Source organism: Actinoplanes utahensis, from assembly GCF_016862455.1.
GTDB classification, from domain to species: Bacteria; Actinomycetota; Actinomycetes; order Mycobacteriales; family Micromonosporaceae; genus Actinoplanes; species Actinoplanes utahensis.
Map to the genome: position 1 here is coordinate 112759 of NZ_BOMZ01000002.1, position 56658 is coordinate 169416.

Below are 56658 nucleotides of genomic sequence, written 5' to 3' on the forward strand. Positions count from 1 at the left end.
ACCGCCGCGCCCGCCGTGCCGCTGTCGGTGGAGACGTCCCCGGCGACGGCCACCCCGGACCGGCTGGCGGTGCTCGCCGCGCACGGCACCACCCGGATCAGCATGGGCGTGCAGAGTTTCCTCGACGCCGAGGCCCGCGCCGCCGGCCGGCCGCAGCGGCTCGCCGAGGTGCAGACCGCGCTGCAGGCGATCCGCGACGCCCGGATCCCGGTGCTCAACATCGACCTGATCTACGGCATCGACGGGCAGACCGCCCGGACCTGGCAGCACTCCCTCGACGAGGCTCTGCGCTGGTCCCCGGAGGAGCTGTACCTGTACCCGCTGTACGTGCGGCCGCTGACCGGGCTGGGCCGGCGCGCCCACGCCCGCGCCGACTGGGACCGGCAGCGCCAGGACCTGTACCGGCAGGCCGTCGGCGCGCTCACCGCGGCCGGTTACGTGCGGCATTCGATGCGGCAGTTCCGACGCGCCGACGCCCCGGACCCGGACGGCCCGGACTACTGCTGCCAGGACGACGGCATGGTCGGGCTGGGCTGCGGCGCCCGGTCGTACACGACGGATCTGCACTATTCGTTCGACTACGCGGTCGCCGTCTCGGAGGTCCGCGCGGTCATCGACGACTACCTGTCCCGGCCCGCCGGCGACTTCCGGTTCGCCGAGATCGGGTTCCGTCTCGACGAGATCGAACAGCGCCGCCGCTGGCTGCTCAAATCGCTGCTGCGCGCCGAGGGCGTCGACGCGGCCGGCTACCGCGACCGGTTCGGCACCGCCCACCACGAGGACTTCCCGCAGCTCACCGACCTGGTGGACCGGGGCTGGCTGGACGTCACCCGGACCGTGCTGACCTCCGACGGCCTGGCGCAGTCCGACGCCATCGGCCCGTGGCTGGTGTCCGGGCCGGTCCGTGAGGCGATGCGGACGTACCCGCTCCGATGACCTCCGCGCCTGTCCTGATCGGCATGCCCACCGCTCCGGGGCCCGCCGAGGATCTCTACGTGCTGTACCGCGGGCCCCTCGCGAGCTGCAACTACGACTGCCCCTACTGCCCGTTCGCCAAGCGGGTCGACCCACCGGACCTGCTGCGCGCCGACCGGGCCGATCTGGAGCGCTTCCTCGGCTGGGTGGAGGCCACCACCGACCGGCGGCTGTCGGTGCTGTTCACGCCATGGGGTGAGGGGCTGACCCGGTCCTGGTACCGGGACGCCGTCGTCCGGCTGTCCCACCTGCCGCACGTGGGCCGGGTCGCGATCCAGACCAACCTGGCCACCCGCACCGGCTGGCTGGCCGACGCGAAACCGCAGGTCGCAGCGTTGTGGGCGACGTACCATCCGGGTCAGGTGACCCGGGACCGGTTCGTGGGCCGCTGCCGGGAACTCGACGGTCTCGGGGTGCGCTACTCCGTCGGCGTGGTCGGCCTGCCCGAGCACCACGCCGAGGCGGTGGCGCTGCGCGCGGCCCTGCCCCCGCACGTCTACCTGTGGGTCAACGCGGCCGACGGGCACACCTACACCGCCGAGGAGGAGCGGCGCTGGACCGCCCTGGACCCACGGTTCGGTGACAGCGTGCGCCCGCACCCGTCGCTCGGACGGCCGTGCCACGCCGGTGAGACCGCCATCTCGGTCCTCGGCGACGGCACCGTCCGCCGCTGCCACTTCATCCCCGACCCGATCGGCAACCTCTACGACGGCAGCTGGCGCGCCGCCCTACGGCCACGCCCGTGCACCAACGACCGGTGCGACTGCCACATCGGCTACGTCCATCTGAAACCCCTTCGACTGCGCGAGGTGTACGCCGCCGGCCTGCTCGAACGCATCCCCGCCGCCTGGCCGTCCCCCTGATCCGCCCGGCACCTCTCCGCAACGCTTTTGGAGATCTTGCCCGGTTGACCGTCGCCGCTGTCTCAGCGCCGTTGAGACAGCGGTGACGACCAGCCGGGGTTTCCTGACTGGTCGTCACCGCTGTCTTACCGGCGCTGAGACAGCATTCAGAACCAGCCGGGAGGGACCGGGGTGGGCTCGACCGCCGGGTCGGCGGTGTTCGGCGGGGCGGCCGAGCGGCTTCTGCCGGATGCCAGCGGCTCGTATCGGCTCGGTCCTCGCACCGGTGTCCGCCGTACCGCGTGCCCACGGGCGCCTCCGCGGTCACTGCAAGGGGTGTGTGGATCCGGTGGCGAGGGCGTTGCGGACCTTGTCGATGCCGGAACGGAGCATCGCGCCGTAGTCGTCGTCGGGGAGCAGGTCCACGTCGGTGGTGGCGGCTGCCAGGTGGTGCCGGGCCGAGGCGGGGTCGCCGGTGCGGCGGTACGCGTCGGCCAGGTTCAGGTGCAGCGACGGCAGGAAGGCGCGGGCCTGGAGGGAGTCGTGGAAGCGCCGGGCGCGCTCGTCGTCCAGGCCGGTCACCGCGGCGAGGGCCCGCTGGTCCCACAGCAACTCGTCGGTGGTCTCGTCCTGCAGGTCGGCGAGGTAGTGGGCGATGCTGCACCGGTGCAGCGCGTCGCCGTGGCCGCCGGTGCGGTCCCACAACGCGGTGAGGGTTTCCCGGGCCGCGGCACGGTCGCCGGCCCGGCCCTGCTCGACGGCCGCGCCGATGGCGGCCATGACCTCGTCCGGTTCGGTCTTCGGCGGCTGCGTCATGGTGGTCCTTCCCGATGCGTTCCGGGCTCGGCGGCCGATCGGGCCGTCCGGGCGCCGGCGGGGTGATCCCCCGTACGGCAAGGGTGGTGTCTCGACCAGGTCGAGGGTCAAGACGCGGGTCACCGGCCGGGGCCGAGCCAGCCGCGCATGAGCTCCGCCGCCTGTTCCGGGGCGACCGGCGGGCTGATCGCGCGCTGCCGGGCCTGTGCGCCGGTGGCCGGTGCCGCGGCGATGGCGGCGACGGTGACCGGCAGGGGCCGCGCGTGCGCCTCGACCCGGAGCGGCGACCGTACCGGGTGGTCGCGGCGCCGGCGGCCGGCCAGGAACAGGCCCAGGATCAGCAGGGCCGCCAGCGGCACCGCGGCGGCGAGGAGCATCGGCCGGTGGTCGGTTCCGGCAGCGGCGACCGGGGGCGCGGTCGCCGGAGCGGCCCGCAACGGCATGGCCGCGACCGTCACCGTGTCACCCCGCTCACGGTCGGCGCCGGCGGCGACGGCCACCATCTCCCGTACCCGCGCCAGTTCGACACCGCGCGCCGCGGTCTCGTCCACCAGCACGGCGACGGTGAGCCGTTCGATGTCGCCGGGCGCCTCCCGGCAGATCTCGCGCACCGAGTCGAACGCGTTGGCCCGGGTCGCACTGCTGCTCTCGGATCGTGTGCCGCTGCCGTCGGCGTACGAACGCCTGCTGACCTGCTCCGACACGGCGCCGGCGGCCGGATCCCGGGTGTAGGTGGTGCGGGCGGTCTCGACCTGGTCGAGGTCGAGTTCCACGTTGGTGGTGACGACCGAACGGCCGGGTCCGACCATCGCGTCCAGCATGCGTTGCAGCGAACCGTCCAGACGTTCCTGGAAGGCCGCGGTCTCCCGGCCGGGTGTCACCTCGGCCGCCGCCGCGTACGCCGGGGAGAACGCGATGCCGGCGCACACGGCGAGTCCCGCCGTCAGGAGCCTCGCGCTCATGGGCGTACCTCCTCAGGGGTCTGGTCCGGCGGCCCGGCCGATCACCCGTCCTCCATCGTGCGGCAGCCCCGCCGGTTGATCGTTTCGGCGGTTGCAGCTCAGTTGCCGGCGTCGTGGGCCGGCGCTGACCGGCGCCGGCGCAAGCGGCCGCGGATCGCCCGGACGATCAGCGAGACGACGGTCAGCAGGACCAGGGTGGCCGCGGCGGTGAAAGCGGAGAGGTAGCCGATGAACCGGCCGAGACCGAAGCCGCAGTCCAGGCCGGCCTTGGCGCCGGTGCGGCATTCCCAGTGCTGCTTGCTGTCCTCGATGTCGCCGGCGATGACGCCTGCCACCACACACGCCACCGGCAGCAGAGCGCAGAGACCGAAGAAGACCCATCGCGGTACGCCGTGCCATCGGAGGGCGGCCCACCAGCCGGCGATCACGAGGAGCGGCGTGACGAGCGGCAGCAGGAGAACGTCCATCGTCACTGCGCCTCGGATTCGGTGGTCCAGCCGGTCAAGGCGAGGACCGCGGCCGCGATGTCGGCGACCGCGCGCCCGTCGGTCGGCACCCGGTGAACCCAGTCCGCGACGTTCCGGTCCAGGTCACGGGCCATCAGGTCGCTGCGTTCGACGTGCCGGTCCAGGGCCGTGCCGATCTCCCGCCGGGCCAGCCGCTGCCGTACGGTCGCGTCGTCCGCCGTCAGCAGCACCCCGCTGCGCGCCGTCATGGCGCGGGCGTTCCGGGCGAGGCCGGCGCGTGCCTGGCGACATGCACGGCGAAGGGGTCCAGGCCGACTCGGGCACGCCGGTCGTCCATCCGGTCCGGGTCCTCGCAGGGCCACGGGACCGGGGCGCCGTCGACGACACCGGCGATCTGGGTGCCGTAGATCTGCGGGCGGCCCTCGTTGACCAGGAGACGGTCGTGCAGCATGGCCAGCTGGGCGGCGTCGCCCCGGCCCGCCCGTACCGCCTCGGTCATCAGGGTCAGGGCCCGCCGTTGCAGGTGCAGCTGCCGGTCGGCGTGCTGCGCGACCAGCCATGCCCGGCGGGCCGCCTCCGGGCCGACGAGTTCCGCGGTGGGCCAGCCGTGCTCGTCGAGGATCTCAGCGAGCCGGTCCCCGTTACGGACGGTGACCCGGCGGTAGGCCAGTTGCGCGGCGAAGTCCGCACCGAACGCGCCGGGCTGCAGCCGCCGGTCCTCGTCGGTCATGTCGATCAGCTCGCGGGCGAGCACGTCGTTCACCATGTCCCGCACGCTAGCCGGGCCGGGATCCACGGCTGTCGGCCCGCGACGAGACATCGATACACCTCGATTATGGATACTGGTGGAGGCCTTCCTGACGATAGCCGCGGTCAGCCGGTCGCCAGGCGGAACAGCAGGATCCCCGGGCACCCCGGCCTCCCTCTACGAGGCCGGCGAGGACGCGGCCGCCGGCCGGATCCCCCGGCCGTCCTGACCCGCCGTCGACTCGCGGACGGTGAGCCGGGGGACGAAGACGATGTCCTGGCGGGCGCGGCCGGGGCCGGTCATCTCGTCCAGGATGATCCGGACCGCGGCGCGGCCGATCTCGGCGGCCGGCTGGTGCACGCTGGTCAGCTCCACCGCGCAGGCGGCGCTGGCGAGCTCGGTGTCGTCGAACCCGACGACCGCGACGTCACCCGGGATCCGCAGGCCGGCGCGGGTGATCCGCTGCACCAGCCCGGCGGCGATCAGATCGTTGGCGCAGAACACGGCGGTCGGCCGGGACTCCGGCGCCAGCGCGGTGAGAGCGGCGCCCGCGGTGAGGCCGCCGGTGATGCCGGCGTCGCCGGCGTCGATCCAGTCGAGGGCCGCGCCGGCGGCCGCCACGGTCCGGGCGGCGCCGTCGTAGCGTTCGTCGCGGCGCCAGCCGACGAACGCCAGGTGGCGGTGCCCGTGGTCGAGCAGGTGGCGGGCGGCGAGTTCGCCGCCGAGCCGGTCGTCGCTGCGGACGGCGCTGTGCCGGCGGCCGGGCACTTCCCGGGCGAGCACCACGACCGGGGTGCCGCGCTGTTCGATGGTGGCCAGCAGTGGATGGTCGACGGTGTTCGGGGTGATGATCAGCCCGTCCAGGCGGCGTTCGGCCAGGTGCCGCAGCAGCCGGTCCTCGCGGTCGTGGCGGCCGGTGCCGGTGCCGGACAGGGCCAGGTCGGCACCGGCGTCGGTGGCGGCCTGTTCGGCGCCGGTGGCGACGTCGGTGAAGAACGGGTTGCCGAAGTCGAGGACGACCAGGCCGATGGTGCGGGTGCGGCCGACCCGCAGGGCGCGGGCGGCGGCGTTCGGCACGTAGCCGGCGGTCGCCATGGCCTGCCGGACCCGGTCGCGGGTCTCCGGGTTGACCAGGTGCGGACGGTTGAGGGTGTTGCTGACGGTGCCGTCGGAGACTCCGGCGAGGCGGGCGACGTCCCGGATCGTTGCGCGCGCCACCGTCGTCCCCACTCGTCTGCCGTGCGGCTACCGCCGTAGGCGGCTCCCGGCCCTCAGCGTACGGGAGCCGCCTACGGCCTCAGAAATGCTCGCGGGGCGGGAGAGGAGCGATCGGGTCCTCCGCCGCGGGCGGGTGTTCGCAGGTGAAGGTGTGCCGGCCGGCGCTCACGGTGACCGGTTGCGCGCCGGGCAGGTCGACGACGGCGCCGGTGTTCGGCGGCACGGTGACGTCGACGTGCAGGGTGGCGCCGTCGCGTCGCCAGTGGACGGCGGCCACGCCGTACGGTGTCCGGTGCCGCGCCCCGGCCCGGGTGAGCCCGCCGCCGGGCCGGGGGCGTACGTGGATGCTGCGGTAGCCGGGCGCGGCCGGGGCGAGCCCGGCGACGGTGCGGTGCAGCCAGTCCGCGACCGCGCCGAGGGCGTAGTGGTTGAACGACGTCATGCCGCCGGGGTTGATCGACCCGTCCGGCAGCATGGAGTCCCAGCGTTCCCAGACGGTGGTGGCGCCCATGGTGACCGGGTAGAGCCAGGACGGGCATCGCCGGGACAGCAGCAGCCGGTACGCCTCCTCGAGATGCCCGGTGGCGGTGAGCGCGTCCAGGATCAGCGGGGTCCCGGCGAAACCGGTGCCGATCCGGAACTCGCCGTCGCGGACCAGCTCGGCGAGCCGGTTGCCGGCGTGGGCGCGCTGCGGAACGGGCAGCAGGTCGAAGCACAGGGCCAGGGCGTACGCGGTCTGGGTGTCCGAGACACATCGCCCGCTCGCGGAGACGAACTCCCGCCGGAACCCCGCCGTGACCCGGTCGGCGAGCTGCGCATAGGAGGACGAGTCCTCGCCGATCAGCCGCGCCTGCCGGGCCAGCAGCCGGGCCGAGTGGGCCAGATAGGCGGTGGCCACCAGGTAGGGGTCGGTCCGCGCCTGTTGCGGCCGGTCCGGCGGGGCGGCCGGGTCGAGCCAGTCACCGAGCTGGAGTCCCGCGGCGATGACGTCCCGGTCGTCGAGCAGGCGGGCGCAGCCGTCGACCCACGCCCGGGCGGTCCGGTAGCCGCGCCGCACCGGCCCGGGGTCACCGGCCCGGTCGTACAGGACCAGCGGGACCACCGTGGTCACGTCGCCCCAGACCGCGCAGTGGAACTGCGGGAAGCTGGTGGCGATGTGCGGCACGTACAGCGGGACGAGCCCGTCGTCGCCGGTCTCCAGGGTCACGTCGGTGAGCCAGTCGGCGATGCCGCCGGTCGCGTCGTACAGGAACGCGGCGGTCGGGGCGAACACCTGGAGGTCCCCGGTCCAGCCGAGGCGTTCGTCGCGTTGCGGGCAGTCGGTGGGCACGGACACGAAGTTGCCGCGCATACTCCATCGCACGTTCTCGTGGAGCCGCTCGATCAGCGGATCGGAGCAGGTGAACGTGCCGGTCTCGGTCATGTCGTCGTGGCAGACGACCGCGACCACGTCGTCCGGGCGCAGGTCGCCGGGCCAGCCGGTGATCTCGGCGTACCGGAAGCCGTGGTAGGTGAACCGCGGCTCCCACGTCTCGGTTCCGCTGCCGGCGAGGGTGTAGACGTCGTGGGCGGCCGCGGTGCGGATCGGCCGGGTGCACAGCCGGCCGTTCTCGAGGACCTCGGCGTGCCGGATGCCGATCTCGGTTCCGGCCGGTCCGGTGACGGTGATCCGCAGACGGCCGGCCAGGTTCTGCCCGAAGTCGATCAGATGCGTGCCGTCGTCGAGACGCGTGACGGCGGCCGGCGGCAGGGTCTGGATGCGGCGGACCGGCGGACCGGCGGGCGCGGTCAGCTCACCGGCCGTCCCGTTCTTGCGCTGTACGGGACGCCAGCCGCCCGCTTCGATCCGGGCGTCGTGGTGTTCCCCGTCGTAGATGCTCGAGCGCGTGATGGGCCCGTACGCCCACGTCCAGGTCCCGTCGGTGACGACGTGGTCGACCTGGCCGTCGCTGTAGTGCAGTTCCAGTTGGGCGAGCAGCCCGGTGTCGGCGCCGTACCGTTCGCCGACCCGGTTCCACCCGTACTCGCCCCGCCACCAGCCGTCGGCCAGCCACCCGCCGAGCGTGTTGGCGCCGGTCGTCAGTAGTGCAGTGACGTCGTAGGTCTGGTAGAGCAGCCGGTGGTGGTAGCTGGTCCAGCCCGGCGCGAGCACCTCGTCACCGACCGGTGTGCCGTTGAGCTGCAACTCGTACAGGCCGCACGCGGTGGCGTACACCCGGGCTCTGGTCAGCCCTGGCCGTACCGTGAAAGCTCGCCGCAGCAGCACCGGCCGCCTGTCGCCGTCGCCGGTGTCGGCGGAGCCGACGAAGACCGCCCGCCAGTCGCCCGCCAGCAGCAGCCCCGCCTCCACCGTCGTGGTGTCGCTCCAGGCGGTCGGAGCCGGGTCGCCGTCGGCCCAGACCCGGACCCGGACGTCGGCCTGATCGCGGGAGGTCAGCGGCGCCGCGGGCCACGGCACGAGGACGCTGTCACCGCTGACGGTCCGCCCGTACCCCCGGCCGTTGATCTGGATCTCGTAAGCGCCCTGCCGCCAGCCGGGCCGCGCGGTCTCCACCTGCCAGGACAGGCGCGGAGTGGCTTCGCCGATGCCGAGCGGGTGGTCGTGATGTTCGATGCGCGGCGCGCTGACTCGTGTTGCGGACAAGGTTCAGCCCTTCACCGCGCCGGCTGCCAGGCCGCGCATGACTCGCTGGTTGAGGAAGACGTAGATGGCCAGGATCAGCAGCACGTTGATGCAGATCGCCGCGAAGGTGGGGCCGTACTCGACCACGCCGAACCGGCCGGTGAAGTTGAGCAGGCCGACCTGGACGGTGCGCTGGGCGTCGTCGGTGGTGAACGTCAGGGCGATCAGCAGGTCGTTCCAGAGGAAGAAGAACTGCACCAGCGCGATGGTGAGGATCGCGTTGCGCATCATCGGGAAGCCGATGGAGACGAACGAGCGGATGATGCTCGCGCCGTCCATGGTGGCGGCCTCGAAGACCTGTTTCGGGACCGCCCGGAAGTAGGTGGCCATCATGAACACCGTCAGCGGCAGGCCGGTGGCGGTGTACGTGATCACCAGCGGCCACAGGGTGCCGGTCAGGTGCAGCTCGAAGTAGACGGTGAACAGCGGCAGCAGGATCATCTGACCGGGGATCATGATGCCGGCCAGGAACAGCAGCAGCGTGGTCTGCCGCCCCTTCCACACCAGCACTTCGAGGGCGAACCCGGCCGCGGTGCCGAGCACGATGATCAGGGCCAGCGCCGGCACGACGGTCAGCAGGGAGTTCTGCAGGTAAGTCGCCACGGACGACCATGCCTGGGAGTAGTTGCCGAAGTTGGTGAAGCTGTCCGGCAGGGCCGTGGTCGAGCCGTTGAGGAACTCGTCCTGCGTCTTGAACGACCCGAGGAAGAGCCAGAGCAGGGGGTACGTGACGACCACGAGCAGGAGCGCGACGCACAGATATCCGGGCAGTCGCCGAAGGGTGCGGGCGTGGTTGCGCCGGGGCTTCGGTGCGGGTGCGGTGTGCCGGGAGGTGGCCGGCCGGTCGGTGAGGATTGCCATGGTCATCCCAGCCCTGTGTCGCGGCGGGTTCCGCGGAAGATGAAGACGGTGACGAGCAGGCACAGGACGGTCAGCGTGAGGGCGATCGTCGAGCCGTACCCGTAGTCGCCGTAGGCGAACGAGGTCTGGTACATGTACAGCGTCAGCGGCGTGGTGGCGCTGCCCGGCCCGCCGCCGGTGAGGGCGTAGATCGAGTCGAACGCCTTCAGGGTGCCGTTGATGCTGAACACCAGCGAGGACACCAGCACCGGCAGTGACAGCGGCACGACGATGCTGCGGATCAGGCGCCAGGTGCCGGCGCCGTCGATGGCGGCGGCCTCCATCATCTCGTCGGGGATGTCGAGCAGGCCCGCGTAGAGCAGGACCGCGTAGAAGCCCATCGACCGCCAGATGTCCATCAGCGCGACCACGAGGAACGCGTTGCCGGGGGTGGCGAACCAGTCGACGCCGCTGCCGCCGAACGCCTCGATCATCGCGTTGACCGGGCCGGTCTGCGGGGCGTACTCGAAGAACTTCTGGAACAGCAGCGCGACGGCCACGGTCGGCAGGATGACCGGGAAGAACACCAGGGTACGCACGATCGAGCCGGCCCGGCGCAGGAAGAAGACGTACAGCAGCGCCAGCAGGTAGCCGACGACCACCTGCCCGGCGGTGATGACCAGCGCGTACTCGACGGTGAACCAGAGCGCCTCGGGCAGCGCCGGGTCTTCCAGCAGTCTGCTGAAGTTGGCGCCGCCGGCCCAGGTGAAACCGGTGATGACGCTGCCGGTGAAGAACGTGTAGCCGAGCGACCACAGCATCGGCACCAGCATGACGAGGGAGTAGACCAGCAGGGCCGGCCCGAGAAGGATGGCGACCGACCGCCGGTCGCCGAGGACGCTGTGCATCGGCTCGCCTTTCGTGCCGCGGCGACCCCGACCGTGGCCGGGGCCGCCGCGAGAATGTGATCAGCTCAGGTTGGCGCTGACGGTCTGCATGAACTTCTCGCCGGTCAGCTGGCCGGCGGCGAGCAGGCCGCCGTTGCTCTGGCTGACGGTGGTGGCCTTGGCGGAGAAGTGGCCCTCGAACCAGAGCACGCTGGTCCGCACCTTGCTGATCTCGTCCTGGATCTGCTTGGTCAGCGGCGGCACCTGGACGCTGCCGTCGGTGGCGAAGCCGGTGATCTGGTTGGAGTCGCGCAGCGCGACCGTGCCGTAGTTCTCCACGATGCAATTGACCCAGGCCTGGGTGTTCTTGTCGCCCTCGTACGCCTTCTTGGACACCGCCACGGCGACGCCGACGTTGGCCGGCATCTGGTCGGCGGTGCCGGCGCCGCCGGCGACGGTCGGGAACTTGAGGAAGCCGATGTTGTCGGCGCCGATCTTGTTCTTGGTCTCGTCGTTGAAGTCCGACAGCGCCCACGAGCCCATGTAGATGAAGGCGGCCTTGCCCGACAGGAAGGTGCTCAGGGCGGTGGCGTAGTCGATCGAGGTGGGCGACTTGCCGAAGTAGCCGGCCTTGCCGAGGTTCGCGATCGCGTCGGCGGCGGCGACGTACTGCGGATCGGTCAGCTTGGCCTGGCCGTCGGCGACCTTCTTCAGCGCCTCCGGTCCCTGCTGGCGCAGGATGTAGTTGCCGACCCAGCGGGTGACGCCCCAGCCGTCGCCGCCCTTGCCGGCCTGCGAGATCGGCTGCACCCCGGCGGCCTGCAGCTTCGCGAACGCGGCGACCAGGTCGTCCCAGGTGGCCGGCGGGGTGGCGATGCCGTTGTCGGCGAGCAGCTTCTTGTTGTACCAGATGCCTTCGATGTTGAGCTCGGTCGGCAGGACCAGCTGCTGTCCGTCGTACAGCGACTTGATGCTCGACGACGCGGCCGCCAGCACGCCGGGCGCCGCCGTGGCGGTGTCGAGGACCGAGCCGTTGCCGGCGAGCTGCTTGGTCAGCGACGGCGCGTTCGCGGCGGTGAACGTCTGCGGCAGGGCGCCCTGACCGGCGAGCAGCTGCAGCTGCTGGTCCAGACCGGCCTGCGCCTGCTTCTTGATCTCCAGGGGCTGGGCGGTGTTCTGGGTGGCGCATTCCTTCTGGCTGAGCGTGGTCAGCGTGGTCGGCACGGTGGTGTTCTCGTTGATGGCGAGGAAGGTGAAGCTCTTCGCCGAGGTGCTGTCCTCTTCGCTGCCGCCGCAGGCCGATGTGGAGACGACGAGCGCGAGCGCGCTGAGCGCCGCCGCGACACGGGTTATGGATGCCACAGGTCCTCCTGAGAAGTCTTCCGCTTTGAAGCGTCTAAAGCTTCGGTTGACCGGGCAGGACCGTCAATAACGTCATCCTGATACCGGTCATTCACGGGGTGGATATCCGGCTGACATTGAAGCGTCTGATATACCTTCGGGCCATGGCGAGAATCGAGGACGTGGCGGCCCGCGCGGGCGTGTCGGTGGGCACGGTGAGCAACGTGCTGAACCGGCCGCAGGCGGTGGCCGTCAAGACCCGCGACCGGGTCCTCGCCGCGATCGCCGCCCTCGACTACCGGCCCAACGAGGCGGCCCGGTCGCTGGCCGCCGGGCGCAGCCGCACCGTCGGCCTGATCGTCCCGGACGTCACGAACCCGTTCTTCGCCGACGTCGCCCGCGGCGCCGAGCAGGTCGCCGACCGGCGTGACGTGGTGGTGATGCTGCACAACAGCGGCGAGTCGGCCGAGCGGGAGCAGCGCTACCTCGGCCGGGCCGAGACCCAGCGGGTCCAGGGCGTGCTGGTCAGCCCGGTCCATCGGGCCGGCACGGCGGTCGACGAGCTGGTGCGGCGCGGCACCCCGGTGGTCCTGCTGGACCGGGGCGCCGGACGGCACGGCCTGTGCTGCGTGTCCGTCGACGACCAGGCCGGTGGCCGGCTCGCGGCGCGGCACCTGGCCGAGCGGGGGCATCGGCGGTTGGCGTACGTGGGCGGCCCGCTGTCGGTGCCGCAGGCGGCGGCGCGGCTCGCCGGGGCACGGCAGTCCACCGGCGCGACGATCGAGGTCGTCGAGACCGCGGCGGTCAGCGTGACCGAGGGCCGTGCGGCGGGGACGGCGATCGCCGACCGCTCCCCCGCCGACCGGCCGGAGGCGGTGTTCTGCGCCAATGATCTGCTCGCCCTCGGGGTGCTGCAAGCGGTCACCCGGCGGGGTCTGCGGGTGCCCGCGGACCTGGCGATCGTCGGCTACGACGACATCGACTACGCGGCCGCGGCCGCCGTACCGCTGACATCGGTACGGCAGCCGCGTGCCGAGCTGGGCCGGATCGCCGCCGAGCTGCTGTTCGAGGAGATCGACTCCCCGCGGCTTCCCGGGGAGATCGACTCCCCGCGGCAGCACCGGCACCGGCAGGTGGTGTTCCAGCCCGATCTGGTGGTCCGGCAGTCCAGCGGCGGCGATCAGCGGGGGTAGGACGCCAGCCGGGCGGCGGCGGTGAAGCCGGGGACGACCTGGTTGGGCCGGGTCGCGTCGACGGCGGCGCCGGTGGTGTTGACGATGCCGCGGATGCCGCCGCCGAGCGCAATGACCGCGCTGGTCAGCGAGGTGAACCGGACGCCGGCCCGCTGCGGCGCCTCGACGGTCGTCCAGGCGTGCGCCGGCGCGCCGGCGAAGGTGGAGTCGGTGAACAGCGTGTAGATGGCCGTGCCGGTGGCCGCGTGGGTCGTCACGCCCGGGGCGACCCGGTAAGAGGCGTATCCCTCCTTGGTCCCGTCCCGCCAGGCGGCCTGGTTCGGCGGGTCGTACGGGAACTCGCTCTGATAGAAGATCGTCCGGCCGCGCTCGCCGTTCCACACGACCTGGTTCTTCTGGTGGTGTTCGACGAACAGGCCGAGGGCTGTCACGTCGGTGCCGTTGACCTCGAGGCCGGTGTCGCTGGTGTTGCTCGTCCAGCCCACCCCGGCGCCGTGGTCGGCGCGCCACAGCCAGTTGTCGTCGAGGACGACCCGGCTCTGGTTGACCTGCACCGAGATCCGCGCGGATCCGGCCTGGGCGCCACCGACGCGGACGAACAGGTCGCTGAGCGTGGTCGGGCTCGTCGCGTCACCGATGTTGACGTCGGCGCCGGTGCCGACCTTGACCAGCACGTCCGTCCCGGGGCTCGCGTCCACGAGCACACTGGCGACGACGACGTTCTTGACGTCGCCGATCTCGATCGCGGCCCGCCCGCCGGTGGGCGCCAGCGTCGCGTACCCCATGCCCATGACGACGGTGTCGGGCCGGGTCACCGTGATCGGGCCGTCGAGACGGTAGACGCCGGGCGTGAGCAGCAGGTGCTTGCCGGATGCGAGGGCCCGGTTGATCGTCGCGGCGGTGTCGGCGCCCGGCTTGGCGATGTGGAACCGGGCGATCGGGATGCCGGTGCCCGCGGTGGCGTCGGTCGCCCAGTTCACCCCGGAGGCGTTGGTGCGCGCCTTCGGCACGAAGACCGCGTACGTGTCCTCGTGCACGGTGAGGAACGGCGCGGGCCGGGACGTCGGCGTGGTGGCGAGGGTGGTGATGCCGCGGCCGGTGAGGTCGCTCGCCGGCGCGCCCTTGACGCCGGAGAACACCAGGTTGGCGGAGCCGCCGGTCCAGCCGCCGATCTGGCTGTCGCGCACGTGGTACTGGGCCTGGCCCGGTCCGGCGTTCCCGCCGCTGTCGACGGTGCCGCTGATCCGGCTGTCCGCCATGGTCGTGCCGAACAGCGTGGCGCCGTAAGCGCCGTTCAGGTCCAGGTCGCCCCGGATGTCCACGCGGCGCAGCGACGACGCCTGCGAGGTGGCCCAGCGCATGGTCCGAGGTGGGGCGACGCCCTCCGGCCTGGTCCGCTCCGCGTCCGCGCCCACCGGCCGCTGGATCGGATCGATCGAGAGGTTGGCCAGTGACCGGTAGAAGTTGGTGAGGCCGTCGGAGGACCCGTCGGCGTTCTGGCGCGGCTCCGAGTGCAGCGCCCCGGTGATCCGCACATCGGTCGGCGAGGCGCCCAGGCCGGCGATCGAGGTGTAATAGCCGACCTCGCTGTTGACGATGCCGGTGGCGCTGCCGTAGGCGCCGGGCTTGAAGTACACGGCGTGCCGGTCGGTGCTGAACTCCGGCTCGGCCGAGATGCCCCGCAGGTACGCGTTGATGTCGGCGACCGGCGTGCCGGGATCGAAGATCTTCACGTTCGGGCCGAAATCGGGGGCGGTCGCGGCCCGGGCCGGCAGGTTCGGGACGGCGACGCCGGCGGTGGCGAGAACAGCGAGGGGCACGACCCACGCCTTCCATCGGGATGCTCGCACGAAGGTCTCCTCGGATCGGGGGACGACTGGGTGCCGACACCCTCCCCGAGCAGCCGGGCACCCGAGAAGACGAGATTGTTTATGCGGTGTATCCGGCGTGTTGATAGGCCGTGGTCATGGCGTTCACTGCTGCACCTGGATGGCCGCGTCGGCGAAGCACTGGCGCAGCCATCGATGGGCCGGGTCGTTCTCGTGCCCCGGATGCCACCACATCGCCTCGACCACCGGTGCCGTCGGGAACGGGCACTCGACCAGGCGTACCCGCCCGGTCTCGGCCATCGCGGCGCCGAGCTGCCGCTGCACCAGCGCGACCCGCTCGGTGCCGGCGATCAGCGCGGGCAGCACCGTGTAGCTCTCGACGACCAGCCGCGCGTCCAGCTCGATGCCGTGCGTGCGCAGCTCCCGGGCGGCCGTGGTGATCGCCGTGCCGTCGTGATAGGTCAGCACCCAGGACCGGCGGGCCAGGTCCGCCACGGTCAGCTCGGCGCCCGCGGCGGCGTCGACCAGGCACGCCCACTCGTCCTGGTACAGGTTGCGGTGCGGCAGCCCGGTGACGATGCCGTGCGGCAGCACCAGCAGATCGACCTCCCGCAGTTCCTCGGCGGCCTGGTCGACGTTCTGCCGGGTGGTCGGCTGGACATGCAGGCGCACGTGTGGCGCCTGCCGGTCGATCAGCGCGGCCACGGCGGCGCCCAGGACGGTCAGCGCGTAATCGGACATGATCACCGTGAAGGTGCGCCGGGACCGCGCCGGATCGAAGTCGGGCTGGGCGCTGAGCACCTGATCGGCGGCGGCGACCACGTCGGCGGTCGCCGCCGCGAGCCGGGCCGCCAGAGGCGTCAGCTGATAGCTGTGCCCGGCCCGGGTGAGCAGGTCGTCCCCGAAGTGCCGCCGCAGCCGGGCCAGCGCCGAGCTCATCGCGGGCTGGCTGATCTGCAGCCGCTCGGCGGCCCGGGTGACGCTGCACTCGGTGAGCAGCGCGTCCAGCGCGGTCAACATGTTGAGATCGGCATGGCGGGCCATCGCCAGAAGACTCCGTTCCAGATTCGGGTCCGCGGTACTTCTCTTCAAACCTTTTCCGGTACGGGCCACGGACGGTCCCGTGGCCCCCGGTGGCTGCGGCAGGCGTTCCCGCACGACCGTCCCCGGCTGCCGCTCATGCATGCCCCTCACGGGCATCGATCACATGACGACCACCGAACGCAGCACCGGCTCGGCGCCCGGGCCGTGCATCTTCGCGAACGCCGTCTCCACGTCGCCGATGCCGATCTCCTCGGTGACGAAGGCGTCCAGGTCGAGGCGACCCTGCCGGTACAGGTCGACGAGCATCGGGAAGTCGCGGCTGGGCAGGCAGTCGCCGTACCAGCTGGACTTGAGCGCGCCGCCGCGGCCGAACACGTCGATCAGCGGCAGATCCGGCAGGGTCATCCCCGGCGTCGGCACGCCGACCAGGACCAGGACGCCGGCCAGGTCACGGGCGTAGAACGCCTGCTTCCACGTCTCGGGCCGGCCGACCGCCTCGATGACCACGTCAGCGCCGTCGGCTCCCTCGTACGTCTCGGCGGTGATTCTCTTGATCTCGGCGACCGGATCGGTCCGCGACGAGTCGATCAGGTGAGTCGCGCCCAGTTTGCGGGCCGCTTCGAGTTTCGCCGGATCGATGTCGACGGCCATGATCGTGCTCGCCCCGGCCAGCGCCGCGCCGGCGACCGCGGCCACGCCCACTCCCCCGCAGCCGATCACCGCGACCGACTTTCCGCGGGTCACCGCGCCGGTGTTGATCGCGGCGCCGATGCCGGCCATCACCCCGCAGCCGAGCAGACCGACCGCCGCCGGCCGGGCCGACGGGTCGACCTTGGTGCATTGACCGGCCGCGACCAGGGTCTTCTCGGCGAACGCGCCGATGCCCAGGGCCGGCGACAGCTCCGTACCGTCCTCGAGGGTCATCCTCTGTTTCGCGTTGTGGGTGTCGAAGCAGTAGTGCAGGTCACCGCGTCTGCAGGCCCGGCACTGGCCGCACACAGCCCGCCAGTTCAGCACCACGAAATCGCCGGGAGCCACGTCGGTGACGCCGTCGCCGACGGATTCCACGATGCCGGACGCCTCGTGGCCGAGCAGGAACGGGAACGCGTCGTTGATGCCACCCTCGCGGTAGTGCAGGTCGGTATGGCAGACCCCGCACGCCTGGATCTTGACGACAGCCTCGCCCGGGCCCGGGCCGGGCACGTTGATGGTGACGAGTTCGACCGGAGTGCCCTTGGCTCGGGCGATGACGGCCTTCACTTGCTGCATGGTTCTCACTTCCGGTGCAGGCGGACGGGGATGCTGTGCCAGGCGCGCAGCGTGTTGTTGTGGTGACGGGCCACCGGGCCGGCCGGTTCGATCCGGGACACCCGACGGGCCAGGGCGGTGAGCAGGGACTCGGCTTCCAGACGGGCGATGTGCTGGCCGACGCACTGGTGGATGCCCATGCCGAAACCGACGTGCCCGGACGGGTCGCGGGACAGGTCGAAGCGGTCCGGAGCGGTCCAGCGGCGCGGGTCCCGGTTGGCGGCGCCGAGGAACATCAGGATCTTCGCGCCGTCCGGGATCACCGTCCCGCCGACCCGCACGTCGGTGGTGGCGGTCCGGAAGAACGTCTGCACCGGCGACTCCCACCGCACCGCCTCGTCGAACGCGACCCGCGCCAGCGACGGCTGCTCGCGCAACCGCTCCCACTGGTCCGGGTGGGTGGCGAAGGCGTAGAGCACCGCCGACAGCCCGTGCACGGTCGTGTCGACGCCGGCGGACAGCAGGGACCGGACCACCAGCGGCGCCTGCTCGTGGGTCAGGTCGCCCCGGTCGGCGGCGGCCCAGACGGCGGCGCCGAACCCGTCCGGGGCGAGCCGGTCGCGGGCGCACTGCCCGTTCACCCAGGCCGACAGGCCGGCGATCCGGCCGGCACCCGCGGCGACCAGATCGTTGGGCGGGCCGAACGCGTTGAACAGGTGGTCGCCGTAGGGCAGTAGGTTCTCCCGGCCGTCCGCCGGGATCCCGACAGCGCCCGGGAAGACCCGCAGCGGGAACGCCTCGGCCAGCGCCGGCACCACGTCGACGACGTCGCCCGTACCGAGCACCCGGTCGACCAGGCCGGCGGCGTCGGCCGCCCACTTCGCCCGCAGCCGGTGCAGCGAGCGCGGGCCGACGATCGCCGACAGGACGCGGCGCGGGGCGTCGTGCCGGGGTGGGTCGGCTTCCAGCAGCAGGCTCGGCGGGCGCCACGGTTCCTCGTACCGGAAGTTGCTCAGACCGACACCGGCGGCGGACTGGAATCGCTGCCAGTCGGTGAGCGCCGCGTGCACCTGCTCGTACCTGGCCAGGGCATAGGTGTCGTAGCGGCTCAGGTGCACGACCGGGCCGGCCGCCCGCAAGCTCTCGTGGAGCGGGCCGGGGTCCTCCAGGTTGCCGTGATCGAACGGGTCGGCGAGCGAGGTCGGCGGTTGCACGGACCCCGCACCGGTGGTCAGCGGTTTCATAGCTCCATCCCCCGAGGTCGGCGGTTTCACAGGACGCGCGGCGGGGTTCGGCGGTTTCACCGGAGGACTACCCGCGGTCGGCGGTCTCACAGGTCGATCACCAGGCGGTCCGAGCGGGACCGGGAGACGCACGCGAACATGCAGGCGCCGGCGGCCCGTTCGGTGTCGTCGAGGACGCTGTCGCGGTGGTCCGGCTCGCCCGCCAGGACGATGATCTCGCAGGTGCCGCAGACACCCTGGCGGCAGGAGGACAGCACGTCGGCGCCAGCCGCGGTGATCACGTCGAGGACCGACGAGTCGGCGGGGACGGTCAGCACCGTCTTCGACCGGGCGAGCTCGATCTCGAACGGCATGCTGCGCACCGGGCCGGTCAGGGCCGCGGCGAACCGTTCGGTGCGCAGCGTGTGCGGTGGGAACCCGGTGCAGGCCCGCTCGACCGCGGCCAGCAACGGGGCCGGGCCGCACGCGTAGACGCGGGTGCCGGGCTGCCAGGCGGCGAGGAATCCGGGCAGGTCGAGCAGCCCGTACCGGTCCTCGGGCCGAAGGTGGACGCGGGCCCCGTACCCCGCGAGATCGTGCCCGAAGGCGAGGCTCGCCGTGCGCCTGCCGCCGTAGAGCAACCGCCAGTCCGCGCCGAGCAGATCCGCTTGCGCGATCATCGGCAGCAGCGGGGTGATGCCGATGCCGCCCGCGATGAACAGGTATCGCTCGGCCGGGACGAGCGGGAAGTTGTTGCGCGGCCCGCCGAGGCCCACGGCCTCCCCGAGATCAAGATCTTGATGGATGTACGCGGACCCGCCGCGCCCGTTCGTCTCCCGCAGCACCGCGATCGTGTACGTGTACGCATCCCACCGATCCCCGCACAGCGAGTATTGGCGTACCGATCCGTTCGGCAGGATCAGGTCGATGTGGGCGCCCGGCGTCCAGTCCGGCAGCCGGGCCCCACCCGGATCGGCAAGCGTCAGCGCGACGACACCATCGGCGACCGGCTCCTTGCCGGTGACGCGCAGGCTTCGTGTTTCCGCCACGTGAACCTCCTGTGACATGAGGCCGCCAGAATGCGACCCCGGTCACAGCGGAAACAGCCGCCTTCTCACTCAGCGAGAGACGAATCCCCGAGCTCCGCCTGGTGGTGGGTGCTGCCTCACGGGTCGTGAGACAGGCGGGCAAACGGCCGGGGCTGCGACGCAGATCGACACCGCGCCGCAGGTCCCTGCCGTGTCAGCCCGCGTTGATCTTCCCGGCGGCGAACTCCGCCGCCTCCCGCACACTGCCGTTACGGGGATACGCCAGGTGCGCCGCGAAGTTGCTCCCCCCACCGCACACCGGGTCCCCGGCGTTGCAGAACTCCTTCGCCTTCGGCCCGAACGCCGGACTGCTCTGCGCGATCGTGCGCCGCCGCAGGCCCAGCGGGTTCCCGAACACCACGACGGCAGCCACCCGACCATTCAGGTTCTGCGGGATCGCCTCCCCCGCCGTGCCCGCACCGCGGATACCGATCGCGATGTCGGTCACGCTGGCCCCCTGCGAGTACCCGCCGATCACGAACCGCGTCCGCGGACAGTCCGCGGCCACCGCGGCGATGTGCCGGCTCATGGCGGTGGCGCCCGGCCCGGCGCTCGCCTGGTTGGCGGCGGCCGCATAGACGACGGCGAACGAGCTCACACTCCGATCCGGCAGCGCGCTCGCGAGTTCCTGCGCCAGCGGCCGCCCCACGATGCCGAGCCCCTGTCGTTCACCGGTGCCCCGGGCGAAGACCAGCTGCACGTCACTGCAACCGCCGGCCCCCACGGCCGCACCGCCGTCACCCGCGGCATTCCCGCCGCCCGCGGCCGCACCGCCGTTACCCGCCGCGTTGCCGAAGCCGTTGCCGTTCCCGAGACCGTTGCCGTTACCGAGGCCGTTGCCGTTACCGAGGCCGTTGCCGTTGCGGTTTCCGAAGCCCAGGAATCCAGTCCGGGCGCCGTCGGCACGGCCGAATCCCGGCAGCGTGCCGGCGAACGCCTGCGGTGTCACGATCGCACCCGCCCCGACGACCGCCGCGCTGACCGCGAACAGAACGACGCGCCGGGTCTTCCGCGAACGCTTACGGTGAGTGAACATGTGCCTGCCCTTTCCGCCATGGTTTGCATGCCGGAGTACGGACGAAATCCGCCCACCGTTCTGCGACGGCCGTCTCACACCACGAACCGGCCCGCCCCGTCCGCAACGCCCCAGCCGTCCACACCGGACCGGCTACCGGCAGTACCGGCTGTTCGCGGTGCGCGGCGCTCACGGACACGCACGCCGTTGGAGATACCTACCGGCGCCGCCATCGGGGCCACAGCCACCGCGCCCAGCGGACCTCGCCGGAACGGATCTCCTGCTGGAGGGTCAGGGGCCGCGGTGCAGATCGAAGGTCCGCACGGTGCCCATGACGTCGAGCACGATCTGGCCGGCGACGACCCGGTAGGACCATGGCGGCTCGGCGAAGGTCGTCCAGAGTCTCGTGCCGTCGGTGCGCCAGGCGGCGATCCCGAGTTCCGCTGACATGATCACCACGTCGTCGTGCTGACGCCAGGACCAGAACCCGGCCTGCGCCTCGTCCTCCCAGCTTCGGCGCCATTGTCCGGACCGCGCCTGGTAGGCGATCAGACGGGTGCCCGCTCCGATGAAAAGTTGACGCTGCTCGGGAACGTACAGCACACCCGGCGGGAAACCGGCTCCGGAGGGCGCGTACCGCTGCGTGACCACCAGGCGGGGCCACTCGCCGCCGCCGTCGTCGACGGCCACGAACGCGTATCCGTCGTATCCGCTGTCACCGGTGACCGGGAAGTCCTCCGCGAGTTGGGCATGCCGCCGGTAGGCGCCGAGGGCGGCCGGCGGCGCCAGACCGATCAGAATCCGGATCCCCCCGACGGCGGCGGCCATCGGGCTGCTCCACTCATCACTCACCGTGTGATCATGCCGCAGACCGTCCTCGTCCACATCGGTCGGTGACGGCGACGTGCCGGCATCCGACGCTGCCTGCCGGGCTTGCCGCGTCCACGGACCTGCCTCGTCGTGATCGTCAGCCCGGGCGACGCCGGCCCGGGGCGGCGAGGTACGTCAGCACGGCGAGCACGCGCCGGTGCCCACCGTCGGCCGGGACCAGACCCAGCTTGCCGAAAATGGCGTTGATGTGCTTGTGCACGGCGTTCGCGGTGATGAACAGGCGGCCGGCGATCTCGGTGTTGTCGCGGCCCTCGGCCATCAGCGCCAGCACCTCACGCTCCCGCGGCGTCAGCGCGGAGACCGGGTCGTCGCTGGTCCGGGTCAGCAGCTGGGCGATGACCTCGGGGTCGAAGGCGGTGCCGCCGCCGGCTACCCGGCGTAACGCCTCGATGAACTCCTCGATGCGGCTCACCCGGTCCTTGAGCAGGTAGCCGATACCGCGCGGGGCGCCGGCGAGCAGCCGGGTGGCGTACTCCCGCTCGACGTACTGGGAGAACACCATCACCGGGAGGTCCGGGTGACGGCGCCGGGCCTCGATGGCGGCCCGGATGCCCTCGTCGCGGAATGTCGGTGGCAGCCGTACGTCCACGACCGTCACGTCGGGGCGGTGCTCGTCGACCGCGTCGAGGAACGAGTCGGCGTCGGCGACGGTCGCGACCACGGTGAAGCCGTTGACGCCGAGCATCAGCTCCAAGCCGCCGGACAGGAACTCGTTGTCCTCGGCGATCACCGTTCGGAGCACGGCACCTCCAGTGTGATCTCGGTCGGCCCGCCCTCGGGGCTGCGCACGGTGAGGGTGCCGTCGAGCGCGCCGGCCCGGCGGCGGATGCCGGCAAGGCCGGTCCCGTGTGTCTCGTCCGCCCCGCCGGCGCCGTCGTCGGTCACCGTCACGGTCAGCAGATCGCCCTGACGGGACACGCGGACGCCCGCCCGGGTCGCGCGGCTGTGCCGGGTGACGTTGCTCAGCGCCTCGGTGACCGCGAAGTATGCCACCGTCTCCACCGCCGCGGGCACCCGGCCGAGATCGCCGACGTCGACGGTGGCCGGGAGGCCGCTGCGGGCCGCCACAGCGACGAGCGCGCCGGTCAGGCCCCGGTCGGCCAGGATCGGCGGATAGATGGTGCGGATCACCGTGCGCAACTCGGCCATCGCCTCCTCGGTGCCCTGGTGCGCCTCGGCGACGAGCCGGTTCACCAGGTCGGGGTCGCCGGCCGCCTGCCGGGCCACCGCGAGACGCATCGCCACCGCGACGAGCCGGGCTTGCGCGCCGTCGTGCAGGTCCCGTTCGATGCGGCGCAACTCGGCGCCGTGCGCGTCGAGCACGTCGGCCCGGGTACGGGTGAGATCGGCGACCCGGCCGGCCAGCCGCTCCGCCTCCGAAGGCGTCAACGCCCAGCGGGTGACCCGGGCGTGCGCGGCGGCCAGTGCCGGAAACGCCCCATGGGTCACCGCCGCGAGCAGCGCGAACTGCACGGCGCCGAGCCCGATCGCGGTCGTCCACCCGGTGACCGGCACCTCGACGAACAACGTGACCGGCTCATCCGCCGGGAACGCCCACCAGAACGTCGCGGCGATCACGGCGGTGACGAGATTACCGGCGACCAGCAGCGCGAACAGTCCCAGAGGCAGCCCGGTGACAAGGTGGACGGTCAGCCACAGCAGGTGCCGCCGGAACCGCACCGGACGCCACCGCCGGTGGCCGGCCAGCCGCAGGTGCCATCGGGCCCACCGCTCACGCACGCCGGGGAGGCACAGCACCGGCAGGCCGGGCAGCGACACCAGCGCCGTACCGAGGATCGCCAGGAGGTAGGCCGTGGCCCGCCGACGCGTCATGACGACATCTGTACCGGAATCGATCATCGGCCGCACTACAGCCGGCGGTAGCGTTCGATGCGGTAGCCAGCGGTATGGGGCACGGCGCCGGGGACTCCTAGATTTTCAGGCATGAATCTCGTACGCCTCGCCATGACAGCGGTCGTGCTCGTCGCGGGAGTCGGCGTCACCGCTGACGCGCACGCCGGCACCGGACGGCTCACCGACCTCGACCGGCTCCGTCGTGACACCGCGGCCGTGCACGCCCTGGGCCTGCCGGGAGTGCAGGCGCGGCTGGTGACCCCGAACGGGCGCACGGTCGTCGCGACCGCCGGCGTCGCCGACCTGCGGACCGGTCACGCGGTGCCGCCTGACGGCCGTTTCCGCATCGCCAGCACCGGCAAGGCCCTCATCGCGACGGTGATGCTGCAGTTGGTGGCGGAAGGACGGATCGGACTCGACGACCCGGTGGAGAAGTGGCTGCCGGGCGTGATCCGCGGCAACGGCAACGACGGCCGCGCCATCACCGTCCGGCACCTGCTCCAGCACACCAGCGGCCTGCACGACGACCTGCCCGATTTCGCCACCGCCGCCGACTACCGCGAGCACCGATACGACGTGTACACGCCGGCGCGACTGCTCGCACGGACCCTCCGGCACACGCCCGACTTCACGCCGGGGACGGCCTGGCGGTACTCGAACGTCGGCTACATCGTGGCCGAGATGGTGATCGACGAGGTCACCGGCCGGCCGTGGCACGAGGAGGTGCGGCAGCGCGTCCTCGCCCCAGCCGGTATGCGTGACACGACGTGGCCCGGCAACCTGCCGACACTGCCCGGCCCGCATGCACGCGGCTACCACGAGTTCGGCGCCGGCGAGCTGACCGACGTCACCGAGCAGGTCATCGTCGACGGTGGAGCCGCATTCGTCTCGACCACCGCGGACGTCAACCGTTTCTTCCGGGCGCTGCTCGGTGGGCGGCTGCTGCCCCCGGCACAGCTCGCCGAGATGACCCGCACGATGCCCCTCGGGCCGGAGTTCGAGGAACTGCTGCCGGGCGCCCGATACGGGCTCGGCCTCTTCGAGCGGCCACTGCCGTGCGGCGGCACCTATTGGAGCCACCCGGGCGGCGGCAGCGGCTACACCAGCGACAACGGCGTCACCCACGACGGCCGTCGCAGCGTGTCGGTGTCGGTGTCGGGCACCCGGCCCGGCCTCGCCCTGCAACACCAGCGAGCCACCGACACGGTCGTCGAGAACGCACTGTGCGGCCCACGGGGACTATGAGTACCCGTGGGCACCGAAGCGCTGCGGGGCTTCGACGCTAGCCTTTCAATTCATGAGTACGGGGCGAACCTCGACCCAGCCGTCAGCGACCGGAATCATCCGGCCGATCCAGACAGCGTGGTCGAGGTCGGAAGCTCCCACGATGAAGTAGCCGGCAAGGGTATGTGCGCCGTCGGCGAGGGAGCCGCGGACCGGGGTGTTGTCCCGCACCGATATCGCTTGCGCCGCGGGTCGCAGGGCATTGCCGGTGATGATCCGGGCACCGGTCTCGGCGATCTGTGCCGGCAGCCGCATGTGGGCTTCGAGGACGGTGGGCAGGGCCGCCCGCATACTGTCCGGCACCTCGCGTTCATAGATGAGGATCATGAAGTGCGGGAGATCCGACTGCTTCTCCGGCGATGCCAAGGCTCAACTCCCACCAACGGGGTCAACGGACTCGGCCGACCATAGCAACCACGACTCCGCTCACGCCGTGGCCGCGCGTCGCCAGGCTAGGAGTCGTCGAGGTTCGCCGCCTTCAGGCGTGCGGTGAGCTGCTCCAGCGTGGACAGTTCGGCGCGGAGTGCGCGGCGGCCGTCACGGGTGAGTCCGACCCAGGTCCTGGGCCGGTTGCCTTCGTAACCCTTGTTCAGGGTGACGAGGCCGGCATCGACGAGGACCTGCACGTGGCGGTTGAGGTTGCCGTCAGTGAGGCGTAGCTCGGTTCGCAAGGTGGAGAAGGCGCACTCGGGTATCTCGGCCAGCATGATGTCAGTTGGCCGCCCAGTGCGGGTCCGGAACCGCCACCCAGTGCCCATGATTGCCAGCGGAGAAGCCCTCCGACGTAGCCGGTGGCACAGAATTGCCAGGCCGGGGCCGCCATCCAGGCGCCGGAGATCGTGATGCCGATGCTGCGTTCGATGACTCCGAGGACGATCGTCACGGCGGCGACGGTGAGTAACGGGGTGAGGAGGCCCTGCCACCAGGATGTCACCGAGCCGGCTGACCCGAGACCGTGCTGTCCGGCCGGGGCGGCGAACAGCGCCAGCAGGCAGAGCAGTCCGGCCGCTCCAGCAGCAACCGGAACTCGCCAGGGCACTCGGACGCCATGGTGCCGTTCACGGTGGCGGTACCTGGATCCGCCTCCTGCACCCGGGGCGTTGATGATCAGGCGATCGAGTCGATGTCGGTCGCCGATCCGACTCCTGCACTCCTCATCGCAGAAGCGCGCACCGATCCGTTGGCCGTCAACGGTCAGGGCCCTGCGGAGATGACTTGATGTCCAACCTCACCGGTGGGCCGCGGAAGGCCCTCGTGGTTGAGGTAGAGGACGATGCGCAGGCGCCGGCCATCGTCGTGCAACAGGAAGGAGGAGGCCAGCGCGACAGGCGCTCCGCCGAATGCCCGTGGGGCCTGCCAGTCGGTACGGACCAGGAGATAATGCTCGTCGAGTCGGCGCCACGTGCGTTCGACGAGTTCGGGGACGCCGATTCCGGCGTCGCCGAACGCGGTGGCCCGTTGGGGTAGGGCTGCCAGGAAGGCGTCTCGGGTTGTCGGCCGGGCGCCGCTGCTGTTCGCGGACAGGAACGAGTCGGCGAAGCAGTCGCCGAGCAGATCCGGGCGCGACGCCTCATTCGCCGAGGAGAACGTGGCGAGGAACCGATCAACGCGTGCTTCCATGCCGTCCATGGGGTGTCGTCCTTCGTGAGGGTTACACGGGCAGGACAACCTTAGGCACGGACGAATGCCATCATAACATTCAAGATCATTTCATTTCCAGTACCGTCCGGCCCGTTCTGGGTCGCCGAATGGTGGAATGCCGAGGACACGCGCACCTCGCCGCCGACACAGCCGTACGCAAAGCGCCCGGAGAAGGGCGCGGACCGGATGGTCGGCACGATGAGCTCGTCGGATACCGATCCGCCGCGGTCCGCTCGCCACCGCTACGTCGGTCGGACAGGTGGGATGTCGCTCACCGTTCAGCGGAACGGCACGTTCGGGCCGTGAACTCCCATGACCGGCCGGCGGGGAGTGCGGCATGGCCGTACTCTCGGGAGCCCGATCGCAGGAGGCATGGATGGGACTGTCGAGCCGAGAATGCCCGGACTGTGGTCGCAGTGTCCGTGAGCCGTTCGAGAAGACGATCACCGGGCGCGAGGTCTGCCCGGACTGCGCGCATGCCCTGTTCACGGGCTCGGCTGCGGGGACGGTCACTGGAGACGTCGGATCCGGCTACGGGGTCTGGGCGATGCTGATGCGCAAGGTTCGGCGCTCCGGCCGAGGAGGTTGAGCGGCGGGTTCAGCGGAGGCGGCGGGCGATGCCGCGGGCGGCGGCCTGCAACGCCGGGACCAGGGACACGGCGCGGCCGTCGTTGGGCACGATGGCTGACAGGCCGGCCACGACCGGGCGGCCCGGCTCGGCGCCGTCGCGGACCGGGACGGCGACACCGGTGGCGTCGGGGTGGATCTGGCCGTCCGAGACGACGTAGCCCTGGCGGCGGATGCCGTCGAGGACTCCACGCAGGCGGGCCGGTGCGGTGATCGTCGTCGGGGTGTACCCGGGCAGTGCGCCCGCGAGGACCTGTTCCTGCAGGTCACGTGGCGCCCACGCGAGCAGGACCAGGCCCGCTGAGGAGGCGTGCAGCGGCAGCCGGCCGGCGATGCGGGTCACGTTGATCACCGCGTCGCGGGCGGACAGGCGTTCGACGAACAGCACCTCGCCGCCGTCGAGCACACCGAGCTGCACGTGGTGGCCGATGACGGCGTGCAGGTCCTCCAGGAACGGCATCGCCGCCTCCCGCAGGCCCAGCGTCGGCGATGCGCGCTGCGCCAGCTCCCACAGCCGCACGCCGATGCTGACCCTGCCGTTCGTGGTTCGTGCGAGCAGGCCCTCCGCGGTGAGGGCGGCGATCAGCCGGGACGCGGTGGCGACGTGCAGCCGGGCGCGGCGGCCGATCTCGGACACCGACAGCTCCGGCTCGTCGGGGGTGAACGCCTGCAGGATCCGGGCGGCTCGGGCGAGCACGGGCTCACCGCGGGGCCGGTCGTCAGATCGCACAGCGTCATCGTGGCACCCCGGGCGGGCCGGGGTCAGCCGGGGAGGGCCGCCGCGGACGATCAGGCACGGCTGCCACCGCACATGGATCGGGGTGGTCCGGCCGGCGATCCGGTCGAGCACTGCCGCGACGACACAGCACGCCTCTCGCTGAGCGAGAGACGCATCGGCGGGCCGGCCCCGAGTCGTACGCTTCGCCGAAGGTCCGGCCGTCACATGCCGATTACCGGATACGTGAGTGGAGCAGCGCCTGCCGTGCCGGGCCTTCGTGGGTGGACCGAGATCGGCCGGGGTGCGCACAGCGTCGTCTACCGGGCGGTCCGTCCGGACGGCGCCGAGGTCGCGGTCAAGGTGCTGCCGGACGGCGCGGCGCGGACCCCGCTGTACCGGGAGGCGGCGTGGACGGCCATCTGCCGGCATCCGGGGCTGCCCGAGGTGTACGACGCCGGCGAGGTGGACGGCCGCCCCTACCTGGTGATGGAGCTGGTCACCGGCAACCGGCTCGGTGACCTGCTGCGTGCGGGCCGGCTCACCCCGGCCCGGGTGGCGCTGATCGGCGCCGACATCGCCGAGGCGCTGACCGCGGTGCACCGGGCCGGCCTGGTGCACCGTGACGTGAAACCGGACAACGTCATGGTCGGCGCGGACGGCCGGGCCCGGCTCGTCGATCTGGGGATGGCCGCCCGGTCCGGTGAGCTGTGCGGTGACGAGATCGCCGGCACCCTCACCTACACCGCGCCGGAGCAGAACGGCTCGCTGCGCCGCCCGGTCGACGCCCGCAGCGACCTGTACTCGCTGGGTGTGGTGCTCTACGAGTGCCTCGCCGGCCGGCCGCCGTTCCGGGCCGCCGACACCGGGGAGCTGATGCGCCTGCACGCGGTCGCGGCGCCGCCCGCCCTGCCGGCGCCGGAGGGAAACCGGGCGGAGGGTCCGCTGGCCGCCGTCGTGGCGCGGCTGCTCGCGAAGGACCCCGACGACCGGTACGCGGGCGCACCCGGCCTCGCCGCCGATCTGCGTTCCGTCGCCGCCGCCCCGGACGCCGCGCTCACCGTCGGGGCCGCCGACCGGCCGGTCACGCCGGCCGAGCCGCCGCTGGCCGGACGGGAGCGGGAGCTGGGCGAGCTGGCCGGCTGCTGGGCGCGGATCCGCGACGGCGCCCGGGTAGCGGTGATCCGTGGGGAGGCCGGGCTGGGCCGGAGCCGCCTGCTGCGCGAGTTCGCCGGCCGCCTGCACGGCGCGGGCGTGACCGTGCTGCGCGGGGCGGGCCGGCCCGGCGACCCGCCCCTGGCCGTGTTGTCGCAGATGGTGGACGCGCTGGCGGCCCGGGCGGAGCCGGATCTGCTGCGGGCGGCGGCCGGCGCTGCCGCGCCCTATCTGGGCCGTCTGTCACCCGTACTCCGAAAGGTGGTGAACGTCGCCCCGGTCCTCTCGGAGGACAGCGGCGCCTATCCGCGGGCGGTCGCGGCGTTCCTGGCCGGGCTGGCCCGGCAGTCCGGTGGCGCGGTGCTGGCGATCGACGACGCGCACTGGCTCGACGACACGACCGCGCAGGTGCTGCGGCAGGTGCTGACCCAGCACGCGACCGCACCGCTGCTGATCCTGGTGACGACCGACACCGGCGTGCCCGTCGTCTGGGGTGGCGAGGACGCCGCCGGGATCGTCCTGGAGCCGCTGGACGACACGGCGGCGCGACAACAGTTCGCGGCGATCTGTGGCGGTTATCCGGTGGCCGCAGGCCTGCCGGAACGGTTCGCGGCCCGGGCCGGTGGGCGGCCGCTCACCCTGTCGGTGTTGCTGCGCGGCGCGATCGACGCCGGTGTGCTGGTGCCGCGGGACGGCCGGCTGCACATCGACAGCGAACGCCTGCAGCACCTGCAGATCCCCGATGACCTGGAGGGGCTGCTGCTGTCCCGGATCGACGGGCTCGGCGCGGCCGGGCGGGAGATGCTGACCGCCGCCGCGATCGTCGGGCTGCGGTTCGACGCCGGGACCGCCGCGCTGGTGGCCGGCCGGGACGAGGCGGAGGCGCGGGACTGTTTCGGTACGGCCGCGGGCCGCGGGATCCTCGAGGACGGCGACGGCGGCTACTGGTTCGTGCACGAGCGGGTCCATCGGGCGCTGCTCGGCGCCTTGACTCCCGAGCGGCGCCGGGACCTGCACCAGCGGGCCGCGGAGGTCACCGCGGGCGAGGCCGCCGACGCGCGGGCCCGCTATGCGACGGCCCGGCACCGGCTCGCCGGCCACCCCGGCCGTGCTCCCCGCCGGACGGTGTCGGCCTGCCTGGCGGCGGCCCGCAGCGCGCTCGGTGAGCACGCCGCGCTCGACGCCATCGGCTTCCTGGAGGCGGCCCGGCCCTACGCCGACGGCGCCGACCCGGTGACCGCCGACGCGCTGACCGAGACGCTCGGCCGCGCGTACGCGCAGGCCGGCCGTCTCGTCGAGGCCGAGGAGCAGTTCCGGGCCGCGCTCGGCGCCACCGCCGACCCGATGCGCCGGGCCGGGCTGCACGAGCAGCTCGCCCAGCTGCACCTGGGCCGCTGGCAGATCGACCGCAGTCTGCGGGAGGTGGAGCTCGGTCTCGCCGCGCTCGGCGCCGATCCGGCGCGGGGGCCGGTGCGCCGCGTCGTGTCCGGGCTCGGGTACCTGCTCGGGGCGGTGCTGGTGGAACGTACCCGGATCGGGTTCGGCACCGCGGATCCGGACCGGCTCGCCCGGCGCCGGCAGCTGTTCGCGCTGTACGCGGCCGGCTCCTACGCCGCTCTGTTGTCCACCCGGCTGCCCCTGATGGCCGATCACGAGCTGCGGGCCCGGTACGCGGCCGCCCGGATCGGGCCGTCGGAGGAGTACATACGCCAGGTCGGCCACAACGCCGCCCTGCAGCAGAGTGTGACCCGGCGGCCGGCGAAGCGATCGTTCGCGCGGGCCGGCCGGGTCGCCGCTGAGCTCGGCAGCCCGGCCGGCGCCGCCTACGTCGAGTATCTGCGCCGGCTCACCGAGACCCAGACCGGCGACCCGGACCTGGACGAGTACCTGCACTGGCTGCGCCGGCACAGCGCGCTGCTGACACCGTCGGACAACCTCAATCTGGCGCTGGCCGTGTCGGCTCGGCACGACCTGCGGGGCCGCCGGGCGCGGACGCACGCTGCGGTCGAGCAGGCCTTCGGCTACCTGGGGGCGCCGGATCTCCAGCACGGGGCGGTCAGCCGGCTGTACGGCGCCGGCGGGACGGTCGACCTCGACGACGCGGCGGCGCTGCTGGACGAGCCGGACGCGGCGCTGGGCGGCGGAGCGGGCCGGCTGATGCCGCTGGTCACCATCATCACCGCCGCGTACCACCAGCACGAGTTCGGTGACGTCTTCGACCGGGCGACGACCGCGTTCCGGGCGCTGCGGATCCGCCCGTTGGCGCTGGCGGCGACGCTGCGGACGGTCTACGTCGCCATCGCGTACGGGCGCCTGGAGCAGCTGCGCGGGGCGGGTCCGGAGCAGCGGGCGGCGGCGACCGCCGAGGCCGGGCGCGCCGTCCGCGACCTGCGGGACGCCTCGATCGGTGGTCGCGGCGCCTGCCGGGAGCTCGCCGCCCATCATGCGCTGGTCACGGCCATGCTGGCCTGGGACACCGCCGGCAGTGAACGGGCCCGCCGCCGAGCCCGGGACCTGCTGGTCAAGGCGGAACGGCGGGCCGGTGACCACGACGTGCCCGCGGTGACGGCCGGGACGATGCTGATGCGGGCCCGGATCGCCGCGTACGCCGGCCGGGCCGAGGAGGCCGCCGCGCACGCCGGAGCGGCGGTGCGGCTGGCCGGCGATCTGGGGATGCTGGAGTTCGCGTACGTGGTGCGCCGCGAGTTCGGCGTGGGCGGCGACGTCGTCCGCCGGTCCGCGACCGAGGACGGTACGGCGGACCGGCGTCGCCTGGCCGCCCTGGAACGGCTCAGCCGCACCGTCTCCGGCATGATCGCCCTGGACGCGCTGAGCCGGGCCGTGCTCGACGAGACGGTGCTGATCCTGAACGCCGAACGCGCCTACCTGTTCCTGGCCGACGACGACGACCGGCTGCTGCCGTTCAGTGGCCGCGACGCGCACGGCGCCGACCTGGCGATCCTCACCGACTACGGGTCGACGATCGTGGAGCGGGTGTGGCGTACCGGGGAGCCGGTCGTGGTGACCGGCACCGACGAGGGCGCGGCCCTCGGCTCGGCCAGCGTCGTCCTGCACGGCCTGCGCAGCATCATGGCCGCGCCGCTGGTCCTGGACGGCCGGATGCTCGGGGTGGTGTACCTGGACAGCCGAGTCGCCAAGGGCATGTTCACCGGCGCCGACGTCGGCATTCTCAGCGCGATCACCCAGCACGTCGCGGCCGCCGTGGAGACGGCCCGGGCCGCGCAGCTCGCGGTGGCGGTCCGCGCCGCCGAGCAGCAGCGGGACATGGCCGACATGCTGCGCGAGTCGCTGATCAGGTTCAGCCGGTCCCTGGACCCGGCCGCGGTCCTCGCCGAGCTGCACGCCGCGCTGGCCCGGGTGCTGCCGGCCGACGGGTCGTGGCTGGTGCGGGCCTCGGAGGACGGCGACCTCGCCCTGATCGGCGCGGGCGGCGGGCCGCTGGAACGCTCGGCGACCCTGAACGCGCTGCTCGCGGCGCCCGGCCCGGTCGCGGTGACCGCGGATCTGGGTTTCTCGGCCGGGGCGCATCTGGCGGTGCCGTTGCACCGGCAGGGCACGCCGGTCGGCCTGGTGCTGCTGACCGGCGGATCCTACGGGCCGACCGAGATCACCTTGGCCGCCGCGCTCGCCGAGGAGGCGATGGTCGTCTACGACAACGCGGCGCTCTTCGCCCGGGTCGAGTATCTGGCCACCACCGACGCGCTGACCGGGGTCAGCAACCGGCGGCACTTCTTCACGCTGGCCGAGGCGATGGCCGTCGCGTCCGGCGGGTTCACCGCGGTGATGGCCGACATCGACCACTTCAAGAAGATCAATGACCGGTACGGGCATCAGGTCGGCGATCAGGTCATCACCGCCGTGGCGGCCCGGCTCCGGGACGCGTCGCCGCCCGGCGGGCAGGTCGGCCGGTACGGCGGTGAGGAGTTCGCCGCCGTGTGGCCCGGCCTCGACGATCCGGCCGGCCTGGCCGAGCGGCTGCGGCGGGCGGTGACGGACCGTCCCGTCGAGACCGACGCCGGGCCGCTGACGGTCACGGTCAGCGTCGGCGTCTGCCCGGCCACCACCGGCCTGGACGCCGCTCTGCGCGCGGCCGACGCCGCCCTGTACCGAGCCAAGCGGGACGGCCGTGACCGGGTGGCGTGCGCCCGCCCGGCCGAGGTCGCCTGTTCCCCCGTCTGACCTCTCGCACGCTTCTGACCTCTCGCACGCTGATGAAGAATGAGGATCGGTATTGTCCACGGCCCGCCGCGTCGTCGATTCCGCCGCAGTTCTGCGGGGAGCCGCCAAGCATTTCCTGAAACACTCCACCGTGGACATGGAATTGCTGGCCGCCGAATTGGCGATCAGCCGCGCCACGCTGTACCGGATGGTCGGCAGCCGGGACGCGCTGCTCGGTGAGGTGTTCTGGGCGATCGGCCGGATCCTCCTCGAGGAGGCCGGCGGGGAGGCGCTCGGCGCCGGCGCGGACCGGGTGATCGACCTGTCGCGCCGGTTCGCCGAGCTCATCGGGACGGCCCAGCAGCTCCAGCGGTTCGTGGCCGAGGAGCCGCAGACCGCCGCCCGGGTGCTGATCACCGCCGGCACCGCGGTGCACCACCGGGCCGTCGACGCCCAGATGGAGATCTTCCGGGTCAGTGGGGTGTCCGCCGGGGAGCAGGAGCTGCGCCGTCGCGCCTACCTGTACGTCAGGCTGATGGAGTCGGTCGTCTACAGCGACGTCCTGGACGCCGGCGAGATCGGTTTCGACCTCGCCGAGCCGGCGCTTCGTGCCCTGCTCCCCCCGCCGTCACCGGAGAGTGCCTAGATCGCGAAGCTGGAGCAGGTGTTGCGGTACTCCTGGACGGTCAGGCCGAGGCCCGGGCCGGGGCAGACGAACTGCTGGTAGCGGGTGTCGTTGTCGACGAACAGCTTGAGCCACGCGATGCTGTACTTCGCGATCGTGGTGTTCGAGCTGTTCGGCGAGAAGTGCGTGCCGTTGTTCAGCTCCAGGTACGCCTTGCCCGGGCTCGCCGGCAGGCTGGTGTAGAACGGTTCGGCGTGCGTCGTGACCGACGCCACGGTGTCCCCGTCCGCGCCGACGACCAGGGTCGGGACGGTGTTGGTGCGCCACGACTTGGTCAGGTTCCACGGCGTCAGCAGGATCGCCGCCTGCAGCGACGGGCGGCTGCGCGACGCCTCCAGGGTGCCACCGCCACCCATCGAGTGCCCGACCACCGCGACCCGGGTGGCGTCGACCCGGGTCCGCACGCTGCTCCTTCCGGTCAGGTAGTCGGCGGCGGCCAGCAGCTGGCGGCCCCGGCTGTCCGGCTGGTCCGAGGTGTTCAGCGTGTCGATGTTGAACACCACGAAGCCCTGGGAGGCGATCCGCGGCGCCAGCCAGGCCATGCTGGACTTGTAGGCGGTGAAGCCGGGCGCGATCACCACCGCGCCGTACGTGCCGGCGCTGGTGCTGGTCGGGTAGTAGATGTCACCGCCGCCGAACCCGCTGGCGGTCAGACGGGACACCGACGTCTGCGCGATCGCGAACGGTCCGCTGGTCGCCTCGATGCTGCTGTTGGTCGGGGCCGGGCCCTTGGGGTACGCGGTGGTCGCCGCGTCGGCCGACGGGACGAGCGTGATCCCGGCGACTCCCAGCCCGATCGCGGCGAGCGCGCTGACCACCACGGACGTACGGCGTGTCCGGTGCTTTCCGGCCAATGTCATCTCCTCAGTCAGGTCGGACGGAGCATCCGTCTGTGAGGGATCTTTGAGCTTCGTGCCGCGCCGAACAATGGGTCGGGAAAGACGTGAGATCGCCGTCCGGACATCGCCTCCCAAACGCACCTTCCGCCGATTCCGGCCTTCCAAGAATGGGAGCGATCCCATTTTCCGACGAGGGTGGCGCCGGATTCGCACCTCGCCACCGGGCAGGTGCAGACCGGCACCGCGGGGACGACGGCACCCGTCGATGCGTTGACAGTCGTGTTACCACGGTGTTTCAATCTGCCGACCAGAGTTTTGTGAGCGATAACACAATGGTGGGAGCCACCGCCGTCAGCGGCGGCGTGGTCTCCCCATCAGCCTCGGCAACATGTGGAACCCGTCTAGTTAGCGCAAACAACTGGCAGCCATCCCCCGCACCCGGCTGCCGCCCGTGTCCGTTCTCCGGAGGTCTGACACATGTCCCCGCTTCCCGTCTCCCGTCGCCGCGTCCTCGGCGCCGCCCTCGTCTCGGCCGCCGGACCGGCCCTGCTGCGTGCCACTCCCGCCGCCGCGGCCGTCGTCCCCCCGGTCCGTGCCGACCTCGGCGTCTCCGCGTACGCCTTCGACCCCGGCCAGGTCAGGCTGACCGCCGGCCGGTTCCTGGAGAACCAGGCCCGCACCCTCAACTATCTGCGGTTCGTCGACGTGGACCGGCTGCTGTACGTGTTCCGCGCCAACCACGGTCGGTCCACCGGCGGCGCGCCGGCCAACGGCGGCTGGGACGCGCCCACGTTCCCGTTCCGCTCCCACGTGCAGGGGCACTTCCTGACCGCGTGGGCGCAGGCGTGGGCGGTGCTCGGGGACACCGTGTGCCGGGACAAGGCCAACCAGATGGTCACGGAGCTGGCGAAATGCCAGGCCCCGAACGGGTACCTCTCCGGGTTCCCGGAGGCCGACATCACCGCGGTGCACAACCGGACCCTGACCAACGGCAACGTTCCGTACTACTGCATCCACAAGACGATGGCCGGGCTGCTGGACGTGTGGCGGCTCATCGGCAACACCCAGGCGCGGACCGTGCTGCTCAACCTGGCGGCGTGGGTCGACACCCGCACCGCCGCGCTGACCACCGCCCAGATGCAGGCCATGCTCGGCACCGAGTTCGGTGGCATGAACGCCGTGCTCACCGACCTGTACCAGCAGACCGGTGAGGCCCGGTGGCTGACCGCGGCGCAACGGTTCGATCACGCGGCCGTGTTCGACCCGCTCGCGTCCAACCAGGACCGGCTCAGCGGGCTGCACGCCAACACGCAGGTGCCGAAGTGGATCGGGGCGGCCCGCGAGTACAAGGCCACCGGCGTCACCCGGTACCGGGACATCGCGTCCAACGCCTGGAACATCACGGTCGGGGCGCACACGTACGCGATCGGCGGCAACAGTCAGGCCGAGCACTTCCGCCCGCCCGGCGCCATCGCGTCGTACCTGACCGACGACACGTGCGAGCACTGCAACACGGTCAACATGCTGCGGCTGACCCAGGAGCTGTGGCTGATCGACCCGAACCGGTCCGCGTACTTCGACTACTACGAACAGGCGCTGCTCAACCACGTGATCGGCGCCCAGAACCCGGCCGATCCGCACGGTCACGTCACCTACTTCACACCGCTGCGCGCCGGGGGCCGCCGCGGCGTCGGCCCCGCCTGGGGTGGCGGCACCTGGTCCACCGACTACGGCACGTTCTGGTGCTGTCAGGGCACCGGCGTCGAGGTCAACACCCGGCTGATGGAGGCGATCTACCACCACAGCGGTACGACCCTGACGGTGAACCTGTTCGCCGCGTCGACGCTGAACTGGTCGCAGCGGGGCATCACGGTCACCCAGACCACCGACTTCCCGTCGTCCGATGTGGTCACGCTGAGACTGGGCGGGACCATGAGCGGATCGTGGAGCATCCGGGTACGGATCCCGTCGTGGACGTCCGGGGCGTCGATCAGCGTGAACGGCGCCGTCGTCGCGAGCCCCGCCGCCGGCGGTTACGCCACCGTCACCCGGGTCTGGGCGAGTGGGGACACCATCACCGTGCGTCTGCCGATGCGGATCGTGCTGCGGCCCGCGCCGGACCGGCCGGACGTGCAGGCGATCACGTACGGGCCGATGGTGCTGGCCGGGAACTACGGCAACACCACGCTGTCGGCGCCGCCGGCACTGAACGTCGCCTCGATCACCCGCACCAGCGTCACCGCGAACGGGGCGACCGTCAACCTGATGCCGTTCCACGACGCGCACGGCGTCAACTACACGGTGTACTGGGCGACGGCGCAGACGTACAAGCTGGTCAACGCGGCGAGCGGGCTGGTCCTCGGCATCAGGGACATGTCGGTCGCCAACGGCGGAGCCGCGCTGATCTGGGGCGACACCGGCACCGCCGACCACCGCTGGGTCCGGATCCCGGACGGCGACGCCGTCCGCCTGCGCAACCTCAACAGCGGCAAGGTGCTCGGCGTCCAGAACATGTCCACCGCCGACAACGCCGTCGTCCTGCAGTGGGACGACAACGGAACCGCCGACCACCGTTGGCAGCTGCTCGACCAGGGCAACGGCACCTACAAGATCCGCAACGCCAACAGCGGCAAGCTCCTCGCCGTCCAGAACGGCTCCACCGCCCAGGGCGCCGCGGTGGTCCAGAGCCCGGACGACAACACCCCCGACAATCTCTGGCGCCTGACTCCGGCGTGACGGGCCGCCGGCGCCGGACCGCTGTCCGGTGATTCTCAGGTCGACCTGGTCTGCTGTGATCGTCACACGTGTACGGGCACAGCAGCACGAGGAGAGCCATGCGAAGCATCTGGGCCGCAACGGCCATGACTGTCCTTCTCGCGGCCGGGGCCGCCGCCTGCGACAGCAGCAGCGCCGGCCCGGCCCCGGCGGGCGGTCTCGCCGGCAGCACGGCGAGCAGCTCACCGTCGGCCACCCCGGACCTGGAGGCCGGCGAGGAGCTGGCGCGCGGTCTGGACGTGCCGTGGGGTCTGGCCTTCCTGCCCGGCGGTGACGCGCTGATCGCCGAGCGGGACTCCGGCAGGATCCTGCGCCTGCGCCCTGGCGGCGGCACACCCGAGCAGGTCCGCACCGTTCCCGGTGTCGCCGCCCGGGGCGAGGGCGGCCTGCTCGGCATCGCCGTCTCCCCCACGTTCAGCAGCGACAACCTCGTCTACGCCTACCTCACCGCCGACGCCGACAACCGCATCATCCGGTTCCGGCTCGACGGCGGCGACCCGGAGACCGTCTTCGACGGCATCGCCAGCGCCGGTTTCCACAACGGCGGCCGGATCGCGTTCGGCCCGGACGGCATGCTGTACGCCGGCACCGGCGACGCCGGCGAGACCTCCACCTCCCAGGACCCGGCCAGCCCCAACGGCAAGATCCTGCGGCTCACCCCGGAGGGGAAGCCGGCCCCCGGCAACCCCACCACCGGCTCCCCCGTCTACAGCCTGGGCCACCGCAACGTGCAGGGCCTCGCCTGGGACGCCGACGGCCGGCTGTTCGCCACCGAGTTCGGCCAGAACGAGCTCGACGAGGTCAACCTGATCCAGCCCGGCCGCAACTACGGCTGGCCCGAGGTCGAGGGCGACGGCGACACCGCCGGCGGCCGCTACACCGGCCCGCTGGTCACCTGGCCGGTCCGCGAGGCATCACCGTCCGGCCTCGCCATCTCCGGCGGTACCGCCTACATCGCCGCGCTGCGCGGCGAACGCCTCTGGACGCTGCCGCTGAACGGCGACACCGCCGGCGAGCCGGCGGCCCGGCTGCAGGACCGTTACGGCCGGTTGCGTACGGTCCAGGTCGCCCCCGACGGCGCCCTGTGGCTGACCACGTCGAACACCGACGGCCGTGGCGACATCCGCGAGGGCGACGACCGTATCCTGCGTTTCCCCGCCCGCTGACACTCGCCGGGGTCTATTCCTTCGACTCCAGGGTGAGCTGGTCGTTGGCGAGCGTGTCCCCGCAGGCCGTGCAGTGCACCCCGGCGACGAACTCGTGTCCGCAGGAGTGGTCGAAGCGCACCGGGTCGGCACCTCCGCGGACGTGCTCGTGCCCCCATCGTTTGAGGGTGAGCAGCACCGGTGACAGCGCCCGTCCCGCCGGGGTGAGCCGGTACTCGTACCGCGCGGGGCGCTCGCTGTACTGCTCGCGGGCGATCACCCCGTGCTCGACGAGTTTGCGCAGCCGGGTGGTGAGGATGTCGCGGGGCGCGCCGGTGTTGCGGGCGATCTCGGTGAACCGCCGCTGGGCGTAGAACAGCTCCCGCACCACCAGCAGGCTCCAGCGATCGCCGACGACGTCGAGGGCATCGGCGATCGTGCAGTCCCGGGGGTTCTTATCGGCGGGTGCTGTCGGCATCCTCGAATTCTCCGCCGAGTGGGTTGCGAAATCAAACCGACTTCTGCGAGCCTGCGGTCGGTTTGATTAACCAACTCACTACGGAGGGCTCATGTCCGCCCCTGCCACCGAGGTCACGCCGGCCGCCGCCACCAGGACCGTCGCCCTGCTGTGCACCGCCGCGTTCATGACCATGCTGGACCTGTTCATCGTCAACGTCGCCTTCGCATCGATCGGCGAGAGCTATCCGGGCGCGTCGCTGGCCGGGTTGAGCTGGGTCCTCAACGCCTACATCGTCGTGTACGCCGCCTGCCTCATCCCGGCCGGCAGCCTGTCCGACCGGTACGGCAGACGGCGCGGGTTCCTCGTCGGCCTCGGCCTGTTCACGATCGCCAGCGCCGGCTGCGCCCTGGCGCCCGGCCTGGGCTTCCTGATCGCCGCCCGGGCCGCCCAGGCGGTCGGCGCGGCGATCCTGACCCCGGCCGGTCTCGGCCTGATCCTCAGTGTCCTGCCCGAGGCACGCCGCGGCGGCGCGGTGCGGATCTGGGCGACCAGCTCCTCGTTCGCGGGCGCGCTCGGACCGGTCATCGGCGGCCTGCTGGCGCAGACCTCATGGCGCTGGGCGTTCCTGCTCAATCTTCCGGTCGGGGTGATCGCGTACGTGGCCGCCCGCCGCCTGCTCCCCCACAGCGCGCCCCCGTCCCGTACCCGCATCCCGGACCCGCTGGGCTCGATCGCCGTGGCCGTCGCGATCGGGGCGCTGTCGCTGGGCCTGGTCAGCGCCGGCGACTGGGGCTGGACCTCCCCGCGGATGCTGCTGACCGCCACGATCACCGTGGCCGCCACCGCTCTGCTGGTCCATCGGGTCCGGACTCACCCGGTGCCCGTCATGTCGCCGCGACTGTTCCGGGTGCCCAGCTTCACCGCCGCCAACGTCACGATCCTGCTCTTCACCAGCGCCTTCAGCGCCGTCTTCCTGAGCGTGGCGCTGTGGCTGGAGATCGCCGCCGGTTACGGTCCGCTGCGCGCCGGTCTGGCCCTGGTCCCCGGCCCACTGGCCGTGCCCCTGTTCGCGGCGCTCACCCACCGCTGGGCGGCGACAGTCCCGGCCAGGTTCGTGGTGTCCGCCGGGCTGGCGGTCTTCGGCGCGGGTTCGCTGCTGCTCGCGGCCCGGGACGGCACGCGCTACGCCACCGACGTCCTGCCCGCCTGGATCGTCATCGGCGCGGGGATCGGGATCGCCATGCCGACCCTGATCGGCGCCGCCACCGCCGGTCTCGCCCCGGCCGCCGCCGCGACGGGCAGCGCGGTCGTCAACACCGCCCGCCAGGCCGGGTACGCCCTGGGTGTCGCCGCGCTGGTGGCGATCCTGGGCAGTGCGGTCACCGTGCCCGCGCTCCAGCACGGCTGGCTGCTGGTCAGCGCGCTGGTTCTGGTCAGCGCGGCGACCGCGCTGGGCATCCGGGCAGGTGGGTCCCGATGACCTGGCGGCGGTTCGCGGTCTTCGGCGACAGCCTGTCCCTCGGCGTCGGCGATCCCACCCCGGGGTACGGGGACCTGGGCTGGCCGGCCCGGGTGGAGCACGCGCTGCGGGCGGCCCATCCCGGCCTCGCCTACCTCAACACGGCACGGGCCGGCGCGACCACCGCGCAGGCGCTGCGGGAGCAGGCGGACCGGATCACCGCGTTCGGCCCCGATCTCCTGCACCTCAACAGCGGCGCCAACGACATCATCCGCCGCACCCTCGACTGGCAGCGGATCGAGGACGACCTCCGCGCCATGTACGCATGGGCCGCCTCGACGGGCGCCCGGCTGAGCGTCTTCACCCTCGGCCGGGCCTTCGTGATCCCGGACTTCCCGGACTTCACCGACCGGGTCGCCCGCCTCAACGACATCACCCGGAAGCTGGCCGCCGAGTACCGGGCGGCCGTCGCCGACTGCTGGGACCACCCGCTCAACGACCGCCCCGACCTGCTGAGCGCGGACCGCATCCACTTCGCCACCGTGGGCCAGGCGATCATCGCGGACCTGCTGCTCGAGACCCTGGGTGGGCCGGACCGCTGACCCCCTGGATCGTCCGCCGGCCGCCGGTGCCGGTCAGCGGACCGAAAGCGGGTCCTTGCGGCCGGCGGCCCGTTCGCCCGCACGCAGGTAGAGGTAGCCGGCCAGGCCCACCGGCAGCATCGACCAGAACGACACCAGGCGATAGCCCAGCACGATGCCCACCGCGAGCGCCGCCGGAGCGCCCGCGGTGACCAGGCCGGCGAGCAGACTGGCCTCGATCACCCCGATGCCGCCCGGCGTCAGCGGGATCTGGCGGATCACCTGGACGCTCAGGTAGACGCCGGCCAGATGCTCCCAGCGCAGCTCCGCCCCGAACGCCGCCGCGATCAGCATGAGACAGGCCAGGTCGAACACCCATTTGCCGGCGGCGAAGGCGAAGACCGTGGCCCAGTCGCGCCCCGGCACGCCCCGGCCCATCGTCACCATCCGGGCCAGCGACGCGGCGAATCGGGCCACCCGCGGCCACCGGGCCAGGCGCCGCTTGATCCGGGCCCGGTCGAAGGAGAGCGCCGGCCGCGCCCGGGCCAGCGGCACCATCACCGCCAGCGCGGTCACCGGCACCCACAGCAGCGCCGGCGCGGCCGCCAGGAAGCCGCCCGCGGCCAGCGTCACCAGGGCCAGCGCCGACACGACACCGGACAGGACGGTCACCGCGGCGGCCGCTGCCGGGGTGGCGCCGCGCGCCACGTACTGGCGGAAGGTGTAGGCGGCGGACACCACGGCTCCCGCCGGGGCGACCGCGCTGACCGCGTTGCCGGCACTGGTCAGGGCCACGGTGTCGGCCCGACCGATCGGCACGCCGAACCCCCGCAGCAGGCCGTGCTGCTGCAACGCGAAACTGAGCTGCGAGATCAGACCGGCGAGGACCGCCAGCGACGCCCACCCCGGATCGACCGCACGCATCAGTCCGAGGACGGAGACCGGGTCGGGGAACTGCCGGCGGACGAGCACGGCCGCACCCACCAGCGAGGCCACCAGCACCACGCCCCGTAGCCACTTGCGCCGCTTCGCCCTCGCATCCATGGCGCCGATCATTCAGCAGCCGTGCAAACCTGCGGAAGGGTGAAGACGAAGGCGGCTCCCGCATCGTTATCCGTGTCGAGACGGATCGTGCCGCCGTGATGCTCGACGACCCGTTTGCAGATGGCCAGGCCGATGCCGGTGCCGGAGTACCGGTCGCGGGGATGCAGCCGCTGGAAGATCACGAAGACCTTCTCGGCGAACTCCGGTTCGATGCCGATGCCGTTGTCACGCACGGTGAAACGCCAGTCACCGCCGTCCGGCGCCGCGGTGATCGTCACGAGCGGCGCACGATCGGGATGGCGGAACTTCAGGGCGTTGCCGACCAGGTTCTGCCACAGCATCGTCAGCAGGGTGATGTCGCCGTGCACCGTCGGCAGCCGGTCCCGGTCGATCCGGGCGCCGGTCTCCTCGACGACCCCGGCCAGGGTCTGCTCGACCTGGTCGACGACCGCCTCGAGGTCGACCGGCCGGTTGCTGTCGTAGACCCGGCCGATCCGGGAGAACGTGAGCAGGTCGTTGATCAGCCGCTGCATACGGGTCGCGCCGTCGACGGCGAACCCGATGTACTGCTGGGCCCGGTCGTCCAGGGCGTCGGCGTACCGGCGCTGCAGCATCTGGCAGAACGAGGCCACCTTGCGCAACGGCTCCTGCAGGTCGTGCGAGGCGACGTAGGCGAACTGCTCCAGGTCGGCGTTGGAACGCGCCAGCGCGTCCCGGGTCTCCGCGGTCGCGACCAGCGCCGCCACCAGCCGGCCGCGCATGGCCTCCACGTCGTGGCCCAGAGCGGCGATGTCGGCGGGCCCGTGCGGCGAGAGCCGGTGGTCGAAGTCACCGGCGGCGACGATGCGGGCGGCGGCGCCGAGCCGGGCCAGCGGGCGCACCACGACCAGGCGCAGCAGTACGGCGACGGCCGCCACCGCGGCGAGCAGCAGAACCGCGAGGCCGAGGAACACCGCGTTCCGCACCCGCCGGGAGTCGTCGAGCGCCTCCCGGCCACGGGTACGCTCGCCGATCAGGGCCTCGTCGAGCCGGGTCAGCTCGGTGCGTACCGCCGCGAACGCGGTGTCCGGCCGCACGTCCGCCTGCCGGTCGGCCACCAGCGGTTCGGCGGTGTCGCGGCGCCACTGCGCGGTGCGTTCCCGCACGGCGTCCAGGTCGGCGAGCAACAGGGGTTCGGCGCCGAGAAGGGTACGCAGCCGGGCTTCGGCCGCCTGTTCGGCGGCGATCCCGTCACGGTACGGCGTGAGCAGCTCCGGAAGACCACTGAGCGTGTACGCCCGGATCCCGGCCGCCTGGTCGTCGAGCGCGGCGTCGAGTTCCACCACGGCGGTGCGTGCCGGCGAGATGGTGTCGCTGAGCCGGTTCGACACCGCCGTCGTGTCCGCCAGAACCTGGGTGCCCAGTCCGGCGCCCGCGACGATCAGCACCGCCATGACGGCCAGCACCCCCGCGAACCACGCCTGGCTCGTCCATCGTCGCGTCAAGTCACTCCGTGTCACAGCAGCACCGTACGCGACCCGCCACCAATCGACGCACCGCTCTCTCACCGCCGTTGCACCTGCTGTGTGCATCCGGATCTTTCGCACGCATCTGCGATCGACAGCCGCCATCAACGGTCGCGTCTGCGGACCGGTACAGTGCGCCCGTACAGGCGGCTCGCCACACAGGGGGAACCAGTTGAAGACTCTTCGCGCCGCGGCAGCCGGTCTGGCCGCTCTCCTCGCCCTCGGCAGCGCCGGATGCGGCGGCGACGGCCCCGGCGCGGGTACGGGCACCGGCGGCGGCCCGGTGACCGGCCCGATCACCGTCTTCGCCGCGGCGTCGCTGACCGAGTCGTTCACCGCGATCGGCGAGAAGTTCGAGGCCGCCCACCCGGGCGCCACCGTCACGTTCAACTTCGCCGGCAGTTCGGCGCTCGCCACCCAGATCAACGAGGGTGCCCCCGCCGACGTGTTCGCCGCCGCCTCGCCGCAGAACCTGAGAATCGTCACCGACGCCGGCAACGGCTCCGGCGAGCCCACCACGTTCGTCCGGAACCAACTGGTCATCGCGGTCGGCAAGGGCAACCCGAAGAAGATCACCGGCCTGGCCGGCCTCGCCGGGCCGGACCTGAAGGTGGCGTTGTGCGCCGACGCGGTCCCGTGCGGCGCCGCGGCCGAGACGGCGATCGCGGCCGCCGGCGTGACGATCACCCCGGTGACCCTGGAGCAGGACGTGAAGGCCGCCCTGTCCAAGGTGGAACTGGGTGAGGTGGACGCCGCCCTGGTCTACCGCACCGACGCCCGGGCCTCAGCCGGCGAGATCGACGCCGTCGAGTTCCCCGAGTCGGCGAAGGCGATCAACGACTACCCGATCGTCGCGCTGAAGGACGCCCGGAACACCGCCGGCGCGCGGGCCTTCATCGCCTACGTCCTCTCCCCCGACGGCACCAGGCTCCTCACCGACGCCGGTTTCCAGGTTCCCTGACGAGCTGTCACACACCGGCGTAGCGGGCGGTGCGGCCGAGTTCCTCCTCGATGCGGATCAACTGGTTGTACTTGGCGGTCCGGTCGCTGCGGGACAGCGAACCGGTCTTGATCTGGCCGCAGCCGGTGGCGACGGCCAGGTCGGCGATGGTGGTGTCCTCGGTCTCGCCGGAGCGGTGCGACATCACCACCCGGTAACCGGCCCGGTGCGCGGTGTCGACGGTGCGCAGCGTCTCGGTGAGGGTGCCGATCTGGTTGACCTTCACCAGGACGGCGTTGGCGTACCCGCCCTCGATCCCGCTGGTCAGCCGGTCGGCGTCGGTGCAGAACACGTCGTCGCCGACCAGCTGCAGCCGGTGGCCGGCCAGGGCGGTGAGCTTCTTCCAGCCGGTGAAGTCGTCCTCGGCCATCGGGTCCTCGATGGAGCTGATCGGATAGCGGCCGGCCAGGTCGAGCAGGTAGCCGATGTGCTCGTCCACGGTGCGGGTGAGCTTCTCGCCGGCGTAGACATAGGCGCCGTCGTGGAAGAACTCCGAGGCGGCCGGGTCGAGGCAGACGGCGATGTCCGTACCGGGCCGGTAGCCGGAGTCCTCGACGGCGCGCACCACGAACCGCAGCGCCTCGTCGGCGTCGGCGAAATCCGGTGCGAACCCGCCCTCGTCGCCGACGTTGGTGCTGTGCCCGGCCGCGGCCAGCTCGCGGCGCAGCGTGTGGAACACCTCCGCACCCATCCGTACGGCCTCGGCGAACGTCGGCGCGCCGATCGGGGCGATCATGAACTCCTGGAAGTCGAGCGGGTTGTCGGCGTGCGCGCCGCCGTTGACGATGTTCATCATCGGCACCGGTAGCAGGCGGGCCCCGACCCCGCCGACGTACCGGTACAGCGGCTGGCGGTGAGCGGCCGCCGCGGCCTTCACCACGGCGAGCGACACCCCGAGGATCGCGTTCGCACCCAGGCGTCCCTTGTCCTTCGTACCGTCCAGGTCGATCATCGTGGTGTCGATCAGCGCCTGCTCCTCGGCGTCCAGACCGGTCACCGCGCCGGCGATCTCGCCGTTGACCGCGGCGACCGCCCGGCTGACGCCCTTGCCGTGGAACCGGCCCGGATCGCCGTCGCGCAGTTCGATCGCCTCGTTCGCGCCCGTCGACGCCCCGGACGGCACGGCCGCCCGGCCGAACGAGCCGTCGGCGAGCACCACGTCCACCTCGACACTCGGATTCCCGCGGCTGTCGAGGATCTGCCGCCCGATCACCCGGCTGATGGCCGTCATCGCACACTCCCTGTTCGCGTGGTCGTTGCGGGGATCAGACTGCCGCCCGGCGACACCGCTGTCATCGCGAGGAGAATCGCGTTGACCTGTACCCCGGGGTACGGGTTTAGGGTCGGCGCATGCGCGTAGGGGAACTGGCTCGGCGGACCGGAACGACGATCCGGGCGCTGCGCTATTACGAGCAGACCGGGCTGGTCGTGCCGCGGCGGCTCGGCAACGGCTACCGCGATTACGAGCCGATCGCCGAACGTCAGGTCGCCCGGATCCGCGAACTGATGGCCCTGGGATTGACCGTCGAGGAGACCCGGCCGTTCGTGGAGTCGCTGGCCAACGACGACGACGTGTGCGCCGCGGCCGTGGCGACGTTCCGCAGCACCGTCACCCACCTCCAGGCCCGGATCGGTGAGCTGACCGCCCAGCGGGAGGCCCTGGACGCCCGGATCGACGTCGCCGCCCGCGGGATCGTCACCGGCCCGCCCTCCATCGGCAGCACCCCCGGCGGCGATCCCGCGGCCCGCACCGGCAAGCCGTTGCCGGCGCTGGAGTTCTACGGCACCGACGGGCGGCCGATCCGCCTGCACGACCTGGGACCGGGCCGCAGCATCATCTTCGTCTACCCCCTGACCGGCCGGCCCGGGGTCGACCTGCCACGCGGCCTGCTCGAGATCCACGGCGCCCGCAGCCAGGACAGTTGGCTACGCGATCACCATGCCGAACTGCTCGCCGCCGGCGCCGCCCGGGTCTACGGACTGTCCGCCCAGTCGACCGGCTACCAGCGCGAACTCGCCTACCGGCTGCGCCTGCCGTACCCCCTGATCCCGGACCCGAAGCTGACACTGGCCGCCGCCACCGGCCTGCCCACCCGCACCGCCGGCGACCTGACCGTCTACGAACGGCTCACCCTCGTCGTCACCGACGACCTGATCGAACACGTCTTCCACCCGATCCCCGACCCGGCCTCGCACGCCCTCGACCTGATGCGCTGGCTCACCCAGCGCCGCACCGCCGCCTGACCCACCGCTACCCGTTCACACACCGCCCGGCCGCAACGGATTCACCCCTTCCACCCCTCACGCACGAGATCTAGTGAGTTTCGGGCGAACCGATTCACCACGACCTCACAGGATCGACAACCGGCGGGCAAGCAATCGGCCGGCAGGAGTCAGCACTGAGCGCCAGCCGGAAGGACACACGACCGCATGCTCATCGCCGCGCGTCTGGCACGCCGGCGCCGCCCGGGCGTGCGGCGGTGGGACGCGACTCAGCTGGAACCGCGGACGGTCAGGGTGGTCGGCAGGCGGGGCGGGGCCGGCCGGGCCGGGTCCAGCAGACGGTGGACGGCGGACGCCGCCTCGTCCTCGGCAGGCACGTAGACCGACGACAGATCCGCTGCCTCGGCCAGGGCGCTGCCGTCGAACCCGACGACGGCGACGTCGGCGGCGACCCGGCGTCCCGCCTCGCGCAGCGCCTGCAGCACCCCCATCGCGGTGACGTCGCAGGCCGCGAACACGGCGTCGAGCCGCGGCTCCCGCGCCAGCAGTTCCCTGGTCGCCGCGTAGGCGCGAGCGTGGGTGAAATCGCCGTCCACCGCGGTCACGGATTGTGCCGCTCCGGCCATCCCGCGCAGGAATCCGGTTCGCCGCTCGCGGGCGCACGGCGTAGCCGGGCCGAAGACCGCCCCGACATGCCGGCGCCCGCTGGTCACCAGGTGGACACCGGCCTGAAAACCGCCACTGTCGTTGTCCGGGGCGACGAACGACACGCTCGGCGCGGACCGGCCCAGCGCGACCACCCGGCCCCGGCGCGCGTAGGCGGCACCGGCCGCCCCCGGCACGTTGATCAGCAGCCGTCCGAGCGGCGGGTCGGTGTCGTCCTGGAGCGCCTCGTCCCTCGGCGCTTCGGACACCCGGCGGACCTCCAGCGCGATGTCCAGGTCCCCCAGGGCACGCATGGCGCCGGTCAAGACCCGCCCGTAGAACGGTTTCGCACTCATCGCCGCCGGATCTGCATCGACGATCAGGATCTCGATCCGCTCCCGCCGGTCAGCGCCGCCGCGGCCGGTCGCCAGCGCACGAGCCACCGGGTTCGCCTCGTACCCGAGTTCCGCCGCCACCGTCCGCACCCGCCGCCGGACCGTTTCGGAGACGCCATAGGCACCGTTGATCGCCCGCGAGGCCGAGGCCCGCGACACTCCGGCGGTGCGAGCGACGACGGCGAGCGTGGGACGCTGGTCCTTCATGGATCAAGGGTATCGATGATCCGCCCGCGGCCGGGCCCGTTCCCTCCGGCCTCCCGGCCGCCGCTCACACGACATCCGGGCCACGCCCTACACGAAGGACGGCCGCTCACACCACGCCCGAGCCAGCGCCCTACACGAAGGGCCGCCGCTCACACGACGCCCGAGCCAGCGCCTTTCACGAGGGGTCTCCGCTTATAGAGCGTCCGGGCCCGCGCCATACGCGACGTTCAGGCCGCCGTCTATAAAGCGTCCGAGCCGGCGCCTACGCAGCGTCCGGGCTCGCGATGTCGAGCAGTCTGCCGGACCGCGGCACCGCGCGCTGCCGCAACTGCCGGCACACCTCCCGGAACAACTGAGGCCGATGGTGGAACTCCAGGCCCTGCTCCCACATCGCGGTGTTGACCCGCCCGCCGTCACGCAGCGCCAGAAACACGGTCTTCCCCGCCGGGATCCGCAGTGGCCCCGCCCGGTGAACCACCTCGTCGACGAACACACCGTCCACATCGGCCCACGGCACCGTCCGGGTCCGCAGGACGCCACGAACCCGGACGGCATGCTCGCTGAAGTAGACGCCCATCCGGGCGACCTGCCAGGAGCCCGCGGCCCAGACCAGCAGGAACAGGGCCGCCAGCAGCACCGCGGCGTCCGTGCCGAGGTCGAAGAGCCGTGCCGTCGTCCAGTGCAGGTAGGCCAGCCCGAAAGCCTCCCAGACGACGACAGCCCACCGGGCCCGTGCGGGCTGCCACGCCCGCACCCAATCCTCGACCATGATCCATCCGTTCGCCCGACGACAAGCCGTACCGGATCTGCACGCTAATCAACGTGCTGAGGGACGTCCGTAGTACTTTTCGGTCGAGTTGACAGAGGCCTGACCATTTTCACCCCGGCGGGGCCGATCGTCAGGTCTGGATCAATGGCTGGTACTCCTCGGCGGTCAGGCCGAACGTCCAGGCCACGCCCTCGCGCGCGGTCCGGGTCGACGGCGGGACGCGGAGCCAGTAGACACGGCTGGTGCCGTCCGGCTCCGGTGTCGCGTTGACGACCTCGACCATGACGAGGGGCTCGTCGCCGGGCAGGTCGAGCCACCACAGCGTGCCGGCCTCGTCGGTGCCCCGCTCACGGGCGCCGGCGTCACGCAGATAGCGGTCGTAACCGAAGTGCTCCAGCATCACCCGGCGGATCTCGGCGTTGTCCTCGCGGCGGATCCGGTCGACGGTCAGCGTCGGCAGCTCGGCGGCCAGACCGGCGGGGATCGGCATGCCGCGCCACGCCCACAGGCCGTAGCCGTCGGGGTATTCCAGGGCGGCGCCCTCCCCCCGGTGCAGGCGGCCGACGTTGTCGCGCTCCAGCAGGGCGGGGCGCTCGGTGAGAACGGCGACCCGCTCGTTGGCCCACCACCAGCCGCTGTGCCGGGCCACCTCGGCGAGGCCGGTCAGCCCGTCCATCAGCCCGGCCTCGGGAACCAGCCTGCCGGCGGCCTCGAACGTGCTGAGCCAGGTGCCGTCGTGCTGCCCGTAGATCGCGTCGAGCAACGGTCTCCGCACCGCCGGGCCCAGGTCGCCGGACAGGCCGGTGACCAGGTCCTCACCGAGCCGGGATCGCAGCCGGCCGGCGATCAGGTCCATCACCAGCGCCCAGGACCGGCGCCCGGCGGCGGCGCTGAGCTGTGCCCAGCCGTCCGCGCCGAGAGCCTCCACGGAGGCTTTGCGGGCGGCCGCCCACGGCTCGGTCCGCACCTGGCGGCGCACCGACCCGCCCGCCGTCGCCCCCGGTGCCCAGCCCTGCAGGCGCAGCTCCGCACGCACGTCGGCGACCCAGTCCGGAACCTCCGTGTCCGCGGAGACGCCGGAGGTGAGCAGCGCGACGGCGGCGGCGCCGGCGCGCGGTGAACCGAACCAGTAGACGTGCTCCGGTGGCTGGAGGCCGGCGAGACGGTACGACTCGCGTACCCCCGCCTCGGCGGCCGCACGCACGGCGGACCCGGTCTGGACCGCGGCGGCCAGCCACTGATCCTCGATGGCCGCGGCCATCGCCTCCTGGGCGTGGGTCAGCTTCATGGGCCGCTCCTCTCAGTCCGCGACCGGGCGGAACGCGCCCGGAATGTACTCCCGCTGGCGGACCACCCGGTAGTGGCCGGCGGGCAGCGGGATCGGCCCATGCTCCTCGTGGGAGACCCGGCCGTGCGCCAGCGCCTCGATGAACATCCGCTCCGGATCGTCGATGTCGGCGAGCAGCCGCAGCCCCGGCCCGGCGACCACGTGTGCGTGCCCGGTGGCCTCACCGCGGGCCAGCACCATCCGCCCGCGCCGGTCGCGGGGAACCGGCGCGCACACGGGCACCGACTCCTCCGGAACCGGGATGATCAACACATCGCCCTGACGGTACATCCGGCCTCCCCGAGCAACTCGTCTCTGTCGGAAGGGACGCTATCGCCGGGGTACGACATTTTCGGCTCTTGTGATTGATGTGTGGGTGGGTTCGGAGTTTCACGCTGGTAGTGATGGTCGGTGGCCGCCGAGGCTGAGCATGGCCAAGGCGATGATCGCTGTGGGTGTGCGGAAGCCGAATCCTCGGCGGATGATCAGTCGGATCTTGGTGTTGGTGGATTCGATCAAGGCGTTGGACAGCCGGTGGGTGATGGCGGCGATGATCGCGTCGCGGTCGCGGGTGATGCTGCGGGCGAGTTTGACGAACGGAGCCAGGCGGCAGCGGCGGGCCCAGCTGATCCACCGGTCCAGGGCCTCGATCGCTTCGGTGGGTGAGCGGTAAGCGATCGCGAACACGGTCCGCAGGCCTTCTTTCAGGGCCCAGCCTCGGTAGAGGGCCGGATGTGTCTTGGCGATCCAGGAGATCTGTTCGTGCCGGCGTTCGGTCAGGTCTTCGGGGTTCTTCCAGAGTGCCCAGCGGGCGTGTTCGAGGGCTTTGGTGTCGCCGGTCGGGCGGTGGTTGCGGTTGTTGGCGCGGCTGGTGCCGCGGGCCGCGCCGCGTGCGTGGTTCCAGGCGGCGCGGCGTAGTTCGTCGAGGGCGTCGGTGGCCCAGGCGACGACGTGGAACGCGTCGGCGCAGCGGATCGCTTGTGGGCAGTGCTGGGCGACGGCTTCGCGGATCCAGCCGGCGGCGTCGGAGCTGATGTGGGTGATGCGGACGCAGCGGTCGGGGCCGAGTCGGGTGAAGAACGCGGCGAGGGCGTTCTTGTCGGCGCCGGGTCCGGCCCAGACCAGGCGGCCGGTGTCGTGGTCGACGACGACGGTCAGATATTTGTGTCCTTTGCGGTAGGAGATTTCGTCGATGCCGATGCGGGTCAGGCCGTCGAGCAGGTCGACTTGGCGTTGGGTGTCGGCCCAGACCCGGCTGATCACGGCTCCGACGGTGCGCCAGGCGATCCGCATCAGCTGGGTGACGGCGGTTTTGGCGCAGGTGGTAGCGAGCCAGGCGACCTGTTGATCGAAGCCGAGGGTGTGGCCGGCGTGGTGTCGGGCCCACGGCACCGCGGCGACGACGATGCCGTGGTCGGGGCAGTTCACCCGGGGTGCGTCGGCTTCGACGTAGGCCATGAGCGTGCCGAGGTCCAGCGCTCGCCAGCGGCGTCGGCCTGCGCCTTGGTCATAGCCGGGGCAGCGGCAGCCGCAGATTCCGCAGCGGCGTCGGTAGCCGCGGGCCGGGCGGACCGAGGCGACGAGGGTGTCCTGGTCTTCGTGGAAGTCGACACGCTCGACGACGGCTTTCTGGAGTCCGAGCATCCGAGCCCATACCCTGGCATTACGCACGCCGTTGTACCGCTTTCTACCGTTCTGACCTTAGACAAGCCAGAACCTAAGCGGGACAACGGCGTGCACTGCTTGAACAGCCTGAAACCACCCACACAAGCGTCAGTAGAACCACATTTTCGCCGCCGGCCGGCGGTACGACGGGCCGCGACCGGTTCAGCGGACGTTGAGACGGGCGACGGAGACGACCTGACCGGCCCGGACGGTGACGAAGACGGGCTTCTGGGCGGCGTTGTCGGCGATCGTGGCGAACTCGCGGAAGCTCACCTCGCGGGTCGCCACGCGGGTACGCGGATCGGATCCGCGTCGTAGTCGAAGTACACCGGGCTCTTCTCGATCGGCAGGCTCACCTTGACGGCGCCGGCCAGCGCGACGACGGGGACGGCGCACCGGGGTGAGCCCGCCGGCAGCCGCAGCCGCCGGCAGTGGTCGTCACCGCTGAGGAACCGCGCCTCCGATATCGCCCGATGGTCCGAGGATCAGTGGGCCGCAGTGGATCCGCCACGACACGGAAACCACCCGGCCGGACCCGGTCATTTGCCCGGGCCTGCGCTCGGAATGATCTTGTCGTCCACGAAACCGGTGCTGAACGCGGTGATCATCGATGTGCTGTGCGGTCCTCCGGCGAACGGCGCCGCACCCGTCCGGGACAGCCGCCGCACGATCACACCGTCGTCGAACCCGTGCCCGGAGCAGCCGTCGTACCGCAGGAAGATCTCGCTGCCGCCGGTGCGCAGCACCATCGCCTCCTCGCCGTAGGCGACTTCCGGCAGACAGCTCCGCGGCCAGTCCGGTCCCCCGCCGGCGGGCGCCTGCACGATCTGCGCGAGGGCCTGCCCCGCCGCCGGTCCCTCCAGGCGCGACCCGGCGATCAGGAACGCGCCGGACGGGCCGAGTTCGTAGCGGCACAGCGACAGGGCGGTCACGTCCCGCAATGTGGCGACGTCGGTGGCCGGGAGCGGCCGCAGGTCCGGTTTCGCGCTGATCGGATGGGTGGCCGGGCATCCGTACGCGTCGGTCCGCACCCGGTGGACCGTCGCCGCGATCCGCCGGCGCAACTCCTTCTCCGCCTGAATCACCACTTCGACCCCGGCGATCCGGACGGTGGTCCGGTCCCCTCGATCCTCGACACCGTCCCGCTCCTCCGGCGGATCACCGAACGCGACGACGGTTCCGGTGTTCTCCAGCCGGTCCTCCCCGTCGCCGCAGGCGATCGCCGGTGTCACGGTGGGCCGCGCCACCACAGGCGGCTTGTCCGGCACGTCACTGCGCACGCACCACGCCTCGAGCCGGGTGCCGCGTCCCGCCCAGCCGAACTCGCCCGGCACCCCGACCTGCACCCCGCCGTACGACTCCCATCGCCAGCCGGACGGCAGCAGTTCCGACGACGACGAGGAGGGCGACGGGGCCTCCGGAGCGGCCGGCGCACCACATCCCGCAAGCATCAGCAGCACGAACACGGCGGCGATCGGTCGTACACCGTTCATGAGGAGTCCCCGTCCCATCGAAATGATCATTCCCCGATGAGACGCCGGATCCGCGGCGCACGGTTCCCGCTGGGAAGAATGAGGCGCATGAGAATCAGGACGGCACGGTGGGAGATCGGCGGGCGGCGGCTGACCGTGACCGCCGGCAGCGTGGTCGGCAACCGCTACCCGGACAACTTCGACGTGCTGCACCTCGACGAAGTCCGGCCGCTCGCGGTGGTCGCCGACGGGATGGGCGACGGCCCGGGCAGCACGGCCGCCGGGCGTACCACCGTGGCGGTCTTCATCCGGGAGGCCGCGACCGGACCGGCCGCCCTGCGTGCCGCGGTCGCCGCGGTCCAGGTCGCCGTGCGGGACGCGGGCCGGGCCCAGCCCGGTCTGACCGGTTGCACGCTCACCGCGTTCCTCGGCGGCGACGACGGCGACGCGTGGATCGTGCAGCTCGGTGACTCCCGCGCCTACCGGCTGCGCGACGGCTGCCTGGAACTGCTGACCAGCGATCACACCGCCGCCTGGCTGGGCATCCTCAACGGCTGGTACGCGGCGGACTCACGGGAGGCCTACTACGACAGGCACCGGTTGACCCGTTACGCCGGCCATCCCGGGATGCCCGAGCCGGATCTGCTCAACGTCGCCCTCCGGCCGGGCGATCGATTCCTGCTCTGCACGGACGGCGTCTCCGACCAGATCGACGACCGCGCACTGGCCCGGCTACTGGCCGACGGCACTCCGGTCGAGACCGTTCTTGATCAGACCCTCAGGACCGGCGGCGACGACAACGCCACCGCCGTCCTGATCCACGTCAGCTGACGCTCAGTCGCAGCGGGGGTAGGTCTCGCTCAGCGTGGCCTTGCAGTAGACGTTGCCACCGCCGGGAATCCGGATCCACTGCCCCTTCTTGATCTTGTTGTTGTTCCAGAAGAAGTCGTTGTAGTTGTACGTGAAGGCGTCCACGTCGACACTGTTGCCGCCCCGCAGCCCACCCGGTGCGAGGTCGTTCTGCGTGCACTTGTACGTCGTGGTGGTGGTTCCCCGCCACTGCGCGCACTTGTTCGGACCGGAGTTCCAGGTCTCGGTGGTCGTCATCTTGAACCGGGTGTTGTTGTTGACGCTCCCGCAGCCGACGTTGCCGGTACAACCCCCGGCCATGGCGCTCGACGGCGCAACGAACATCGACCCGGTGACCATCGTGACCGCTGCGGCCGCAAGGCCCGCGGCACGCCGGACGCTCATACGAGGCATCCGCCACTTCCCTTCCATGGTGCTTTCCGTTCCGGCCCACGACGTGGACCGAAAAGGATCATGGCAGGGCCTGTCAACTGCGCCGAGAGATCAAGGGCGGGGTGACGTACGGGTCCAGGAGCGCTCGCCGCGTCTGGAGGTGGCGGCGACACAGCGGGGACAGATGTAGCCGATCCGGTCCTCGGCGGTGATCACGTCGGTGGCCTTGAAGTCGAAGGGGACGTGCGGGAACCGGCGCAGCCGGGTGCGGCTGAGCGCCAGCCCGCAGAGTGTCTGATTCATGCCGGGTGTCCAGGCGTGCACCTCTCCCCCGGGCCGGCGGATGCCGTCGTCGCCGGTGTATTCACTCGACGCCGCCACCGATGCTGCTCTCGCTCGTGCCATGTCCGCCGGATTCCCGCCGCGGCGCCGCCTACACCTCGGCGTTTCGTCGATGCATCGCCGGGTAGGCGGGGTGCCGTGACCTCAACAGAAACCCGGACCACCACGCTCACCCTGCCGGGAATCGTGCTCGGCGTCGGCCTGGGCGGCTTCCTCGACGGCATCCTGCTGCACCAGGTCCTGCAGTGGCATCACCTGCTGACCAGCGAATACCCGGTCGACACGGTCGACGGGCTGAAGATGAACACGCTCGGCGACGGACTGTTCCACACCGTCACCTGGCTGGCGGTGCTCGCCGGGATCGGCCTGCTGTACTCGCGGGTGACCTCCGACCGCGGCCGGGTGTGGCGCTCCCGGGAGCTGTGGGGCTGGATGCTCGCCGGCTGGGGCCTGTTCAACCTGGTCGAAGGGCTGATCGACCACCACCTGCTCGGCATCCACCACGTGCACGGCGGCCCGCGTCAGCTGCTGTGGGATCTCGGGTTCCTGGCGCTGGGGGCGGTGCTGGTCGTGGTCGGCTGGCTGGTGCAGCGGCGGTGACGCACACGCACCATCCGGACGGCGGGCTCCTGCTGCTCGCCGTCTTCGCCGCGGCCGTCGGCTACGAGGTGCTGGCCACGGTCTGTCCCGGCTGGTCGCGGTGGCGGACCATCTCGTTCCTGACCGGGCTCGCGTTGCTGGCCGCCGGGCTGACCATGCCCGGCGGCGACTTCCGCGCGCACATGCTGCAACATCTGCTGATCGGGATGCTGGCGCCGCTGGCGCTGGTGCTGGGCGCCCCGGTGACGCTGTTGCTGCGGACGATCCCGCGCCCCGCCGGGCGGGCCGTCGGGCGGGTGCTGCGCAGCCGGTTCGTGCACGTGCTCGCGCATCCGGCGGTCGCGCTGACGCTGAACCTGGGCGGGATCGCCCTGCTCTACCTCACCCCGCTGTACACGGCGACGACCCGCGACCCGGGCCTGCACCTGCTGGTCCACGTGCACTTCCTGCTGTCCGGCTACCTGTTCGCGTGGGTGGTGGCCGGCCCGGATCCGGCGCCGCGTCGTCCACCCGTACCGCGAAGGCTGTTGATCCTCGGGGTGGCCGTCGCCTTTCACGCCGTGTTCTCGCAGCTCATGTACGCCGGAATCGGCGTGGACCTGCCGGTTCCGGCAGAGCAGCGGCGGGGCGGCGCCGAGCTGATGTACTACGGCGGTGACATCGCCGAACTACTGCTCGCCGCCGCCCTCGTCGCGGGCTGGCGCCCGTCGCGTCAGGGGACGAAGAGGGCACGGACGCAGCCGTCCTCCTTCTCCTTGAACATCTTGTAGCCCTTCGGGGCGTCGTCGAGCGGCATCACGTGCGTGGCCAGGTGCTCGGTGACCAGCTCACCCTTGGCCATCCGCTCCAGCAGCATCGGGATGTAACGCTGACCGTGCATCTGCGCGCCCCGTACCGTCAGGCCCTTGTTCATCAGCGCACCCAGCGGGAACTTGTCGACGAACCCGGCGTAGACGCCCAGCACGAACACCGAACCACCCTTGCGCGCCGCGTGGATCGCGTCACGGACCGCGACCGGCCGGTCGGTCTGCAGCCGCAGCTGCTGCTTGAGCTGGTCGTAACCGAACTGCACGCCCGGCGAGTGCGCCTCCATGCCGACCGCCTCGATGCACACGTCCGGCCCCCGGCCGCCGCTACGTTCGCGCAGCTCACCGGCGATGTCGTCGCTCTCGTAGTTCAACGTCTCGGCGCCGGTGTGCTGCCGCACCTGGGCGAGGCGGTTCTCCAAGCGGTCGATGACGATCACCCGGTCGGCGCCGAGCAGTTCCGCGGCGCGGGCGGCCATCTGACCGACCGCGCCGGCGCCCCACACCGCGACCACGTCGCCGGGCTGCACCCCACCGAGATCGGCGCCCATCCAGCCGGTCGAGGCGGAGTCGGAAGCGAAGATGGCGCGCTCGTCGCTGACCCCGTCGGGCACGGTGAACGCGCCCACGTCGGCGAACGGCACCCGGATGTACTCGGCGTGACTGCCGGCGTTGCCGCCCATCGCGTGCGAATACCCGAAGCAGCC

General features: G+C 72.0%; 53 protein-coding genes (2 of these 53 cut by a window edge). 15 read left to right on the top strand and 38 right to left on the bottom strand.

Annotation, left to right across the window (positions count from 1 at the left end):
- Positions 1-936: the 3' portion of an STM4012 family radical SAM protein gene (locus Aut01nite_RS00985; protein WP_043524949.1), read on the top strand. The gene continues 375 nt to the left of window position 1, outside the view; only the last 936 of its 1311 coding nucleotides appear in the window; its start codon lies off the left edge, out of view; it ends in the stop codon at positions 934-936.
- A 23-nt stretch (positions 937-959) separates the two neighbouring features.
- Complete coding sequence (locus Aut01nite_RS00990) at positions 960-1838, top strand: STM4011 family radical SAM protein (RefSeq protein ID WP_043525022.1); 879 nt, start codon at positions 960-962, stop codon at positions 1836-1838.
- Positions 1839-2141: 303 nt separating this feature from the next.
- Here Aut01nite_RS00990 and Aut01nite_RS00995 read toward each other — a convergent pair whose 3' ends face one another.
- The 10 genes from Aut01nite_RS00995 to Aut01nite_RS01040 all read right to left on the bottom strand — a co-directional run bounded on the left by Aut01nite_RS00995 (position 2142) and on the right by Aut01nite_RS01040 (position 11800).
- Positions 2142-2633 carry a hypothetical protein gene (locus Aut01nite_RS00995; protein ID WP_043524948.1) on the bottom strand — a complete coding sequence of 164 codons (492 nt, stop codon included), beginning with the start codon at positions 2631-2633 and terminating at the stop codon, positions 2142-2144.
- Between the two features lie 119 nt (positions 2634-2752).
- Complete coding sequence (locus Aut01nite_RS01000; RefSeq protein ID WP_083998936.1) at positions 2753-3595, bottom strand: flagellar M-ring protein FliF C-terminal domain-containing protein; 843 nt, start codon at positions 3593-3595, stop codon at positions 2753-2755.
- Between the two features lie 98 nt (positions 3596-3693).
- Positions 3694-4062 carry a hypothetical protein gene (locus Aut01nite_RS01005; RefSeq protein ID WP_043524946.1) on the bottom strand — a complete coding sequence of 123 codons (369 nt, stop codon included), beginning with the start codon at positions 4060-4062 and terminating at the stop codon, positions 3694-3696.
- A 2-nt stretch (positions 4063-4064) separates the two neighbouring features.
- Complete coding sequence (locus tag Aut01nite_RS01010) at positions 4065-4310, bottom strand: hypothetical protein (RefSeq protein WP_052163691.1); 246 nt, start codon at positions 4308-4310, stop codon at positions 4065-4067.
- Positions 4307-4828 (bottom strand): DUF6624 domain-containing protein, encoded by a 522-nt coding sequence (locus Aut01nite_RS01015; RefSeq protein WP_043524944.1) that lies wholly within the window; start codon positions 4826-4828, stop codon positions 4307-4309. The genes Aut01nite_RS01010 and Aut01nite_RS01015 overlap by 4 nt, the downstream gene beginning before the upstream one ends.
- Positions 4829-4987: 159 nt before the next feature.
- Positions 4988-6028 carry a LacI family DNA-binding transcriptional regulator gene (locus Aut01nite_RS01020; protein WP_052163690.1) on the bottom strand — a complete coding sequence of 347 codons (1041 nt, stop codon included), beginning with the start codon at positions 6026-6028 and terminating at the stop codon, positions 4988-4990.
- A gap of 79 nt (positions 6029-6107) precedes the next feature.
- Positions 6108-8672 carry a glycoside hydrolase family 78 protein gene (locus Aut01nite_RS01025; RefSeq protein ID WP_052163689.1) on the bottom strand — a complete coding sequence of 855 codons (2565 nt, stop codon included), beginning with the start codon at positions 8670-8672 and terminating at the stop codon, positions 6108-6110.
- A 3-nt stretch (positions 8673-8675) separates the two neighbouring features.
- Positions 8676-9572 carry a carbohydrate ABC transporter permease gene (locus tag Aut01nite_RS01030; RefSeq protein WP_043524943.1) on the bottom strand — a complete coding sequence of 299 codons (897 nt, stop codon included), beginning with the start codon at positions 9570-9572 and terminating at the stop codon, positions 8676-8678.
- A gap of 2 nt (positions 9573-9574) precedes the next feature.
- Positions 9575-10459: a carbohydrate ABC transporter permease gene (locus Aut01nite_RS01035; RefSeq protein ID WP_043524941.1), complete on the bottom strand. Its 885-nt coding sequence runs from the start codon at positions 10457-10459 to the stop codon at positions 9575-9577.
- Positions 10460-10519: 60 nt separating this feature from the next.
- Positions 10520-11800 (bottom strand): ABC transporter substrate-binding protein, encoded by a 1281-nt coding sequence (locus Aut01nite_RS01040; RefSeq protein ID WP_236642690.1) that lies wholly within the window; start codon positions 11798-11800, stop codon positions 10520-10522.
- Between the two features lie 143 nt (positions 11801-11943).
- On the opposite strand from Aut01nite_RS01040, the gene Aut01nite_RS01045 reads away from it, so the two are divergent.
- Positions 11944-12972 (top strand): LacI family DNA-binding transcriptional regulator, encoded by a 1029-nt coding sequence (locus Aut01nite_RS01045; protein WP_043524940.1) that lies wholly within the window; start codon positions 11944-11946, stop codon positions 12970-12972.
- On the opposite strand, the gene Aut01nite_RS01050 is transcribed toward Aut01nite_RS01045, so the two are convergent.
- The 9 genes from Aut01nite_RS01050 to Aut01nite_RS01090 all read right to left on the bottom strand — a co-directional run bounded on the left by Aut01nite_RS01050 (position 12960) and on the right by Aut01nite_RS01090 (position 23143).
- Positions 12960-14822, bottom strand: coding sequence for a pectate lyase-like domain-containing protein (locus Aut01nite_RS01050; RefSeq protein WP_043524938.1), 1863 nt, complete (start codon positions 14820-14822; stop codon positions 12960-12962). The genes Aut01nite_RS01045 and Aut01nite_RS01050 overlap by 13 nt on opposite strands.
- Before the next feature lie 123 nt (positions 14823-14945).
- On the bottom strand, positions 14946-15845 hold the full coding sequence (locus Aut01nite_RS01055) for a LysR family transcriptional regulator (RefSeq protein WP_052163688.1): 900 nt from the start codon (positions 15843-15845) through the stop codon (positions 14946-14948).
- 159 nt (positions 15846-16004) lie between these two features.
- Positions 16005-17114: an S-(hydroxymethyl)mycothiol dehydrogenase gene (locus Aut01nite_RS01060; protein WP_043524937.1), complete on the bottom strand. Its 1110-nt coding sequence runs from the start codon at positions 17112-17114 to the stop codon at positions 16005-16007.
- A 5-nt stretch (positions 17115-17119) separates the two neighbouring features.
- Entirely contained in the window at positions 17120-18337 is a 1218-nt protein-coding gene (locus tag Aut01nite_RS01065) for a cytochrome P450 (RefSeq protein WP_052163687.1), read from the bottom strand.
- 86 nt (positions 18338-18423) lie between these two features.
- Positions 18424-19365 (bottom strand): PDR/VanB family oxidoreductase, encoded by a 942-nt coding sequence (locus Aut01nite_RS01070; RefSeq protein WP_307837448.1) that lies wholly within the window; start codon positions 19363-19365, stop codon positions 18424-18426.
- Between the two features lie 193 nt (positions 19366-19558).
- Positions 19559-20440: a cutinase family protein gene (locus Aut01nite_RS43155; RefSeq protein ID WP_236642689.1), complete on the bottom strand. Its 882-nt coding sequence runs from the start codon at positions 20438-20440 to the stop codon at positions 19559-19561.
- Positions 20441-20710: 270 nt separating this feature from the next.
- Positions 20711-21271, bottom strand: coding sequence for a hypothetical protein (locus Aut01nite_RS01080; RefSeq protein WP_152628682.1), 561 nt, complete (start codon positions 21269-21271; stop codon positions 20711-20713).
- A gap of 115 nt (positions 21272-21386) precedes the next feature.
- Positions 21387-21995: a LuxR C-terminal-related transcriptional regulator gene (locus Aut01nite_RS01085; RefSeq protein WP_052163698.1), complete on the bottom strand. Its 609-nt coding sequence runs from the start codon at positions 21993-21995 to the stop codon at positions 21387-21389.
- 41 nt (positions 21996-22036) lie between these two features.
- Positions 22037-23143: a sensor histidine kinase gene (locus Aut01nite_RS01090; protein WP_043524931.1), complete on the bottom strand. Its 1107-nt coding sequence runs from the start codon at positions 23141-23143 to the stop codon at positions 22037-22039.
- A gap of 111 nt (positions 23144-23254) precedes the next feature.
- Between Aut01nite_RS01090 and Aut01nite_RS01095 the strand changes: the two genes are divergently transcribed.
- Complete coding sequence (locus Aut01nite_RS01095; protein WP_052163686.1) at positions 23255-24409, top strand: serine hydrolase domain-containing protein; 1155 nt, start codon at positions 23255-23257, stop codon at positions 24407-24409.
- A gap of 45 nt (positions 24410-24454) precedes the next feature.
- Here the strand turns inward: Aut01nite_RS01095 and Aut01nite_RS01100 are convergent, their stop codons facing one another.
- The 4 genes from Aut01nite_RS01100 to Aut01nite_RS01115 form a co-directional block, all read right to left on the bottom strand.
- Positions 24455-24814 (bottom strand): YciI family protein, encoded by a 360-nt coding sequence (locus tag Aut01nite_RS01100; protein WP_052163685.1) that lies wholly within the window; start codon positions 24812-24814, stop codon positions 24455-24457.
- Between the two features lie 86 nt (positions 24815-24900).
- A complete protein-coding gene (locus Aut01nite_RS01105; protein ID WP_052163684.1) occupies positions 24901-25155 on the bottom strand; it encodes a transcriptional regulator in 255 nt (84 codons plus the stop codon).
- 487 nt (positions 25156-25642) lie between these two features.
- Complete coding sequence (locus Aut01nite_RS01110) at positions 25643-26068, bottom strand: nuclear transport factor 2 family protein (protein WP_152628681.1); 426 nt, start codon at positions 26066-26068, stop codon at positions 25643-25645.
- A 619-nt stretch (positions 26069-26687) separates the two neighbouring features.
- Positions 26688-27446 (bottom strand): IclR family transcriptional regulator, encoded by a 759-nt coding sequence (locus Aut01nite_RS01115; RefSeq protein ID WP_043525011.1) that lies wholly within the window; start codon positions 27444-27446, stop codon positions 26688-26690.
- 252 nt (positions 27447-27698) lie between these two features.
- Between Aut01nite_RS01115 and Aut01nite_RS01120 the strand changes: the two genes are divergently transcribed.
- Together Aut01nite_RS01120 and Aut01nite_RS01125 are read left to right on the top strand one after the other, a co-directional pair.
- Positions 27699-32786 (top strand): protein kinase domain-containing protein, encoded by a 5088-nt coding sequence (locus tag Aut01nite_RS01120; protein WP_043524928.1) that lies wholly within the window; start codon positions 27699-27701, stop codon positions 32784-32786.
- 52 nt (positions 32787-32838) lie between these two features.
- Positions 32839-33411, top strand: coding sequence for a QsdR family transcriptional regulator (locus Aut01nite_RS01125; protein WP_052163683.1), 573 nt, complete (start codon positions 32839-32841; stop codon positions 33409-33411).
- On the opposite strand, the gene Aut01nite_RS01130 is transcribed toward Aut01nite_RS01125, so the two are convergent.
- Positions 33408-34310, bottom strand: a complete 903-nt coding sequence (locus tag Aut01nite_RS01130) for an alpha/beta hydrolase family protein (protein ID WP_052163682.1) — start codon at positions 34308-34310, stop codon at positions 33408-33410. The genes Aut01nite_RS01125 and Aut01nite_RS01130 overlap by 4 nt on opposite strands.
- 456 nt (positions 34311-34766) lie before the next feature.
- Here Aut01nite_RS01130 and Aut01nite_RS01135 point away from each other — a divergent pair, with 456 nt between their 5' ends.
- Complete coding sequence (locus Aut01nite_RS01135) at positions 34767-37025, top strand: beta-L-arabinofuranosidase domain-containing protein (protein ID WP_043524927.1); 2259 nt, start codon at positions 34767-34769, stop codon at positions 37023-37025.
- A gap of 98 nt (positions 37026-37123) precedes the next feature.
- A complete protein-coding gene (locus tag Aut01nite_RS01140) occupies positions 37124-38230 on the top strand; it encodes a PQQ-dependent sugar dehydrogenase (RefSeq protein ID WP_043524926.1) in 1107 nt (368 codons plus the stop codon).
- A 13-nt stretch (positions 38231-38243) separates the two neighbouring features.
- Here the strand turns inward: Aut01nite_RS01140 and Aut01nite_RS01145 are convergent, their stop codons facing one another.
- Positions 38244-38687 (bottom strand): winged helix-turn-helix transcriptional regulator, encoded by a 444-nt coding sequence (locus Aut01nite_RS01145; RefSeq protein ID WP_043524925.1) that lies wholly within the window; start codon positions 38685-38687, stop codon positions 38244-38246.
- A 91-nt stretch (positions 38688-38778) separates the two neighbouring features.
- On the opposite strand from Aut01nite_RS01145, the gene Aut01nite_RS01150 reads away from it, so the two are divergent.
- Both Aut01nite_RS01150 and Aut01nite_RS01155 read left to right on the top strand, forming a co-directional pair.
- Positions 38779-40149 carry an MFS transporter gene (locus Aut01nite_RS01150; RefSeq protein ID WP_043524924.1) on the top strand — a complete coding sequence of 457 codons (1371 nt, stop codon included), beginning with the start codon at positions 38779-38781 and terminating at the stop codon, positions 40147-40149.
- Positions 40146-40730 carry an SGNH/GDSL hydrolase family protein gene (locus tag Aut01nite_RS01155; RefSeq protein ID WP_083998931.1) on the top strand — a complete coding sequence of 195 codons (585 nt, stop codon included), beginning with the start codon at positions 40146-40148 and terminating at the stop codon, positions 40728-40730. Before Aut01nite_RS01150 ends, Aut01nite_RS01155 begins: the two co-directional genes overlap by 4 nt.
- A 33-nt stretch (positions 40731-40763) precedes the next feature.
- Here Aut01nite_RS01155 and Aut01nite_RS01160 read toward each other — a convergent pair whose 3' ends face one another.
- Both Aut01nite_RS01160 and Aut01nite_RS01165 read right to left on the bottom strand, forming a co-directional pair.
- Positions 40764-41753, bottom strand: a complete 990-nt coding sequence (locus tag Aut01nite_RS01160; RefSeq protein ID WP_161790633.1) for a lysylphosphatidylglycerol synthase transmembrane domain-containing protein — start codon at positions 41751-41753, stop codon at positions 40764-40766.
- A gap of 8 nt (positions 41754-41761) precedes the next feature.
- Positions 41762-43237 (bottom strand): sensor histidine kinase, encoded by a 1476-nt coding sequence (locus tag Aut01nite_RS01165; protein WP_052163696.1) that lies wholly within the window; start codon positions 43235-43237, stop codon positions 41762-41764.
- A gap of 193 nt (positions 43238-43430) precedes the next feature.
- Between Aut01nite_RS01165 and modA the strand changes: the two genes are divergently transcribed.
- Entirely contained in the window at positions 43431-44219 is a 789-nt protein-coding gene (modA, locus tag Aut01nite_RS01170; protein WP_043524923.1) for a molybdate ABC transporter substrate-binding protein, read from the top strand.
- A 7-nt stretch (positions 44220-44226) separates the two neighbouring features.
- Here the strand turns inward: modA and eno are convergent, their stop codons facing one another.
- Positions 44227-45489, bottom strand: coding sequence for a phosphopyruvate hydratase (gene eno, locus Aut01nite_RS01175; protein ID WP_043524922.1), 1263 nt, complete (start codon positions 45487-45489; stop codon positions 44227-44229).
- 119 nt (positions 45490-45608) lie between these two features.
- On the opposite strand from eno, the gene Aut01nite_RS01180 reads away from it, so the two are divergent.
- The gene (locus Aut01nite_RS01180) at positions 45609-46502 is read left to right on the top strand and encodes a MerR family transcriptional regulator (RefSeq protein ID WP_043524920.1); all 894 of its coding nucleotides are present in this window, start codon (positions 45609-45611) and stop codon (positions 46500-46502) included.
- Positions 46503-46750: 248 nt separating this feature from the next.
- Here the strand turns inward: Aut01nite_RS01180 and Aut01nite_RS01185 are convergent, their stop codons facing one another.
- The 7 genes from Aut01nite_RS01185 to Aut01nite_RS01210 all read right to left on the bottom strand — a co-directional run bounded on the left by Aut01nite_RS01185 (position 46751) and on the right by Aut01nite_RS01210 (position 52982).
- Positions 46751-47728, bottom strand: coding sequence for a LacI family DNA-binding transcriptional regulator (locus Aut01nite_RS01185; protein WP_043524919.1), 978 nt, complete (start codon positions 47726-47728; stop codon positions 46751-46753).
- A gap of 262 nt (positions 47729-47990) precedes the next feature.
- Positions 47991-48497: a PH domain-containing protein gene (locus tag Aut01nite_RS01190; RefSeq protein WP_043524917.1), complete on the bottom strand. Its 507-nt coding sequence runs from the start codon at positions 48495-48497 to the stop codon at positions 47991-47993.
- Positions 48498-48627: 130 nt separating this feature from the next.
- Positions 48628-49785: a DUF6745 domain-containing protein gene (locus Aut01nite_RS01195; protein ID WP_201775508.1), complete on the bottom strand. Its 1158-nt coding sequence runs from the start codon at positions 49783-49785 to the stop codon at positions 48628-48630.
- Between the two features lie 12 nt (positions 49786-49797).
- A complete protein-coding gene (locus tag Aut01nite_RS01200; RefSeq protein ID WP_043524916.1) occupies positions 49798-50115 on the bottom strand; it encodes a DUF8820 family protein in 318 nt (105 codons plus the stop codon).
- 99 nt (positions 50116-50214) lie between these two features.
- Complete coding sequence (locus Aut01nite_RS01205) at positions 50215-51495, bottom strand: ISL3 family transposase (protein ID WP_043524915.1); 1281 nt, start codon at positions 51493-51495, stop codon at positions 50215-50217.
- Between the two features lie 156 nt (positions 51496-51651).
- Complete coding sequence (locus Aut01nite_RS44180; RefSeq protein WP_268871706.1) at positions 51652-51777, bottom strand: hypothetical protein; 126 nt, start codon at positions 51775-51777, stop codon at positions 51652-51654.
- A 251-nt stretch (positions 51778-52028) separates the two neighbouring features.
- The gene (locus tag Aut01nite_RS01210; RefSeq protein ID WP_052163680.1) at positions 52029-52982 is read right to left on the bottom strand and encodes a hypothetical protein; all 954 of its coding nucleotides are present in this window, start codon (positions 52980-52982) and stop codon (positions 52029-52031) included.
- Between the two features lie 87 nt (positions 52983-53069).
- Here Aut01nite_RS01210 and Aut01nite_RS01215 point away from each other — a divergent pair, with 87 nt between their 5' ends.
- Positions 53070-53792 (top strand): PP2C family protein-serine/threonine phosphatase, encoded by a 723-nt coding sequence (locus Aut01nite_RS01215; protein WP_052163679.1) that lies wholly within the window; start codon positions 53070-53072, stop codon positions 53790-53792.
- 3 nt (positions 53793-53795) lie between these two features.
- Here the strand turns inward: Aut01nite_RS01215 and Aut01nite_RS01220 are convergent, their stop codons facing one another.
- Together Aut01nite_RS01220 and Aut01nite_RS01225 are read right to left on the bottom strand one after the other, a co-directional pair.
- Complete coding sequence (locus Aut01nite_RS01220) at positions 53796-54215, bottom strand: hypothetical protein (RefSeq protein ID WP_043524913.1); 420 nt, start codon at positions 54213-54215, stop codon at positions 53796-53798.
- A gap of 99 nt (positions 54216-54314) precedes the next feature.
- The gene (locus Aut01nite_RS01225; protein WP_236642688.1) at positions 54315-54584 is read right to left on the bottom strand and encodes a hypothetical protein; all 270 of its coding nucleotides are present in this window, start codon (positions 54582-54584) and stop codon (positions 54315-54317) included.
- A gap of 99 nt (positions 54585-54683) precedes the next feature.
- Between Aut01nite_RS01225 and Aut01nite_RS01230 the strand changes: the two genes are divergently transcribed.
- The gene (locus tag Aut01nite_RS01230; protein WP_043524911.1) at positions 54684-55145 is read left to right on the top strand and encodes a DUF2243 domain-containing protein; all 462 of its coding nucleotides are present in this window, start codon (positions 54684-54686) and stop codon (positions 55143-55145) included.
- Complete coding sequence (locus Aut01nite_RS01235; protein ID WP_236642687.1) at positions 55142-55915, top strand: cytochrome c oxidase assembly protein; 774 nt, start codon at positions 55142-55144, stop codon at positions 55913-55915. The genes Aut01nite_RS01230 and Aut01nite_RS01235 overlap by 4 nt, the downstream gene beginning before the upstream one ends.
- On the opposite strand, the gene Aut01nite_RS01240 is transcribed toward Aut01nite_RS01235, so the two are convergent.
- Positions 55858-56658 carry the 3' portion of a zinc-dependent alcohol dehydrogenase gene (locus Aut01nite_RS01240; RefSeq protein WP_043524910.1) on the bottom strand. The gene runs 369 nt beyond the window's last position, so 801 of the gene's 1170 nt are visible here — the last part of the coding sequence; its start codon lies beyond the right edge, outside the window — the gene reads right to left on this strand; its stop codon occupies positions 55858-55860. The two genes, Aut01nite_RS01235 and Aut01nite_RS01240, sit on opposite strands and share 58 nt — an antisense overlap.

What these genes read in the sequence shown, in the direction of transcription:
- Aut01nite_RS00990 (WP_043525022.1), top strand. Translation starts at nt 960, where the DNA reads ATGCCCACCGCTCCGGGGCCCGCCGAGGATCTCTACGTGCTGTACCGC.
- Aut01nite_RS00995 (WP_043524948.1), bottom strand. Translation starts at nt 2,633, where the DNA reads ATGACGCAGCCGCCGAAGACCGAACCGGACGAGGTCATGGCCGCCATC.
- Aut01nite_RS01000 (WP_083998936.1), bottom strand. Translation starts at nt 3,595, where the DNA reads ATGAGCGCGAGGCTCCTGACGGCGGGACTCGCCGTGTGCGCCGGCATC.
- Aut01nite_RS01005 (WP_043524946.1), bottom strand. Translation starts at nt 4,062, where the DNA reads ATGGACGTTCTCCTGCTGCCGCTCGTCACGCCGCTCCTCGTGATCGCC.
- Aut01nite_RS01010 (WP_052163691.1), bottom strand. Translation starts at nt 4,310, where the DNA reads ATGACGGCGCGCAGCGGGGTGCTGCTGACGGCGGACGACGCGACCGTA.
- Aut01nite_RS01015 (WP_043524944.1), bottom strand. Translation starts at nt 4,828, where the DNA reads ATGGTGAACGACGTGCTCGCCCGCGAGCTGATCGACATGACCGACGAG.
- Aut01nite_RS01030 (WP_043524943.1), bottom strand. Translation starts at nt 9,572, where the DNA reads ATGGCAATCCTCACCGACCGGCCGGCCACCTCCCGGCACACCGCACCC.
- Aut01nite_RS01035 (WP_043524941.1), bottom strand. Translation starts at nt 10,459, where the DNA reads ATGCACAGCGTCCTCGGCGACCGGCGGTCGGTCGCCATCCTTCTCGGG.
- Aut01nite_RS01045 (WP_043524940.1), top strand. Translation starts at nt 11,944, where the DNA reads ATGGCGAGAATCGAGGACGTGGCGGCCCGCGCGGGCGTGTCGGTGGGC.
- Aut01nite_RS01055 (WP_052163688.1), bottom strand. Translation starts at nt 15,845, where the DNA reads ATGGCCCGCCATGCCGATCTCAACATGTTGACCGCGCTGGACGCGCTG.
- Aut01nite_RS01060 (WP_043524937.1), bottom strand. Translation starts at nt 17,114, where the DNA reads ATGCAGCAAGTGAAGGCCGTCATCGCCCGAGCCAAGGGCACTCCGGTC.
- Aut01nite_RS01065 (WP_052163687.1), bottom strand. Translation starts at nt 18,337, where the DNA reads ATGAAACCGCTGACCACCGGTGCGGGGTCCGTGCAACCGCCGACCTCG.
- Aut01nite_RS43155 (WP_236642689.1), bottom strand. Translation starts at nt 20,440, where the DNA reads ATGTTCACTCACCGTAAGCGTTCGCGGAAGACCCGGCGCGTCGTTCTG.
- Aut01nite_RS01085 (WP_052163698.1), bottom strand. Translation starts at nt 21,995, where the DNA reads ATGCTCGGCGTCAACGGCTTCACCGTGGTCGCGACCGTCGCCGACGCC.
- Aut01nite_RS01090 (WP_043524931.1), bottom strand. Translation starts at nt 23,143, where the DNA reads ATGACGCGTCGGCGGGCCACGGCCTACCTCCTGGCGATCCTCGGTACG.
- Aut01nite_RS01095 (WP_052163686.1), top strand. Translation starts at nt 23,255, where the DNA reads ATGAATCTCGTACGCCTCGCCATGACAGCGGTCGTGCTCGTCGCGGGA.
- Aut01nite_RS01105 (WP_052163684.1), bottom strand. Translation starts at nt 25,155, where the DNA reads ATGCTGGCCGAGATACCCGAGTGCGCCTTCTCCACCTTGCGAACCGAG.
- Aut01nite_RS01110 (WP_152628681.1), bottom strand. Translation starts at nt 26,068, where the DNA reads ATGGAAGCACGCGTTGATCGGTTCCTCGCCACGTTCTCCTCGGCGAAT.
- Aut01nite_RS01130 (WP_052163682.1), bottom strand. Translation starts at nt 34,310, where the DNA reads ATGACATTGGCCGGAAAGCACCGGACACGCCGTACGTCCGTGGTGGTC.
- Aut01nite_RS01135 (WP_043524927.1), top strand. Translation starts at nt 34,767, where the DNA reads ATGTCCCCGCTTCCCGTCTCCCGTCGCCGCGTCCTCGGCGCCGCCCTC.
- Aut01nite_RS01140 (WP_043524926.1), top strand. Translation starts at nt 37,124, where the DNA reads ATGCGAAGCATCTGGGCCGCAACGGCCATGACTGTCCTTCTCGCGGCC.
- Aut01nite_RS01145 (WP_043524925.1), bottom strand. Translation starts at nt 38,687, where the DNA reads ATGCCGACAGCACCCGCCGATAAGAACCCCCGGGACTGCACGATCGCC.
- Aut01nite_RS01150 (WP_043524924.1), top strand. Translation starts at nt 38,779, where the DNA reads ATGTCCGCCCCTGCCACCGAGGTCACGCCGGCCGCCGCCACCAGGACC.
- Aut01nite_RS01155 (WP_083998931.1), top strand. Translation starts at nt 40,146, where the DNA reads ATGACCTGGCGGCGGTTCGCGGTCTTCGGCGACAGCCTGTCCCTCGGC.
- Aut01nite_RS01160 (WP_161790633.1), bottom strand. Translation starts at nt 41,753, where the DNA reads ATGGATGCGAGGGCGAAGCGGCGCAAGTGGCTACGGGGCGTGGTGCTG.
- eno (WP_043524922.1), bottom strand. Translation starts at nt 45,489, where the DNA reads ATGACGGCCATCAGCCGGGTGATCGGGCGGCAGATCCTCGACAGCCGC.
- Aut01nite_RS01180 (WP_043524920.1), top strand. Translation starts at nt 45,609, where the DNA reads ATGCGCGTAGGGGAACTGGCTCGGCGGACCGGAACGACGATCCGGGCG.
- Aut01nite_RS01185 (WP_043524919.1), bottom strand. Translation starts at nt 47,728, where the DNA reads ATGAAGGACCAGCGTCCCACGCTCGCCGTCGTCGCTCGCACCGCCGGA.
- Aut01nite_RS01190 (WP_043524917.1), bottom strand. Translation starts at nt 48,497, where the DNA reads ATGGTCGAGGATTGGGTGCGGGCGTGGCAGCCCGCACGGGCCCGGTGG.
- Aut01nite_RS01195 (WP_201775508.1), bottom strand. Translation starts at nt 49,785, where the DNA reads ATGAAGCTGACCCACGCCCAGGAGGCGATGGCCGCGGCCATCGAGGAT.
- Aut01nite_RS01200 (WP_043524916.1), bottom strand. Translation starts at nt 50,115, where the DNA reads ATGTACCGTCAGGGCGATGTGTTGATCATCCCGGTTCCGGAGGAGTCG.
- Aut01nite_RS01210 (WP_052163680.1), bottom strand. Translation starts at nt 52,982, where the DNA reads ATGAACGGTGTACGACCGATCGCCGCCGTGTTCGTGCTGCTGATGCTT.
- Aut01nite_RS01215 (WP_052163679.1), top strand. Translation starts at nt 53,070, where the DNA reads ATGAGAATCAGGACGGCACGGTGGGAGATCGGCGGGCGGCGGCTGACC.
- Aut01nite_RS01220 (WP_043524913.1), bottom strand. Translation starts at nt 54,215, where the DNA reads ATGAGCGTCCGGCGTGCCGCGGGCCTTGCGGCCGCAGCGGTCACGATG.